51 protein-coding genes, 1 other RNA gene and 1 pseudogene (2 of these 53 cut by a window edge) are annotated in these 57,166 nt (G+C 59.1%); 10 read left to right on the forward strand and 43 right to left on the reverse strand.

All coding sequences use genetic code 11. From position 1 onward, the window contains the following. Both DDIC_RS06430 and lolA read left to right on the forward strand, forming a co-directional pair. A pseudogene (locus DDIC_RS06430) lies at positions 1-255 on the forward strand (DNA translocase FtsK) (its annotated part extends 2,217 nt beyond the left edge of the window); the annotation flags it as partial. A gap of 42 nt (positions 256-297) precedes the next feature. Then, positions 298-969 carry an outer membrane lipoprotein chaperone LolA gene (gene lolA, locus DDIC_RS06435; RefSeq protein WP_136399677.1) on the forward strand — a complete coding sequence of 224 codons (672 nt, stop codon included), beginning with the start codon at positions 298-300 and terminating at the stop codon, positions 967-969. A gap of 71 nt (positions 970-1,040) precedes the next feature. Here the strand turns inward: lolA and DDIC_RS06440 are convergent, their stop codons facing one another. The 6 genes from DDIC_RS06440 to DDIC_RS06465 all read right to left on the reverse strand — a co-directional run bounded on the left by DDIC_RS06440 (position 1,041) and on the right by DDIC_RS06465 (position 8,211). Continuing rightward, positions 1,041-1,493: an acyl-CoA thioesterase gene (locus tag DDIC_RS06440; protein WP_247647580.1), complete on the reverse strand. Its 453-nt coding sequence runs from the start codon at positions 1,491-1,493 to the stop codon at positions 1,041-1,043. Between the two features lie 201 nt (positions 1,494-1,694). Further along, a complete protein-coding gene (gene hybD, locus DDIC_RS06445; protein WP_136399678.1) occupies positions 1,695-2,228 on the reverse strand; it encodes a HyaD/HybD family hydrogenase maturation endopeptidase in 534 nt (177 codons plus the stop codon). A gap of 68 nt (positions 2,229-2,296) precedes the next feature. Next, positions 2,297-3,001, reverse strand: a complete 705-nt coding sequence (gene cybH, locus DDIC_RS06450; RefSeq protein ID WP_136399679.1) for a Ni/Fe-hydrogenase, b-type cytochrome subunit — start codon at positions 2,999-3,001, stop codon at positions 2,297-2,299. A 51-nt stretch (positions 3,002-3,052) separates the two neighbouring features. Then, complete coding sequence (locus tag DDIC_RS06455; protein ID WP_136399680.1) at positions 3,053-4,867, reverse strand: nickel-dependent hydrogenase large subunit; 1,815 nt, start codon at positions 4,865-4,867, stop codon at positions 3,053-3,055. An 11-nt stretch (positions 4,868-4,878) separates the two neighbouring features. Continuing rightward, positions 4,879-5,979: a hydrogenase small subunit gene (locus DDIC_RS06460; RefSeq protein WP_136399681.1), complete on the reverse strand. Its 1,101-nt coding sequence runs from the start codon at positions 5,977-5,979 to the stop codon at positions 4,879-4,881. 108 nt (positions 5,980-6,087) lie between these two features. After that, entirely contained in the window at positions 6,088-8,211 is a 2,124-nt protein-coding gene (locus DDIC_RS06465; protein ID WP_136399682.1) for a methyl-accepting chemotaxis protein, read from the reverse strand. 575 nt (positions 8,212-8,786) lie between these two features. Here DDIC_RS06465 and DDIC_RS06470 point away from each other — a divergent pair. Next, a complete protein-coding gene (locus tag DDIC_RS06470) occupies positions 8,787-9,596 on the forward strand; it encodes an energy transducer TonB (RefSeq protein ID WP_136399683.1) in 810 nt (269 codons plus the stop codon). A 23-nt stretch (positions 9,597-9,619) separates the two neighbouring features. On the opposite strand, the gene DDIC_RS06475 is transcribed toward DDIC_RS06470, so the two are convergent. The 7 genes from DDIC_RS06475 to DDIC_RS06505 all read right to left on the reverse strand — a co-directional run bounded on the left by DDIC_RS06475 (position 9,620) and on the right by DDIC_RS06505 (position 16,546). Further along, positions 9,620-10,429 carry a metal ABC transporter permease gene (locus DDIC_RS06475; RefSeq protein WP_136399684.1) on the reverse strand — a complete coding sequence of 270 codons (810 nt, stop codon included), beginning with the start codon at positions 10,427-10,429 and terminating at the stop codon, positions 9,620-9,622. Between the two features lie 38 nt (positions 10,430-10,467). Continuing rightward, complete coding sequence (locus DDIC_RS06480) at positions 10,468-11,244, reverse strand: metal ABC transporter ATP-binding protein (RefSeq protein WP_136399685.1); 777 nt, start codon at positions 11,242-11,244, stop codon at positions 10,468-10,470. Beyond that, the gene (locus DDIC_RS06485; RefSeq protein ID WP_168732486.1) at positions 11,241-12,059 is read right to left on the reverse strand and encodes a metal ABC transporter substrate-binding protein; all 819 of its coding nucleotides are present in this window, start codon (positions 12,057-12,059) and stop codon (positions 11,241-11,243) included. Before DDIC_RS06485 ends, DDIC_RS06480 begins: the two co-directional genes overlap by 4 nt. A gap of 8 nt (positions 12,060-12,067) precedes the next feature. Next, positions 12,068-12,679: a class I SAM-dependent methyltransferase gene (locus DDIC_RS06490; RefSeq protein ID WP_136399687.1), complete on the reverse strand. Its 612-nt coding sequence runs from the start codon at positions 12,677-12,679 to the stop codon at positions 12,068-12,070. 52 nt (positions 12,680-12,731) lie between these two features. Continuing rightward, positions 12,732-14,831: a TonB-dependent receptor gene (locus DDIC_RS06495; protein ID WP_136399688.1), complete on the reverse strand. Its 2,100-nt coding sequence runs from the start codon at positions 14,829-14,831 to the stop codon at positions 12,732-12,734. 491 nt (positions 14,832-15,322) lie between these two features. Then, on the reverse strand, positions 15,323-16,186 hold the full coding sequence (locus DDIC_RS06500) for a nitroreductase family protein (RefSeq protein ID WP_136399689.1): 864 nt from the start codon (positions 16,184-16,186) through the stop codon (positions 15,323-15,325). A gap of 21 nt (positions 16,187-16,207) precedes the next feature. Further along, a complete protein-coding gene (locus DDIC_RS06505; protein ID WP_136399690.1) occupies positions 16,208-16,546 on the reverse strand; it encodes a nuclear transport factor 2 family protein in 339 nt (112 codons plus the stop codon). Positions 16,547-16,638: 92 nt separating this feature from the next. Between DDIC_RS06505 and DDIC_RS06510 the strand changes: the two genes are divergently transcribed. The 3 genes from DDIC_RS06510 to DDIC_RS06520 all read left to right on the forward strand — a co-directional run bounded on the left by DDIC_RS06510 (position 16,639) and on the right by DDIC_RS06520 (position 19,737). Beyond that, positions 16,639-17,568 carry a helix-turn-helix transcriptional regulator gene (locus tag DDIC_RS06510; protein WP_136399691.1) on the forward strand — a complete coding sequence of 310 codons (930 nt, stop codon included), beginning with the start codon at positions 16,639-16,641 and terminating at the stop codon, positions 17,566-17,568. Positions 17,569-17,791: 223 nt separating this feature from the next. Beyond that, the gene (locus DDIC_RS06515; RefSeq protein ID WP_136399692.1) at positions 17,792-18,736 is read left to right on the forward strand and encodes a hypothetical protein; all 945 of its coding nucleotides are present in this window, start codon (positions 17,792-17,794) and stop codon (positions 18,734-18,736) included. Positions 18,737-18,798: 62 nt separating this feature from the next. Then, on the forward strand, positions 18,799-19,737 hold the full coding sequence (locus DDIC_RS06520) for a hypothetical protein (RefSeq protein WP_136399693.1): 939 nt from the start codon (positions 18,799-18,801) through the stop codon (positions 19,735-19,737). A gap of 126 nt (positions 19,738-19,863) precedes the next feature. Here the strand turns inward: DDIC_RS06520 and DDIC_RS06525 are convergent, their stop codons facing one another. Then, entirely contained in the window at positions 19,864-20,760 is an 897-nt protein-coding gene (locus DDIC_RS06525) for a sulfurtransferase (RefSeq protein ID WP_168732487.1), read from the reverse strand. Between the two features lie 150 nt (positions 20,761-20,910). Between DDIC_RS06525 and DDIC_RS06530 the strand changes: the two genes are divergently transcribed. Beyond that, on the forward strand, positions 20,911-21,834 hold the full coding sequence (locus DDIC_RS06530; protein WP_136399695.1) for a LysR family transcriptional regulator: 924 nt from the start codon (positions 20,911-20,913) through the stop codon (positions 21,832-21,834). Here DDIC_RS06530 and DDIC_RS06535 read toward each other — a convergent pair. The 18 genes from DDIC_RS06535 to DDIC_RS06620 all read right to left on the reverse strand — a co-directional run bounded on the left by DDIC_RS06535 (position 21,761) and on the right by DDIC_RS06620 (position 41,727). Next, positions 21,761-22,396: a GDSL-type esterase/lipase family protein gene (locus tag DDIC_RS06535; protein WP_136399696.1), complete on the reverse strand. Its 636-nt coding sequence runs from the start codon at positions 22,394-22,396 to the stop codon at positions 21,761-21,763. The two genes, DDIC_RS06530 and DDIC_RS06535, sit on opposite strands and share 74 nt — an antisense overlap. Positions 22,397-22,492: 96 nt before the next feature. After that, positions 22,493-23,581, reverse strand: coding sequence for a radical SAM protein (locus DDIC_RS06540; protein ID WP_136399697.1), 1,089 nt, complete (start codon positions 23,579-23,581; stop codon positions 22,493-22,495). A gap of 39 nt (positions 23,582-23,620) precedes the next feature. Then, positions 23,621-24,655, reverse strand: coding sequence for a radical SAM protein (locus DDIC_RS06545; protein WP_136399698.1), 1,035 nt, complete (start codon positions 24,653-24,655; stop codon positions 23,621-23,623). After that, positions 24,642-25,712, reverse strand: a complete 1,071-nt coding sequence (locus DDIC_RS06550) for a geranylgeranyl reductase family protein (RefSeq protein WP_136399699.1) — start codon at positions 25,710-25,712, stop codon at positions 24,642-24,644. Before DDIC_RS06550 ends, DDIC_RS06545 begins: the two co-directional genes overlap by 14 nt. Further along, positions 25,700-27,298 (reverse strand): lipoate--protein ligase family protein, encoded by a 1,599-nt coding sequence (locus tag DDIC_RS06555; protein ID WP_136399700.1) that lies wholly within the window; start codon positions 27,296-27,298, stop codon positions 25,700-25,702. The genes DDIC_RS06550 and DDIC_RS06555 overlap by 13 nt, the downstream gene beginning before the upstream one ends. A gap of 148 nt (positions 27,299-27,446) precedes the next feature. Next, positions 27,447-28,709 (reverse strand): (Fe-S)-binding protein, encoded by a 1,263-nt coding sequence (locus tag DDIC_RS06560; protein ID WP_136399701.1) that lies wholly within the window; start codon positions 28,707-28,709, stop codon positions 27,447-27,449. A 3-nt stretch (positions 28,710-28,712) separates the two neighbouring features. Continuing rightward, positions 28,713-29,138: a glycine cleavage system protein H gene (locus tag DDIC_RS06565; protein WP_136399702.1), complete on the reverse strand. Its 426-nt coding sequence runs from the start codon at positions 29,136-29,138 to the stop codon at positions 28,713-28,715. A gap of 23 nt (positions 29,139-29,161) precedes the next feature. Next, complete coding sequence (locus tag DDIC_RS06570) at positions 29,162-31,099, reverse strand: cytochrome c3 family protein (protein WP_136399703.1); 1,938 nt, start codon at positions 31,097-31,099, stop codon at positions 29,162-29,164. Between the two features lie 10 nt (positions 31,100-31,109). Next, positions 31,110-32,699 carry a lipoyl synthase gene (gene lipA, locus DDIC_RS06575; RefSeq protein WP_136399704.1) on the reverse strand — a complete coding sequence of 530 codons (1,590 nt, stop codon included), beginning with the start codon at positions 32,697-32,699 and terminating at the stop codon, positions 31,110-31,112. 106 nt (positions 32,700-32,805) lie between these two features. Further along, positions 32,806-34,170: a dihydrolipoyl dehydrogenase gene (gene lpdA / locus DDIC_RS06580; protein WP_136399705.1), complete on the reverse strand. Its 1,365-nt coding sequence runs from the start codon at positions 34,168-34,170 to the stop codon at positions 32,806-32,808. A gap of 69 nt (positions 34,171-34,239) precedes the next feature. Continuing rightward, a complete protein-coding gene (locus DDIC_RS06585; protein ID WP_136399706.1) occupies positions 34,240-35,607 on the reverse strand; it encodes a dihydrolipoamide acetyltransferase family protein in 1,368 nt (455 codons plus the stop codon). 72 nt (positions 35,608-35,679) lie between these two features. Further along, entirely contained in the window at positions 35,680-36,465 is a 786-nt protein-coding gene (locus tag DDIC_RS06590) for an acetoin reductase (RefSeq protein ID WP_211088899.1), read from the reverse strand. A 76-nt stretch (positions 36,466-36,541) separates the two neighbouring features. Beyond that, complete coding sequence (locus tag DDIC_RS06595) at positions 36,542-36,856, reverse strand: DUF6506 family protein (RefSeq protein ID WP_136399707.1); 315 nt, start codon at positions 36,854-36,856, stop codon at positions 36,542-36,544. Positions 36,857-36,905: 49 nt separating this feature from the next. Then, positions 36,906-37,919 (reverse strand): ATP-NAD kinase family protein, encoded by a 1,014-nt coding sequence (locus tag DDIC_RS06600; RefSeq protein WP_136399708.1) that lies wholly within the window; start codon positions 37,917-37,919, stop codon positions 36,906-36,908. A gap of 135 nt (positions 37,920-38,054) precedes the next feature. Next, positions 38,055-39,026, reverse strand: a complete 972-nt coding sequence (locus DDIC_RS06605) for an alpha-ketoacid dehydrogenase subunit beta (protein WP_136399709.1) — start codon at positions 39,024-39,026, stop codon at positions 38,055-38,057. A 56-nt stretch (positions 39,027-39,082) separates the two neighbouring features. Further along, positions 39,083-40,045, reverse strand: a complete 963-nt coding sequence (locus DDIC_RS06610; RefSeq protein ID WP_136399710.1) for a thiamine pyrophosphate-dependent dehydrogenase E1 component subunit alpha — start codon at positions 40,043-40,045, stop codon at positions 39,083-39,085. 36 nt (positions 40,046-40,081) lie between these two features. After that, a complete protein-coding gene (locus DDIC_RS06615) occupies positions 40,082-40,444 on the reverse strand; it encodes a Lin0512 family protein (protein WP_136399711.1) in 363 nt (120 codons plus the stop codon). A 47-nt stretch (positions 40,445-40,491) separates the two neighbouring features. Further along, a complete protein-coding gene (locus DDIC_RS06620) occupies positions 40,492-41,727 on the reverse strand; it encodes a dihydrolipoamide acetyltransferase family protein (protein ID WP_136399712.1) in 1,236 nt (411 codons plus the stop codon). 393 nt (positions 41,728-42,120) lie between these two features. Here DDIC_RS06620 and DDIC_RS06625 point away from each other — a divergent pair, with 393 nt between their 5' ends. Together DDIC_RS06625 and DDIC_RS06630 are read left to right on the forward strand one after the other, a co-directional pair. Then, the gene (locus DDIC_RS06625) at positions 42,121-44,202 is read left to right on the forward strand and encodes a sigma-54-dependent Fis family transcriptional regulator (RefSeq protein WP_136399713.1); all 2,082 of its coding nucleotides are present in this window, start codon (positions 42,121-42,123) and stop codon (positions 44,200-44,202) included. A gap of 504 nt (positions 44,203-44,706) precedes the next feature. Beyond that, complete coding sequence (locus DDIC_RS06630) at positions 44,707-45,765, forward strand: 2,3-butanediol dehydrogenase (protein WP_247647581.1); 1,059 nt, start codon at positions 44,707-44,709, stop codon at positions 45,763-45,765. 132 nt (positions 45,766-45,897) lie between these two features. Here DDIC_RS06630 and DDIC_RS06635 read toward each other — a convergent pair whose 3' ends face one another. The 8 genes from DDIC_RS06635 to rdgC all read right to left on the reverse strand — a co-directional run bounded on the left by DDIC_RS06635 (position 45,898) and on the right by rdgC (position 52,296). After that, the gene (locus DDIC_RS06635; protein WP_136399715.1) at positions 45,898-46,212 is read right to left on the reverse strand and encodes a hypothetical protein; all 315 of its coding nucleotides are present in this window, start codon (positions 46,210-46,212) and stop codon (positions 45,898-45,900) included. 162 nt (positions 46,213-46,374) lie between these two features. Beyond that, positions 46,375-46,754, reverse strand: a transfer-messenger RNA (tmRNA) gene (gene ssrA / locus DDIC_RS06640). A gap of 47 nt (positions 46,755-46,801) precedes the next feature. Next, positions 46,802-47,338: a hypothetical protein gene (locus DDIC_RS06645; protein WP_136399716.1), complete on the reverse strand. Its 537-nt coding sequence runs from the start codon at positions 47,336-47,338 to the stop codon at positions 46,802-46,804. 227 nt (positions 47,339-47,565) lie between these two features. Continuing rightward, positions 47,566-49,170: a DNA repair protein RecN gene (locus DDIC_RS06650; protein WP_136399717.1), complete on the reverse strand. Its 1,605-nt coding sequence runs from the start codon at positions 49,168-49,170 to the stop codon at positions 47,566-47,568. 78 nt (positions 49,171-49,248) lie between these two features. Next, a complete protein-coding gene (locus tag DDIC_RS06655; RefSeq protein WP_136399718.1) occupies positions 49,249-50,085 on the reverse strand; it encodes an ABC transporter permease in 837 nt (278 codons plus the stop codon). Beyond that, the gene (locus tag DDIC_RS06660) at positions 50,085-51,116 is read right to left on the reverse strand and encodes an ABC transporter permease (protein ID WP_136399719.1); all 1,032 of its coding nucleotides are present in this window, start codon (positions 51,114-51,116) and stop codon (positions 50,085-50,087) included. Before DDIC_RS06660 ends, DDIC_RS06655 begins: the two co-directional genes overlap by 1 nt. A 9-nt stretch (positions 51,117-51,125) precedes the next feature. Then, positions 51,126-51,653, reverse strand: a complete 528-nt coding sequence (locus tag DDIC_RS06665; RefSeq protein ID WP_136399720.1) for a hypothetical protein — start codon at positions 51,651-51,653, stop codon at positions 51,126-51,128. 19 nt (positions 51,654-51,672) lie between these two features. Beyond that, positions 51,673-52,296 carry a recombination-associated protein RdgC gene (gene rdgC / locus DDIC_RS06670; protein WP_136399721.1) on the reverse strand — a complete coding sequence of 208 codons (624 nt, stop codon included), beginning with the start codon at positions 52,294-52,296 and terminating at the stop codon, positions 51,673-51,675. A gap of 927 nt (positions 52,297-53,223) precedes the next feature. Between rdgC and DDIC_RS13780 the strand changes: the two genes are divergently transcribed. Then, positions 53,224-54,003, forward strand: a complete 780-nt coding sequence (locus tag DDIC_RS13780; RefSeq protein WP_247647582.1) for a pseudouridine synthase — start codon at positions 53,224-53,226, stop codon at positions 54,001-54,003. 184 nt (positions 54,004-54,187) lie between these two features. On the opposite strand, the gene pgm is transcribed toward DDIC_RS13780, so the two are convergent. From pgm to DDIC_RS06690, 3 genes are all read right to left on the reverse strand, one after another. Further along, entirely contained in the window at positions 54,188-55,837 is a 1,650-nt protein-coding gene (pgm, locus tag DDIC_RS06680) for a phosphoglucomutase (alpha-D-glucose-1,6-bisphosphate-dependent) (RefSeq protein ID WP_136399722.1), read from the reverse strand. A gap of 112 nt (positions 55,838-55,949) precedes the next feature. After that, the gene (locus tag DDIC_RS06685) at positions 55,950-56,966 is read right to left on the reverse strand and encodes a glycosyltransferase (RefSeq protein WP_136399723.1); all 1,017 of its coding nucleotides are present in this window, start codon (positions 56,964-56,966) and stop codon (positions 55,950-55,952) included. Between the two features lie 56 nt (positions 56,967-57,022). Next, positions 57,023-57,166, reverse strand: partial view of a DegQ family serine endoprotease gene (locus DDIC_RS06690; RefSeq protein WP_136399724.1) — the 3' end only. The gene runs 1,284 nt beyond the window's last position; 144 of the gene's 1,428 nt are visible here — the last part of the coding sequence; its start codon lies beyond the right edge, outside the window — the gene reads right to left on this strand; it ends in the stop codon at positions 57,023-57,025.

The raw sequence follows: 57,166 nt of genomic DNA on the forward strand, positions 1-57,166 counted from the left end.
AAGATCGACTTCGCCCAGTGGGGCCTCGACTCTGTGAACGGCGGGGGCAGCGCGGGCGGAGGCGACGCGGCGCAGGATCCCCTGTACGGAGAAGTTCAGGCGTTTGTGAGCGATCAGGGCCGCGCTTCCATCTCGCTGGTGCAGCGCCGTTTTAAAATCGGTTTTAACCGGGCGGCCCGCCTGGTTGAACAACTCGAACACGATGGCATAATTGGCCCGGCAGACGGCAGCAAACCGCGCGCGGTGGTCAAATAATTGCAACTTCAGGCACAAGGCGGCTCAGGCCGTGGAGGTGTTATGCGCATAAATGGCATGTTGGCCCTGGCAGTCGGGCTTGTTCTTATTGCTGCAACTGCTGCCCAGGCTTCTGATATCGCTGCCACCATTCAGGCTCGGTACGAAAAACTGCGCACGTTTTCCGCCACATTTGAGCAGACGCTTACCCACAAGGAAAGCGGCTCGGTAGAAAAGCGACAGGGCAACCTGCTGTTTCAGAAGCCCTTGCTCATCCGCTGGCAGACAGACAAGCCCCACGAAGAAACCCTTGTGGTGACCGACAGGGAAATATGGGACTATCTGGCTGATGAAGAAATAGCCTACCGCTATCCTCTGGAGCTTGTGCGGGATTCGCGCAGCATTATTCAGGTGATAACAGGGCAGGCAGCGCTGACCAAAGACTTTGACGTCAAGGAAGACGGGCAGGAAAACGGCCTTGCCAAACTGCACCTCTATCCCAAGGAACCTGCCCCGCAGATGGTAGAAGCCCTGCTGTGGGTCGAACCCGGCACCGGCTACATCCGCAGGGCGAGCATTATTGATTTTTACGGCAATTCCAACGACGTGCGGTTTACGCAGTTTAAGCCCGATACCTCGTTGAAGACATCGGACTTTACCTTTACCCCGCCCAAGGGCATTGAGGTTGAAGACCGCATTGACCGCAAGGTGCAGGAACGGGAACTCTTCAAGTAACATCTGCCCCATAAAGCAAAAGGCCGTGGCGTTCGCAAACACCACGGCCTTTTGCTTTATGTTGCGCATGGTTACACGCAGAGCTGTCTAAACACAGCTGCGGCGTCAGCCTCCACAATGGGAAAGGCCGCCTGCAGCTCGTCCGGTACGCTGACGGGTTTGCCGTTGGTCATATCGATAAAAACCCACTGGGTTTCCGCCTCGGCAAGCAGGGTTTTTGCCGTTGCATTCCAAAAGACATAGCGGCGCAGGCTGCGACGCGATGCATACGAAGCTATCCAGGTCGCGGCGGTTATCACATCGCCCAGAAAGGCCGGGCGTTTGTAGGTAATGGTATGCTGGCGCACCACCCAGCCCTGACCAATGCTCTCGTACCGCTCCATGGGCCAGCCGCAAACGGCGGAGTGCGCCACGGCCACGTCCTGCATCCATGCCACATAGCGCAGGTTGCTGACGCGGTGCTGCATGTCTATATCGTCCGGTTCTATGGTAATCTGCTGCGTGTATATGTTGATCTGAGCCATGTTGTCTCCTCATCAGTGATGGCGCAGAGCATATGCCTTGTGCGTAAAAAATAAAAGACACGCGGGCTTGCGATAATTGCGCCGCGTGTCTTCTGGTTGATAGTGGGCCGCCAGCGGGCGGAGGATTTGCCGGGCAATGGGCCGGCATCTGGCGCGGACAGTTTCTGTACGCCGCCTTGTATCCCGGTTTGGCGTGTTACATCACACCCCGCCCTGCACAAGCGTATCGAGCACGGCTGCAGAAAGGTGCCTCGGCTGCGCCCGCAGGCTGGGGGCGACGCCCCATTGCCGCAGTATGTCCAGGGCCATGCTCTGGGCGGCCTCAAAGCTTTCGCTAACCGGCTTGGATAGCGGGGCCGCGAGGGTCATGGCCGCCGGTTGCACGCCGATGAGAGCGCAGCTGCTTGGCGCCGTGCCGCGCAGGGCTGCCAGCCCCATGACCTCTGAAAAGCTGTTTTGATGCGGGCCAATCTTCTGCGCCGTCAGGTAGGCGGGCACGTTGTCCCGTAGCAGCAGCTGGCCCGGTTGCAGGCCAAAATCAACAGCATCAAGCACCAGCAGCCTGTCGGCACGCTCCACAAAGGTCAGCAGGGTCTGTCCTTGCGTGCCGCCGTCTACAACTTCCACGTTTTCAGGAAAATCCCAGTGGGCGTAGAGCCGCTGCGCCAACAGCACGCCAAAGCCCTCGTCGCCGTACAGAATATTGCCAAGACCAAGAATGATGATCTGTTCCATTAAAGTTCCCAGGTTCAGGAAGGGGCGGCCCCGCCGGGCCGCCCCTCAATGCTGTTAGGTTACATCAATTACTTCTTGCGGCGTTGACGATAGCCGCTGAACATGGACGAAACCAGCGTGGTCTTGCCCATGATTTCTTCGCGTATGACCATGTAGAGGTGCACCGTCACAAAGGTAATGAGCAGCAGCATGCCCAGACGGTGCAGGCTGCGGGTCATCTGGCCGTTGCCGCCAAACCAGTTGTTTATCCAGTCCTGCACAAAGGCAAAAAAGCGGATAAACGGTACGTGGCTGTCCTGGGCGTACATGCCAAGGCCTGTAAGCATGATGACAAGCATAAAGATCATGCCCGTGCCCATGCCTATTTGCGCCAGCGGGTTGTGGCCCACATGCGCGCCGCACTCCTTGTTGAGAAACAGGTACCAGCGCACGTCCTGCCACAGATCGCTCCACCAGGCTTTGCTCCATACCGGCACTATGATGAGCTCGCGCGAATAGCGATTGCCCCAGACAAGGCCGTATATGTAACGCAGTACAGTTGAAATAATCAGCACAAAGCCCGCAATAAAGTGGGCCATGCGCGTGTACCCCATATAAAATGTGTTATAAGGCTCGCCAGTTACGGAAAGCCATGGTTTGCCGATGATGTAGCCTGTGACGATAAGTACAGCGACGCAGGCTACCATAACCCAGTGCCATATGCGTATGGGCAGCTCGTACACATAGATGCTTTTGCCCATGGGCATTTGCGGAAGCAGATGTTGTTCGCTCATGACGTTCTCCCGGCGGAAGGCTTGTACTCCGCGGCTCGGATTGCCCGAACGCTAGAAGCAGTTGTCTGTTCTAACCGAGATCAGCTCGGATCCGTCCGGCCCGATAATATGCGTAGAGCAGGCCAGACAGGGGTCAAAGCTGTGCAGGGTACGCAGTATTTCAAGGGGCTGGTTGGGAACAGCCATCTTTGTGCCCATCAGGGATGCTTCATAGGCGCTGAGCTGTCCGTCGGGGCTGCGGGGCGCACCATTCCAGGTGGTGGGGACAACGCACTGATAGTTTTCGATCTTTCTGTCCTTGATGGTGATCCAGTGCCCCAGCGCGCCGCGCGGTGCTTCGGTAAAGCCCACGCCGCGCAAGGTGCCGTTGGGCCAGCTTTCCGGCTTCCACAGCTTGGTATTGGCGGTTGCACGGTTGCCGTTTTTGAGGTTGGCCACAAGTTTGTCGTAAAAATAGCGCATCTTGTCGGCCGACCAGACAAGCTCGAGCGAACGCGCGGCAATGCGGCCAAGGGTCGACTGCAGGACAGCAACCGGAGCCTTGGCCTGACCAAGAAAGTCATCAATGAGGCCCTTGATTTCGCTGTCTTTTTTGGCATAGCCCACCAGCAGGCGGGCCAGCGGGCCTACTTCCATCTGGTGGCCGCGCCACAGCGGTGTTTTGATCCACGAATACCGGTCGCGTTCGTCCACCTGCTTGAGGTCGGTGGGCGTGCCCTTGATGTTGGGGCCGGGGGCGTAGTTGGGTTCTGTTACGCCGTCAAAGGGGTGCAGGCCGGTTTTGCCGCCAGGGTAGGGCTTGTACCACGAGTGGGCCACTGTTTCCTGAATTTCTTCGGGGTTGTGCAGGTCAACGGGCAACACTTCGTTAAAGTTGCCGTTGATGATGGCCCCGGGCGGCAGCAGCAGGCTTTTTTCAGAATAATCGTTGGCTGTGTCCGGTATGGCGCCGTAGGCCAGAACCGAAAGCTTGGAAAGCCCGCCGCCTATGTTCAGCCAGTCGCCGTAAAAGGCTGCCAGCGCAAGGGTGTCGGGCATGACCACCTGCTGGGCAAAGGTGCGGCAGCGTTCAATAAGCTGCAGTACAAGCTCCAGGCGTTCCTGATTGATAACGTCTGAGGCTCCGTGCGCGTCCAGATTCAGCGAGCAGGGCACGCCGCCAACCAGCCAGTTGGGGTGGGGGTTTTTGCCGCCAAAAATGGTGTGTATCTGCACCATGTCTTTTTGAAAATCGAGCGCTTCCAGATAGTGGGCAACCACCAGCAGGTTGGCTTCGGGCGGCAGCTTGTAGGCCGGGTGACCCCAGTAGCCGTTGGTGAAAATGCCAAGCTGACCCGATTCTATTATGCGGGTAAGGCGGTCCTTGATGGATTTGAAGTACCCCGGCGATGAATTGGGCCAGGGAGTGAGCTTGTGCGAGAGCTCCGAGGTGGCCTTGGGATCCGCCTTGGCGGCAGAAATCACGTCTACCCAGTCGAGCCCTGCCAGATGGTACAGGTGCACCAGATGGTCATGATACATGAGGCACAGGTGCATGATGTTGCGGATGATGTTGGCGTTGTCGGGTATTTCAATGCCAAGGGCGTTTTCCACCGCATGCACAGAGGCCAACGCGTGCGTACCCGTGCACACGCCGCAGATGCGTTCCACAAAAGCCCAGGCGTCGCGCGGGTCACGTCCTTTGAGGATTATTTCGATTCCTCTGAATATGGTGCCGCACGATACCGCATTGGTGATAACGTTGTTGTCGTCAAGGTTCACCTCGCAACGCAGATGCCCCTCGATGCGGGTAACCGGGTCAACAACCACACGGCGGCCGGAGTCCTTAACTGCATAACCCTGTGAAGTAGTATATTCGTAGGCCATGGGGTATTTCCTCAGCTGTTGGAGTCGGTGTCAGAGGGGCCCTTGCCGCTTTTGCTGCCTGCATGGCGCACCATGCTGGCAACGCCGTGTACGGCCACGCCAGCGGCTACGCCCGCCACAGCGGCAACGCCCACGGTCTCTGCCGTGGCATTGGTACCAAGATGCGGGATGGTGGTTATGCGGTCATAAAACGATCCCTGATCCCAGAAGTTCTGTTCCGAGCAGCCAATGCAGCCGTGGCCAGACTGAATGGGGAAGGAAACGCCGTTGTTCCAGCGTGTTGAGGGGCAGGCATTGTAGGTGGTGGGGCCTTTGCAGCCCATCTTGTAAAGGCACAGGCCAGAGCGTGCGCCTTCATCGTCCCACGATTCCACGTATTCGCCCGCGTCAAAGTGCGCCCTGCGGTAGCAGTGGTCGTGCACGCGCTTGCCATAAAACATCACGGGCCTGCCCTGAGAATCAAGCGTCGGCAGCCTGTCGTAAGTAATGATGTAGGTCAGAATTGAGCTCATGACCTCAGGTATGGCCGGGCAACCGGGCACCTTGAGCTGGGGTTTGTTGGGAAACAGCTTGTGCAAAGGCGTGGCGCCGGTTGGGTTGGGGTGGGCGGCCTGCACGCAGCCCCATGATGCGCAGGTTCCCCAGGCCACCAGAGCCTTTGCGTTTTCCACGCCCTCCTTGAGCTTTTCATAAAACGGTTTGCCAGCATCAATGCAGTACATGCCCTGGCCGTTGAGGGGCACGTTGCCTTCTACAGCCAGAATATACTGGCCCTTGTATTTATGGATGGCCTCCTCGTAGGCTGCATTGGCTTGATCCCCAGCAGCCGCCATGACAGTGTCCTGATAATCCATTGTAATCATTGAGAGTACGATGTCTGTCGCCAGCGGGTGGGCTGTGCGCAAAAATGATTCTGTACAACAAGAGCAGGAAAGCCCGTTGATCCACAGCACGGGCAGGCGGGGTTTAGTTGACAGAGCCTGTGCGATGGCCATATCCGCGCCTGGACCAAGGCCGAGCGCGACAGCGGTAAGCGCACAGAATTTCATGAAATCTCGACGGCTGACACCACGATTGCGCAAAACTTGTTCGGTGGTTTCGAGATGAGCCATAAGTACCTCGAGAAGAACATGGTTACAGGTTGGTGATTGCTGCTGACAGGTGAGGTGCAAGTACTCCTTTTACATAGGTATATAGTTAAAATTTGCCGTATTGAGACATTATTGAGGCAGGGAGCACGTTTTTTGGCTGTTGGTGTTTTTGAGGTCGGTCATGACGCCAACAAGAATGTCAGTCTGGTTGCGCAGTTCATCAAGGGCGAGGGATGCCTGTTCCATGGCTGAAGCCGTTGAAAGAGCAAGGCTGTTGATGTCCTCAAGACTTTTGTGGATTGTTTCGCTCGCGGCGGATTGTTCTTCTGAGGCCGTGGCGATGGACTGCACCTGCACAGTTGAAGCGCTCGCCAGATTGACCAGCTCCTGCAGGGCATCGCCAGCCTGCCGTGCAAGGCCGGTCACCGCCTCGATGGTGCCCGCCGTCTGCTCCACATGCGTGATGTGCTTGCGGGTGCCGCTCTGTATGGCGTGTATGGCCTCGCCCACTTCCTTGGTGGCCAGCATGGTTTTTTCGGCCAGTTTACGTACTTCGTCCGCAACCACGGCAAAACCGCGGCCGGCGTCGCCAGCGCGCGCGGCTTCAATGGCGGCGTTAAGGGCCAACAGGTTGGTCTGGTCGGCAATATCGCTGATAACATTCAGTATCTGCCCGATGCCTTCGGCCTGTTGTCCCAGCAACCCCATGTCGACTTTCATATCATTGGACTGCTGTTGCACCTGTCCTATGGCAGCGACGACGTTTTCAACTACCGCCGCCCCAGCCGTTGCCTGCTGGTGCGAATTATCCGCTGTTTGCGCTGCATCGGCGGCGTTTTTGGCAACTTCAACAACTGTCATGCTCATTTCCTGCATGGCAGCAGTGGTGATGTCGAGTCTCTTTGACTGGCTTGTTGCACCCCCATTGGAAATCTGCACCTGTTCCAGCAGACTGTTTAAGGCGATGTTGAGCGATTCAACGACGCCATGAATTTTGTCCACGGCCAGCACGAGCGCGTTTGCCCGCTCCCTGGTGGCCTTTTCGGCTTGTTCGGCGGTTTCGCGGCACTGATCTGCCAGTTTGCCGCGTTCTTCAGCAAGCAGCTGCTGATTTTTTGCCGTTTCTATATGCTCTTTCAACCGGCACACCATATCGCGCAGCGCATCGGCAAGGCCGCCGACTTCGTCCTTTTGAGCAACGGCGAGTACGGCGTCAAAATCGCCCTGCGTGACGCTTTGCGCATAGCGCAAGGTGCTGCGCACGGGCCTGCCGATGGTGATGCATATCCTCCAGCCCAACACAACGGTAACAAATGCGATCAGCAGGGCGCTTGAGCAGGTAAGCGCAAATTCTCGCTGGGCGGATTTTATCGCTGCGTTTTCCAACTCAAGCAAGCTGGTTCCCCATTGCCTTTCTACTTCCATCAACCTGTCGATGCGTCTGGTGGCTGCTGCAAACCATTCTTGCGGTTCAACCTCAAGATTTGATTTTTCCAGGTTTGCATAGGCTGTTTCTCTAAAACGGCCAACTTCGTCATCTGCAGATTTAATTTTGCCTTGCAGCAAAGTTTCAGCATCTTTGCCGCCAAGCTCTGCAAAAGAGCGCAAGTAGGTGTTTTGCGCACTCACACGGTAGAGCCAGTCGCGGTACAGCTGCTTGCTGAACGTACCGGCAGAAAAAGCGGCGTTGAGCGTGGCGCGCTCCTGCCCCGCAATTTCTTTGCCATGCATGATCTGGAGAATTGATGTGAGCGTCATGTCGCAGCGTGAATTGAGCACCGCAACCGCCATGATCAGCTCATTGATGCTGCCGTTGTATGCAGCGATAGCCTGTAAGGCGTCTAGGTTAACTCCCCTCGCGGCGCTCCGGGTGTTGGACAGGTCAGCAAATTTTGTCACGGCAGCAGCAAACAATGGTTGGAAAAACCCTTTGTTATGGCTGTCTGTTTCAGCAAGCACAGACAAAAATCGCTTGTGCGCCGCGTCAGATTTGACAATTTGTTCAGCAAGTTCAGCAGCAAATTTTTTACCTTTGCTGCCCAGATAGCCAGCGGTATAGCCGCGTTCCTTTTGAACCTCATGGATCAGTTCGCCTGCGGAAAGACTGACCGCGAGCGAGCGCCCAATAAGCTTGAGCCGGTCAATGGCCTCCCAGCGGTTAATGCTCTCAACCGTTACAAGAAGCAAAAAAGTTGCCATTGGCAATATGAGCAACAGACTGAGTTTACGAGCAATTTTGAGATCTGCAAGCATCTGCGGGCCTCCTTGATCAATTGCTTTTCCACAAACTGATTGCTTAACGGCGGGGAAAATCCCCGTTTACTCGGTCAGCATTTAGATAGCCTGCAAATTAAAAGATTTAATCTAGTGGAATGAATTATCAATACGCATACCACAAATAAAACAAATAACAATAACTTAATTTATATAGTTATGTGCAACATGTTGTCGGTGTTGAGGATAAAGTTGTGATGAAAAAAAATATTGATATATTAAAATGTTATATTGCATAGTATGACAATATGATAATCATCGCAGTTTATGACAGTGTTTGAAATTTTGCGTAATACTCTGAATTAGCTAAAATAATATTTTTGCTAACAGATGGTTGCGGTTAAAAAAAAACCGTGAATAAGGTTACAGAAATATAGTAGCATTTATTTTTTTTTTGTATTACTCAGTCTGTGTTATGATTGTATAAATAGTAGCAAACAAGGGATAGCCTTGTATTTGGCGGCTTGAGTGCATGTGGTCTGGAGGTAGCCTTGCTGGAGCTAAAAAGTCCGCCCCCACGGAGCTGCAAACGTATTCTGGCAAGCGGGGTGGGGGTGTCCCTGATTCTGCACGGGCTGGTGCTTGCTTGCATGCTGGGCTTTGGCGCGCTGCTCGCCAGGCAGGGCGCTGTGCTGCCTGGCGGAGCCGTGGTGGTAAGCCTTGTTGACGTGGGCAGCACGGCTGTGGGGCAAACCGGCCTCTCCCAACAAGCGGCGTCGGCTGCGGCAGAGGGGGAGGACTCCCCCTCTGGACAAAATCCGGGGCAGCATGCCGCCCCGTCTGTGCGGTCAGAGCCTGACGCAGCCGTTGCTGTCAAAAGAACAGAGGTCAAGCCAGAACCAGCGGAAAAGGCGGAAAGGTACGCCGTCCGCAAAAGCGTCGTTATCCCCAGGCTCGAACACCAGCAGCAGGTGGGGCGGCAAGCGCCCATACAGCAAGACTTGCCAGCGCGGCAGGCAGATGCAGCAACTGCGGCGGGCGGAGACAGCGGCAAAAGTGCAGCAGGCAGCGGCGCGGGCGCTGCCGGGCAGGCCACGTCCAGCGCGCAGGGACAAGGAAATTCGCCGCCGCAGGTCATGCCCTGGAATGCGGCAGGCGGCCCGGCCTTTATGCGGCAGGGGCCCTTGCACTACCCAAGGGCTGCCCAGCGGCGCAACCTTGAGGGCAAGGCCGTGGTTGAGGCGTATCTTGATATGCAGGGAAAGCTGGTCCGCGCCCGAGTGCTGCAGGCCGATCATCAGGACTTTGCCGACGCGGCGCTGGCGTGCATTCAGGCTTCGTCGTTCAGGCCAGCCCAGCGCGAGGGCAGGGCCATCCCCTGCGTGGTGCGTATTCCCATGCTGTTTGTTCTTAAGGGAATGTAGCTGGCGAACTTGTGGGCTTACCTTCAGCGCGGCGTTTTTTTGGGCGAAACGGCCATAGCCGCCATAAGCATGGCGCACGAAACCAGCACAATGACCGCACCGGGCGGTACCGCCCAGTGGAACGAAAGCCACAGGCCGCTCACGCAGGCAATAATGCCAAACAGGGCCGAGAGTAAAAACATGCGGCTCAGCCGGTAGGTGAGCTGCAAGGCCGTGGCGGCAGGGGTGACAATAAGCGCGTAAATGAGCAACCCGCCGATGGCCTTTAAGGCAAAGGCCACCACCAACCCCATGAGTGCAAGGCAGGCATAGTGGATGCCGCGTACAGGTATGCCCGCCGCAGCAGCAGCCCGCCGTTGCCCCATGATTGCCTCAATTTCCTTGAAAAACAAAAAGATAAAACCAAACAGAAGCAGGGCAGTGCCCGACATGAGCTGCAGGTCAAAGCCAGTTACGGTGAGCAGGCTGCCCCAGATAAGGCTGAGCCCTTCGGTGCGTGCGCCTGGCATGAGGCCAAGGGCCAGCATTGCCAGGCTCATCACCACCGAAAAAACCACGCCCATGGCCGTATCAAGGCTGAGACCGGGTTTTTGGGCCAGCGGTCCCACAGCGGACGCTGCGCCAAGGCTGGCGGCCAGGCCACCCGCCAGAGGCGGCGCGCCCAGCCACAACGCTACCAGCGCCCCGGCAAAGGCGGCGTGAGATACGCACATGCCAACCAGGCTCATACGCCACAACACCACAAATACGCCCATTGCACCGCACACGGAGCCGCCCAGCACCGCCATTAACAGGGCGCGCTGCAAAAAGGCATAGTGGAAAAAATCATCCATACTTCACCTGATGGTTTACACTGTGCGGATATTGCCGCCTAAAACAGCGCGGCCTTGCGCTGGCCGCTGCGGGCAATCTGGATAGGCACGTCGTACAGCTGGCTCAGCAGCTCGGGGGTGGCGGCATCATCGGCGCTGCCTTGCCAGAGCAGACAACCGTCACGCAGCATGGCCACCTTGTGCGCCAGGGCAAAAACGGCGTTGAGATCATGGGTGACCATGATCACCGTAAGATTAAAAGCATTGCGCAGATCGGCAACGGCATTGCAGATATCTCTTTGCGCACGCCAGTCGAGCGCCGCTGTCGGCTCGTCGAGCAGCAGCAGCTCCGGCTCCTGCGCCAGGGCGCGTGCCAGCGCCACGCGCTGCCGCTCGCCGCCCGAGAGCTGCCCGATGGGGCGCTGGGCCAGATGAGCCAAGCCGACCACCTCAAGCGACCGTATGGCAAGCTGTTTTTCCTTTTTGCCCGGCCAGCGAAAAAGCCCCAGCCGTCCATAGGTTCCGCTGAGTACCGAGGCAAAGACAGAAAGCGGCATCTTGGGGTCAAGGTCTGTAGCCTGAAAAACGTGCGCCACCTGCCTGCGCACCGCAGCCATACCGCCCGGCTCAAGGGCTGCGCCCTTAAACAGCACCGCTCCCTGGCTGCAGCGGGTGAGGCCGTTAAACAGGCCCAGCAGCGTGGATTTGCCCGCACCGTTGGGCCCGATGAGCGTCCAGAAGTCTCCGGCTTCAATATTCAGGCAAATGTCGCGCAAGACAGGGCGCTTGCCGTAGCAAACGCCGACATGCCTGAGCTCCGCCAGCGGCGCGCTCACGGTTTTGCCAGCGCTTGCAGCTGCCGTACGTTGTGCATCAGCAGGCTGAAGTAGTCGGGCGCATCGTCGCTGGACCCTGGAAAGTTTGAAAGCACCACATGCGCGACCCCAAGTTCAAGCGCCAGCGGCAGCCCCGCGTCAGGCCCGCTTTGGTAGTTGTCCACCACGCCTGCCACCGGTATGTTTTTTACCGCGTTCAAAATTTCCGCCAGCTCACGGGCGTTGATGTCTTCGGCCCTGCCAAAGGTGCGCACAACCTCAAGGCCGGCCCAGCTCGCAAATTCGGCCTGCATTGTTGCCGCAATAACCCTTTTGCCGTGCAGGGGGGCAAGCAGCTCGCGGCACTGCGTCTCAGCCGCGTCGATGCGTTGCATCCGCTGGCGAGCCCTGAGCTGTATGTCCGGTGCAAGTTCGGGGGCAATGACCTCCAGCGCGGCGGCAATTTCGTTTACCGCCTGTTTTTGCACCTGGGGGATAAGCCAGCTGTTGCGGGGGCTGACCTCTGCAACTTTGAGCTTCGGGTTGTCCACAGCCGCCAGCATGGCGCTTACCTGCTGCAGATTGCGCTGAAAAGGATGGATAAGCAGCAGGTTTGCCCTGGCGGCAAAAACGTAATCACCCGTACTGGCATTTTCGTGTCCCGGGCAGCTGGAGCCCTGATTCAGGGTGAGAATTTCGCACCGGTTTTGGGCAAGATCGGCAACGATATCTGAGATAAGCGAAGTGCCCGCCACAACGCGCACAACATCGGCCGCCTGGCTGGCGGTGGAGCAGAACAGCAGGACAAGCCAGAGAAATACGGCAGCTTTTTTCATGGCGGCACTCATTTTTTGACAGCGCAAAAAAAGTAATGGTCTGGCCCTTCATGGGCCTCAATGGATGTAAACCCTGCTGTGGTAAAGATAATGCTCATGCCCGTAGGGCAGGGCAGGTGATCGCCTTCCACCGCGTGGTGGCTGTCGTGCAGCTGGTTGAGCTTTTCGCGGCCGTCGATGTGCAGCACGTAGGCCCGGCCTGCGGGACGAAGAATGCGGTAAAATTCTCTTGCTGCAGCCTGCTTGTCGCCAATATGCGGAAAGGCGGAAAAACAGATGACCATATCTGCGCTGGCATCGGTCAGGGGCATGGATTCCGCCCTGGCCTGATAGGTGCGCACGTGGGGAAACCGGGCCGAGAGGCGTTGCAGCATGTCAGGCGACGGGTCAAGCGCCAGCAGTGCGGCATCCGGGCGGGCGTATTTGCGCAAATACGGCTGCAGCACTCCCTCGCCGCAGCCCACATCAATAATAACCCCGGCTTGCGCCAGCGGCAGGCTGCTCATCAGCTGATCCACCTGACGCAGTTTTTCCGGCGGGTAGTTGCGGGCCTCCCAGCCCGCGGCGTGGGTGTTGAAAAATTCCTCTCGCTGAAACTCTTGGGCGCTGTCTGCATGCATGCTGCGTCTCCGCTCAATGCGCCGTCCAGCACTTCTGGACGGCGCATATTGGTTAAAACTTGAGGTCAAAACCGACCATGATGGTGGTTCCAGGCATATTGTAAAGCCCGCGATCGTTGCCAGCACGCTCCATACTGTAAGCGTATGGCGTGTTAAATATATTGTTTACGGCCACAAAGACCTTGCCTTCTTCAATATGCATATCGTCGTAGCTGAAGATGTAGTCGAGCCTGGCGTTAAATACATTGATGTCGGGCAGACGGTCTTTTTCCGTCAGGTTGGGGGCAGTGCTGGCCGGCGCTGCAGGAGATGTGGTACGCGCCCAGTTCTGGGCGTAATAGACATCCTTGAGGTACTGGTAATCGCCGCTGAGCTGGAAGTGCTCAATGAACTTCCACTTGAAGCCGGTTTGCAGGGCAAAGGCTGGCGTGTAGGGCATTTTGCCTGTGCTTACGCCATCGTCGCCCTTGGCCCATGCTTTGAGCCATGTTGCGCCAGCGAACAGCTCAAGATTGTCGGTTGGCGTGACGCTGGCGGAGAGTTCGAGGCCGTTGATCTTATATTCCGCCGTGGAAGACGTAAAAAAATCGCTGGTCGGCATGGCGTTGCCGTACATATAGGCGCGCAGCCTGTCGCGGCCATCGTCGTGAAACACCGTGGCGCTGGCCGTAAACAGGCCGGGCTGGGTGTGGCTGAGCGATACTTCGTAGTGGTCCACCACTTCAGGGCGAATGTCCTTGGTGTCCAACCCTGCGGGCAAGGAGGTCTTGTTGGCCAGCAAGCCCTGCAGCACCACGGGGCTTGGATAGTTGACGCCCCGTGCATAGTTGAAGCCAAGGTTGGTGTTGTTGTAGCCGAGCACCAGGCCTGCCTGCGGAGCGGCCTTGTCTTCAAAAAGGCTGCTCGTATAAAGACGCAGCCCGGTGGAGGGCGTTACATGAAAGCTCTCCTTGCTGCCGATCATCTGGCTGATTGCCGCATAGGGCGAAAACAGCCTGTGCTGCGGAAATTCCCACGAGGTTGTGGCATTGGTGGCGTATCTGCGCTGGTCGTTGCGCAGGTCGCTGATGTCAAGGTCAAAACCGTTGACGATCTCGCTGCCCTCCCAGATGGTGTACGTTTCGCGGCCTCGCAGGCCGTAAAGGTTGTTGGTCTGCACCGAAGTGGTGGTATTGCTGTTTTCGCCGCGCAGATAAAACAGCGTGTCGTTGTAGTATCCCTTGAGGTAGCCGCTGGCGTTGCTGTACTTGTTGATGAGGCTCAGCGTGGCCAGACTTGTCTGCGTGTCAAAACGGTCTGTCGCGCGGGTGTTGGTTATGGGGTTGTTGGGGGCCTGGGTCTGGGCGTCAACCCTGTTGGCCATCATGCGCAATGTCCAGTTGTCTGAAAGGCCAACGCCCATGTTGCCGTAATAGCTGGACTGATAGGCTGCTGTATGGTCCTTGTGTCCAAGGGTGCTGATGAGGCTCTGGGCGGCGTAGATATCCACATTTTCTTTTTTCGCGCCCATGCCCACATTTTCGGCCACAGTGCCGTAGCTGCCGCCCTCTGCGCCGATGCGCAGCTCGTAGACCTCTTCTGTCATGTATTTTGGGATAAAATTCAGCATGGCGTAGCCGCTGCCAAAGCGCGAAGGCTGGGGGTACTTGTAAATTTCCATACCGCCCAGCGCGTACACCGGTATGCCGTCGGCCAGCGACTGCCCGTACAAAACGCCGCTGCGGGGCACATCGTCAAAGTAGATGTTGACGTCGGGGCTTGGGTGGCTTGCGCCGCGACCGCGCACATACAGGCTCGCACCCGTCTGCCCGCCGATGATGTTCTTTTTTTGGTACATGACGCCCGGCACGTTGCGCAGGGCGTCATAAAAATCGAGCGAATTCTGCTGGCGTATCTGCTCTTCGGTAACCACGTTGTATTGCGTGCCAAAGCGCGTCTGCACGGGGACGGTGGGGGGCTGGTCGGCCACGCCAAATGCGGTAACCGCAGGCAGATCGTACGCCGACAGGCTGCCCTGCGTCAGATCGGTTTTGGGGGCCGGGGTAGCCTGCCCGTCTGCCGCTGGCGGCGCGTCGGCCGCCCAGCCAGGCTGGGCGTAAATGCAGTGGCCTGCAAGAATTGCAGCCGCCACAAGTGCTGAAACCTTTTTCATTACACGTCATCCTCCTTCATATACCGGTAGCGCGGGGTGCGCAGTGGTTACCGTTTTGTGCAGGCTTTGCTGTGTATTTTCGCGGGTTGTGCGCCCTCAAAAGCAGACTCGTGTGCTATTTATTTTAAATAGGTGTTACTGATAGGGCGCAACAATAACGCGGCTGCCCGGAAAAAGGGCAAACAGTACCACTAGTCAGCTGCGGTAGACGATCAAAAGTATTACGTTTTTAAAAAAGATAACATTTGTTACAAGCTGGGCAGCAAGTCGTCAAGCAGAGATTTGCCATGGGTAAAAAAATGTACGAAAGATCAGGAACAAGTCTGACCCGAACACGCAAACTACATGCGCAGCTGCTGTCAATATGCAGAACTCAATATACATATGTTTTTGATATTGTCAGATGCAAAGCAATACAGCCCTGCGCCTATGTAAGAGGTGCAGGGCTGCATTTTGCAGGCGCTGTTGCCAGCGCATTACGCGTCAGGCTGCTAATTATCAGCAGTGATTGTGGGGTTGAGCGTAAAATATTCAATTTTTGCCGCATTGTCGCGCTGTACTGTGCGGGCATAACGCACATTGGGGTGGCCAAACAACATGGCATAAAACGGCGTTTGCTGACCAAAACCAAGGCATTGGCGCAATTGCGGGGCTGCATCCACCGCAAACTTCAAATAACCGCACCAGGTTGTGCCTAATCCTGCACTTTGCGCCAGTAGCTCAAAATAGGCCAGGGCAAGGTCAACATCTTCCTTGGGGCAGCTTGCGCTTTCTGCCCCGGAAACAACCAGCAAATGCGGAGCGCCGCGAAACAGCTCGTCAACACCCTGCTGTCTGTATGCAGTTACAGCCGCAGACAAAAAATCCGGCATGGCGGCATGGCGCCGCATCTGCTCTTCCAGGGATTCAATGACCATAAGACGCAGCCGTTGCATCATGTCGCGGTCGCTTACCACAAGAAAGCGCAGCAGGCGGTCGTTGCAACCTGTGGGAGAGTTTGCGAGCGTGGCAAGCAGCGTATCAATGAGATTCGACGGGACATTTTCATTTTTGTATTGGCGCACGCTTCGCCTTGCACGCAGCAAGGTGTGCATCTGCTCTGCAGTAGGAAGTTTTGCGGGTGTCAGTTCAATGCTGTTTTGCGGGTGTCGGCCAAGTATGCTCACTGCGCCGGCAGGGCATACCGCAAGGCAGTGCTGGCATTCAAGGCAGTTTTGTTCCTGCAGCGGCGGTATGGCTGGCAGCCCGTCATTTTCGGTTTCCGTGCGGTAGATTATGTGCCGTGGGCAGTCGGCAACACAGGCGTCGCAACGGATGCACTTGCTCGAATCTACAGTAAAATTTAGTTTTTTCATGGAGATGTCCTCACAGAATGTTCATGCAAGATCGACGGTCAGGTGCTGAATCATCACGCCATTCATGGTAAAGTCATAAGTGAATGCCAACGGGCTGCCCGGAAAGTTTCCACTTGCCATGGTTGAAAGTATTACATGGTTGTCGGCGCATTTTACGTCGCTGACTGAGACGACCAGCGCGAATTTATCCCTTGATTCCTTTAAAGAGCTCTTGATGGCTCTGGCTCCGCGAATCTCGCTGTTTTCCGGCGCATCGAGCAGAATTGCGTCCGCAGCCAGAAAAGCGTCGAGCCCAACGACATTGCCTGTATTTGTGGCATCCATAAAGATTTTTACCGCTTCGGGCATAGTTGCGTTCATAGTGTCCTCCAGATTTGACTTGATAATTGCTTGTATCAGGATAAATATGACACCATAATGTCATGGTTTAAAAAAATCTGGCGGGATCCAAGGTGAAAATCGACCGACTGCTTTCTATTGTGATGATCTTGCTTGAAAGAAAAAAAGTCAGTGCTTCTGAGCTGGCGCGAACGTTTGAAGTCTCAGCGCGCACCATTTACCGGGATGTTGAAACCATAAATCAGGCGGGGCTTCCTGTGGTGGCTTACCCTGGGGTGCGGGGCGGCATAGGGATTCTTGAAAGCTATAAACCGGAAAAGCGGTTCTTTTCAGCGCAGGATGTGACCATGATCTTGATGGGGCTGGGCAGCGTGCGCAGCTCTTTTTCCAATGCCGAGGTGACCAGCGCCATAGCAAAAATTAAAGGCATGGTGCCGGAGGTCGACCGTAAGGCCATCGAGATCAAGGCCGGGCAGATATCTGTTGATCTGACTCCCTGGGGCCGCAACGGGCAAAACCTTGCATCGCTGACTGCAGTTCAGCAGGCATTGGAGAACAACAGACTGTTGCGCTTTGGTTACCGAGACCGCAAGGGGCAGACGAGCGCACGCTGTGTTGAACCGTACAGACTTATATTAAAGAAATCGAGCTGGTATCTTGGCTGCTATTGTTTGATGCGACAGGAGGTTCGGCTTTTTAAAGTTGTAAGGATGTCTAATGTTTCTGTTGAAGCTGAGACGTTTACTCCACGCGACATTGATGGTGAAAATTTTATCGTCGACAATTTTGATGATGCGGAATGCTTTGAAGGCCTGCTGCGCGTGCAGGCCGGAGCACGCGAAACAATTTTAGAATTGTTTGGCGACAGTGCTCTGAAACGCGAGGATGAATCAAACTGGCTTGCACGTATTCCACTTACCGACAACGAGCAGTCGTATAGCTTTGTTGCTGGTCTTGGGAGTGAAGCAGAAGTCCTTGAGCCAATTTTTTTTAGAGAGAGGATGCTGCATTTTTTTCAAAATGCCATAGACAAGTACAGGTGATTTGTGATTTACATGTCAGTGCGTGAACGCCTTAAACATGTTCAGACGCATGGTGTTACGTCATTATTTATGATTTATAGTTTGTCAGCCTCAAGGGAAAACTCTCAGAGACTTTTATTATCATAGGCGTTATATCAATACCAGCTAGCAACATGAGTTGCACGTCAACGTACCTGTGACTTGAACGCGGCAGCGCCACCACACACCACACTCAGGGGGACACATGGGCAGGTTGAGCATACTGAACGCCAGCACACGTAAAACGCTACTGGTTCCGGGGCTGCTGTGCCTGATGCTGTGCCCCGGCATTTTGGCATTTGCCGCGCCAAGGGCGGTTGGCGACTGGCGCGTGGAGCTGCCAGCAGGCTGGAAAACGCAGGAAGAAGGCAATCAGGCCTTGTTCAGCACGCCCAAGGAAGACTGCTTTGTAACCGTGCTGGAAAAAGACTGCTTTAACGGCGACCTCGACATTCTGGCCAAAGCCTCGGCCAACATCACTGGCGGCCACGATTTACGCACGCTGGGCGAGGGCAAGGGGGTTGTTTTTGCCGACAGGGGAGCCCGCTTTTGGGTGGGCCTTGTGGACGACAAGTATATGGAAGTATCCGTCGGGCATAGCTGTCGCGGGGTAGGGCCCATAGTAAAAAGTTTGAAAGTTTCCTCCGGGGCCGAGGGTGCAACAACGCTGGATAAGCTGCTGGCCGTGCTGCACAGCCCGGAAAACAGCAAGTGGCTTGTGACTGGCGACCGACCCGACAATGCCAGGCCTGTCGAGCCAGACGACCCCACCGGCGATATGCCCGACTTTGCCGCTCTGGGCGACGCTTCTGTCGCCTCCGCGCCCCAGGAAAGAACTATTCCCGAAGGCTGGCGCACGACGCAAACTGGCCCGTGGACCATATACGACAAGCCCGGCGAAAAAGTATGGCTTGCCGTAGGCCTGTACCCCCTCAAAAAGGACTCCGGGGGCCGCTGGGGCGCTTCGCTTATCGAGCTTGCCCGCAGGCTTGGCGGCATCAATATAGGCACCGGCGAAGGCACGGTCGACTTTGTGACCCGCGCGGGCGGCATCGGCTCGGTGCAAAACAGCGACGCCAATACTGTTGTTGAGCTTTATTACCCCGATGACGACGCCAGTCTGGCGCAGCTGCGCGAGGCGCTGCACTGATCGGCGCTGTCAGCCGCGCTCGTCGCCTCGACATATTGCGACTGCAACATAAGGAGCCGCCAATGCAACTGCTCAAGCCATGTGTGGTATTGTGGGCGTCACTGTTGATATTGATGCCGTCTGGCGCGCACGCGGCGGTTATGCTTAAAAACAGCATGAGCACCGACATCAAATCCGTATTCTGCATCGGCAAAAACGGCGATAAGCTGCCCGTTGCCGATGGGGTGCCCAAACGCTCGTCCCGTTCCGTGCCTGCAGGCAGGTTTTCCGAACATTCATGCGCACGCATTGGCGTGACCGTGCAGACCGGCGCTGGTTGGCAGTACTATGTCGAGCCTGAACCGGGCAGGTTCAGGGAACTTGAGTTTTCGCTCGATGCCGCCGGGCAGTACGAAACCCGCAAATATCCCTCGCTGCTGATCACTCTGCAGGGCGGCGACGCCTCTGTCGCTCCCGCAGGGGTGCCCATGGCCACTGTGGCCGAGCTTATGCGCAAAGGGCTGGATCAAACCAGCTGGAAGGCATGTGCCCTGCCTGGGTACGAAAGCCTCAAGGATCCCGGCATATTTGCGGTATCTTTTGCCGATCAGTCGTGGAGCCTTGGCAGGCAGGGCATGCGTTTTGACGGCAAAAACAGCACGCTTGAAACGCTCAGCATGTTTGCACCCTTTGCCAATACCACGCTTGGCGCAGGGTTTGACGAGTTGAAAAAGAACGGCTGGTTGCCGCTGGTGCTGGAAGCCAACGGGCAGACCAGCGTGTTTAACGCGCAGGGCGCGGCCCTCGCCCCGCAAGGCAAACTGGTGGAAGGCCCCCAGACCGCCGAAGAGACGTGGCAGGCCTTTGAAGCCCTTTTTGTAAATAATGACGACCGCACCGGCAAAACCATGCGGGTGGTTTTTGGCAGCGAAGGGTTGACGCTTGTCATGAGCCTGAACCTTGACGACGCCCTGGCCGAGATAACGTTGGCGCGCGCGTCCGCTGCCGCAGCACGGCCCTGAAGGTAGCGGTGTTCGCCCTGTCTGCAGATGCTGGGCCGCACCGGGCTGTGCCTGAATCGTGCGCATCCCGGCATACGGATACGGGCGGACCCAGACAGGCGTAAACGAACAGCTGCCGTTGCTGCGTTATCCAGACTGGTTACCCGTTTCAAGGGGCAGAGCCGGATCAGCGGCCCACTCGAACAGCGACGCGTCGTACACGGTTATGTCGTCAGCGCCAAGCAGAAACAGGGCAAAGGCGACGCTGCAGGCGGCCAGCCCGCCGCCGCAGTAAGAAATGGTTGGGCCCAGTACCTTGAGCCCCGCCTGCAGAAACAGTGCGTTAAGGGCCTTCGCCGGTAAAAAGGTCATTGTTTTTGGGTCCACAAGGGCTTTAGCGGGTACATTGATGCTGCCAGGTATATGCCCTGGCCGCCCATACCGCTGCAGGGATCCGTCAAACGCCTCCGGGGACAGCGCATCGATGAGCTGCGCACGTTTGGTCCGCATGTTTTTAAGCACGGTCTCTTTGTCCACAAAAACTTTGGGCGCCGCCAGCAGGGGAAATTGCGTCTTGCGCCGGACGGGCAGGGCGCGCGTGATTTTGCGCTGCTCCATTAGCCATTTTGGCAATCCTCCGTTAAGAATAACGGCATCGTTAAAGCCGTAGGCGCGGAGCATCCACCACAGCCGCGCTGCGCACATGCCGTTGGCGTTATCATATACAACGGCTGTCGTGCCTCTTCCAACGCCCAGCTCACCCATCACATCGGCAAACTGCCTGGGTTTGGGCAGCATCAGGGGCAGGTCGCTGTCGGGATCCGACAAGGCCTCCAGCAAATCCGCGTATGCGCTCCCAGGGATATGCCCGTCGAGCCATCTGGTTTTTCCCGTTCCCGGTTCCGCGTAAAAATCCGCACTGCAATCGATAATTCTCAGGGCCGGATTATCAAGGTTGGCATCAAGCCAGTCTGTCTCAACAAGGTTGCCCTGTCTGGGATAGCCGCTCTCATATGCGCCGCCAACCGCCGGTTGCCAACTCATTTTGTGCATCACTTGCCTCACATGGACTGATTGTTTTTTGCTTCGGCCACCCTCTGGCCGGATGGATCAATAAGATGTATTTCACTTCTATCAAATCGTTTCCAATGATTATTATCTATCAAGACAATCAATCGGCATGAACGGTGCAACATGGAACTGCGCGACCTGCGAACGTTTGTCACCTTGGCGTCCCTGCTCAATTTCAACCAGACCGGCAAGGTGCTGCACGCTGCGCAATCCACAATATCCATGCGCATAAAAATGCTTGAGGACGAGCTTGACGCACGTCTGTTTGAAAGGCTGGGGCGTAAGGTGGTTTTGACGGAATCGGGGCTCAAGCTTCTGGAATACGCCAGAAAGATGCTTGAAGTGGAGGACGAGGCCAGAGCCTCGGTCAGCGGCAATGCCGCGTCCGGCACGGTGACCATAAAGGTGCCGGAATCGCTGGAATGTCACCGTCTGCCTGATGTGCTGCGTGCATTTTTGCGCAGGGCCCCGGCAACCAAGGTCCGTATTCTTCCCTGTATTGCGGGCAATGTGGCCGAGGATTTGCGACGGGGGGTGACGGATCTGGCCTTTGTGTTTGCCTACGAGCCGTCGACGCGTGATATCAACGCGGTATTTCTGGGGACGGAAGACCTGGTGGCCGTGGCCGCGCCCAGCCACCCCCTGGCGGGCCTGGAAACCGTGGGGCCGCAAGACATCCTGAAGCACAACCTTTTGCTGGCGGCCTCGGACTGCAGCTATCGGCGGACATTTGAACTATTTTTGTCCGAGACGGCCCAACTGCCTCACCCCTCGGTGGAATGCCACAGCGTCGCCGCAGCCATCAGCATGGTTTGCGCCGGTCTTGGGGTGACGATACTTCCGCAAATGGCCGTACGCGAGCATCTGGCAGCCGGAATGTTGCGGCGGCTGCCGCTGAGCGGCGGCCCTTTTGAAACAGCTGTATTTATGCTGTGGCACAAGGATAAGTGGATATCCCCATGCCTGCAGGAATTTATGACCGTGTGCCGTGAGCGTTTGATGCCGCAGCAGGTCTCGCCAGTACGAGGGACGCCTGCCGAGCCATAAGCTCGTGCCCGGCTTCGCTTGGGTGCAGACCGTCGGTATACAGCCGGGCCAGCGGGTCAGGGGCTGCCCCTGCCGCAGCGGAGGATTGCGCGGCCACGACCGCAAATGCCTGCGAAAAATCAACGCATTGCAGCGAAAAATCCTGTGCGAGCACCCGCAGCCACTGGTGCAGGGCGGCATAATCCGCGCAGGCGTGCTGCAGGTCAACGCTGCCCAGCAGCGGAAAGGTCACAGGCTCGTGTACAGGAATGGGCACCCCCAGCACCGGCCGCACCCTGTCGTTAAAACAGTGCTGCACCAGTGCGAAAATATTGGCCTTTACCGCCCCCAGCCCCGCGTCCAGCGCCAGATCGTTAAATCCGCCCATAAGCAGCGCGGCGTCGGCCCCCGCCTGCACCACATGCTGTTGAAAACGGGCCAGCATGCCGCCCGTGGTATCGCCGTTGATGCCGCAATTGCGCACATCCAGCCCCGTGTGCTTTGCCAGCAGGGTTGTCCAGACCTTGGGCCGTGGAATGCCGTAGCCGTATGTGAGGCTGTCGCCCAGACAAGCAATAATCATGGTTGCAGCGTAATCCTCCGAGGCTGGTTGGGCAATGTTTGCGACAGGCAGCCCGCGCCGGCAGGGGCATACTGGCGCGGGCTGCCTGCGCCCGCTCTAGGCGGGCAATCCCAGCTGAAGACGGATGTGGCGCACATCGGCGTCTTCAGGTTTGAACGGGTAATTGCGTATGCCGGGTCCCGGGCGCGAATTGGCGTAGGGGCGGTTGCAGGCCACCTCGCCGTCGCGTCCCGTGCAGCCGCAGGTGCGAAACGGTTCGCCGGAATCGATGGCCGTATCCAGATCGGCCCTGGAAATACCGTATCCCGTCAGTGCGCGGCGTTCGTTGTAGGTAAAATGGCGCTCGTGGGCGAGGTCGCTGTCGATAAGCCAGCGCGCCAGCTGTATGCGGCGGTACTGGTCTATGGGCGGCGGCAGGCGGTCAGCCAGCGGCGACCCCCCTTCGGGAAAAAATGAAAACAGGTGGGTATTGCCGCCCATGTCGTGCACTCGCTGCATGGCGCGGCACATGTCCTGCTCGGTCTCGCCCATGCCCACCATAAAGTGCGCCCCGGCCATGCCCTTGCCAAAAATATCCAGGCTTTCGCCCAGGCACTGCCAGTAGCGGTTCCACGAGTGCGGGCCGCCGACCCCGCTCCCCCGGTAGTGGTCAAACAGCTCGGGCGTGGCCAGGTCTACGGCCACGCCGATTTTATCCGCCCCGGCGTCGCGCAGTTCCTCAAGGTTCCTGCGCGTGATGATGGTGGGCGAGATAAGCATGGATACCGGTATATCTACCGCCTGCCGCAGGCGGCGGCATATCCGGGCCGCATCCCGCGGGGCGCGGCTGTTGGTGAGCATGGATATGCAGATGCGCTTGACGCGCTCCTGACGGCGCACAATGCCCGCAACGATTTCGTCCACGGTAAAGGCGGGCCAGGTCACGCGAATAAAACTTTTGCTCGAACTTTCCTTTTTTTCTTTGGCGCCTGAAAGGCCGCAATAGGCGCAACGGGCTGCGCAGCCCGACCGGTAGGTCAGCAGCAGGTTGATGCACGAAAGGCAGGCGTTGCGGTAAAAAGCGCCGGGTGCAAAATCAAGCGTCATGGCGGCGGCAAGGCTCATGCGCGCCACTTCCGGGCTTTGAGGTTGGGTCTGTTGCCAGCAGGTGGGGCACTGGCTGTCGAGTTGCGTAGCTTGGCTCATGGTATTCTCCGGCAAGTATTTTGGCTGGTGCGGGGCTGGCTACCAGCCCTGTGTCCCCTCACCCAGCAGCACAGAACAGCAGGTTTTGCGAAATTCCGCCTTCAGGCCCATGCGGGCGGCAAGGGCTGCGGCCTCATGCGAGGGCAGCGCCATGCGGTTGATGCCCGCACGCAGCGAGAGCACCTCCAGGGCGCTGGCGTCTTTGCGCGGACGGGCGCAGCCAAGGCTTATCTGGCTGTTTGGCATAAGCTCCCGCGCACGTATCACCAGGCCGCACACGCCGCGCGGGTCAGGCTGGCGCGCGTTTTCCATGGCTGTGCCCGGCAGGTTCATATAGGCCACTATCACCAGCAGCTCCGGCGGGTGGCGGGCCAGAATTTCCAGCGCGTGGTTTTCGCCCATCAGGCGGCCAAAATGTAGCCCGGCCACGATATGCGGCACCACCGGCAACCCCGCGTAGGCCAGGGCCTCAAGGCTTTGCCGCAGCAGCCGCAGGCCGTCGGGCAGATTGTAAACGCTGGCATAGGTCTGGTCGCTGCCGATAACGTCAATGAGCGCCTGATCCACTCCCGCGCTCTGCAGGGCCTCGGCCTCTCGCTTGTCCACCATGCCGCAGTGCACTGAAACGTACAGCCCTGTTTCCTGCTTTATGGCGGCGATGGTGTCGGTAAAATCCTGCCAAGGCACTTGACCGCGTCCGTTGCACCCGCCGGAAAGCAGCACCCCCTGCGTGCCCTGGGCGACCAGCTCGCGGCATTTTTGCAGTAACCGTTGGGGAGAGCTTACGTCGGGCATGCCGAGCAGCAGTTTGCCGCCGCAGTGGGCGCACTGCTGCCGACAGACGCCCCCGGTGATGGAAAGCGCCGGATACTGCCCCTGCACGCCGTCGCGCACGTACATGCCCGGCAGGTAGAACAGAATCTTTTTTCCGTGGATTTTCCACGACAGCTCGCGCGCAGCGGTGAGCCGCGCGGTGTCCCAGCGCAGCTCCGGCGGGATATCTGCGGGCCATGACGAGCAGTAGCCGCCGTATGTTCCAGGTGCGGACACGCTAAGTTGTTCAGCTAGCTGCATAATATTCCCTGAATCCTATCCAGAATTTCTTGATTGCGGCGTCAAGCGAACCCGTGTGCGCCTCCCACAACTGGCGGCGCTGATGCGCGTGGGAAAGAGCGTCGCCGTAAAAATCGGCCCATTCTTCCTCGTATTTGCGCAGCAGGGTCAGATCGTCCTCAAGCACGGCCCTTGCCGCCCAGCGGCCTGCCATAGCGCCGCCCACCACTGCCTGAAAAATGCCCGCGCCCGTAATGGGGTGGGTGTGCCCGGCGGCGTCGCCAGCAAGGATGGTGTCGCCGTACACGTAGGAGCGGGGAGGGCCGGCGGGTATCCAGCCGCCAGTAAGGCCAAGCGGTCTGTCGCCCACAAGGCCGAGCCCGACCATGCCGCGCACAAACCGCCGCAGCGCCCAGCGCAGGCCCGGCGTGCCCGGTGTGGGCAGCATGCCAAGACCCACATTGGCCACGTTGCCCTTGGGAAAAACCCATGCGTAGCCAGCGCGGATGCTCTCGTCAAAATAGATGTGGGTGTGCTCCAGCTTTTCCTGCAGGGGCAGGCGCACCTGTATGGAGGGCAGGCAGTGCGGCCTGGGCAGGCCTACCCAGCGGGCCACGCGCGAGACAGGGCCGTCGGCCCCAATGATAACCCGTGCGGCCACGCCGATTGTGGCGTTGTTGGGCGCGGACAACAACACCCTGCTGCCCGCGCCGCCTTCGCGGCCCACAGCGGCATGGCCCGGAAGAATCCTCGCGCCGCTGCACACGGCGGCGCGGGCAAGAGCCTGATCAAACATTTCCCTGTCTATGACGCAGCCGGGGGCGACCATGTCCTGTATGCAGCGGCCATGCAGAAAGCTGCGCATGCCGGTTGTGCGCTGCACAATATATTCGTCGCCCACATCGGCCTGTCCAACCAGCATGGCGGGTATGTACTCGGCGCAGCGCACGGGCCTGCCTACAATATGCCGCCTCTCCGCCACAACAACAGAGGCCCCGGCCTGAGCCGCGGCGCGCGCGGCGCTTGATCCGGCTGGGCCGCTGCCCACCACAAGGACATCACAGTTTATGACGCGCATGACGTCGCCTCCCCGCCAGGAGCGTGCGTCTGCTGCGCCACACGTAAAATGGAATGCAGCAGGGGCATGTTCAGACTTGTCTGGCTGCGAAACTGCCCCTTGTGGGCCGCTTCGCTCTGATCCAGCTCGTAGCAGGTGGTATTTTCTATATCTATGAGAATGCCCGGAAGACCCAGGCGGTCAAAGTCTTCGGCATGCTTGATGTAAAAAGGCTGGCAGCAGCAGCCGATAAAGGCGGGCACGCCCTGTTTTTTGAGCTTGTCCAGTTCTTCCATCAGGTCTTCAAAATTGGTTATGCATACGGTGCGCAGCTTGCGCTCGTGCCCCAGCGTCCAGGCCTCGCCCACGGAGCACTCGCCGCATGCGCGGCAAGCCTTGGTAAAGCGCAGGTCGCAGTCTTTGAGCTTGGCGCAATAGGGCAGCAGCAGTGCCTCTGGCCCGGCTGCCAGCACCTGGTCAAAGCTGCCGTTGGTGGTAAAGATGCGGTTGCAGTGCTCAAGCGGTATGCCGTGACGGGCAATGGCGGCCTTTTCCATGGCCATGCGCAGGGGAATGCAGATGTCCTCGGCATCCATGTCGGGTATGGCTATGCGGCCGTCGTTGAAAAAGTCGTGGATTCTGCCGCACAGCTGCTCCATATTCAGAGGCTGGCCGCGCAACGCCGCCTCAAGGTCAAACAGGGCGCGCGCGGGGAACGACAAAAAATCTCCGGTAATAAAGATGTTTTTGAGCACGCGGCGCGGCATGTTCAGCTGCATGGTCACGCGCACAAGGCCGTAGGGCGACTTGCGCGCGCCCTGTACAACCTCTGTTTTTTCATAGGTGGGGCGCACCATGTCTATCCATTGCTCAGACTGAAAGTAGGGCAGCCGCTCGGCCAGCATGTCTTCCTCTTCTGCCGTAAGCCCGCCGGGCACAAGGTTTATGCCCATATGGCGCTCAAAGGCGTCGGCAAGGGCAGCTTTTACGTCCGCGCTGGCCGGTACGCGTCCAAGTTCCCACGCCAGGCAGGTGACGCGTTTTTTGACGGAATCGATCTCCTTGGCCTTGAGCTTTTCGACGGGCACGCGCAGGCACTTGAGCATGGTTTCCACGTCGAAATCCACCAGCAGCGTACCCTGAAACAGAAATGCCGCGTCGCAGTCCGTGCCGCCGGTGCCGGAAATTTTGCGCCCGGCCACCTCTATATCGTTGCGGGGACGAAAGGCCGCGTCTATGCCCATGCCGCGCAGGGCGGTGACGGTAGGTTCGCACAGACGGCGAAACAGGTTGGCGTTGGGTATGCCCACGCCAAAAAACGCCTTGTCGCAGATAAGCTCCCAGCCTATCTGGCTTTCGTCAAACAACAGGCCGCCTCCGCCGGTGATGCGGCGGTTGATGTCGATACCCTGCTCGCGGCAGTAGGACAGGCGTATTTCTTCCTGTATTGACTGGTGAAAGCCCACCAGAACCGTGGCCGGTTTGAATTGCAAAAAGCGCAGGGTGTCCTGCGAGCGGCCGCTGCCGCGTATTTCAAGCAGCACCTCGTCAAGCGCCATGTTTTCCGCCGCCGTAAGCGGCGGCAAATCAAGCAATCGCCACTGCATATGCGTCTCCTGATCGGGCGTTTGACGCCTCTACAGCTTGCCGGGGCATCGCCCCGCAAAGCCGGTTCGTGATCCCTGTTGTGCCGCGTAACTGCTGTTTACACACCTTGCCCCTGCACCGTTTTTTTCAGAGGCTTGCCCGCTCCGGTCAGGCCTGCGCGAGGGCTGCCCCGGTTTGAGCCTCTGCCGCCTTGCGTTTGGCCTCCTTGGCGTGGGCCTCAAGCGAGCGGGCCACAAGCTGGCTCATGTCCAGCACTTCTATGTTCACCTTGTTGCGCTTGGCGTGGGTGGTCATGGTGCGCACGCACTGCTGGCAGTTGGTGACAATGGCCTGCGCACCGGTGCGCAGGGCTTCCTCCACCTTGCGTTTGGACATGGCCGCCGCAAGGTCTGGGTCGATCATCTCGAGGTTGCCCCCGCCGCCGCAGCACAAGCAGTGCCGCCGGTTGTGCTCCATCTCCACCAGCTTGAGGCCGGGGATGCGGGCCATGACCTCGCGCGGCTCGTCAAATACGCGTCCGCCGCGCCCCAGATCGCAAGGGTCGTGGTAGGTCACGGTCATGGGCAGCTCGCCCAGAGGCAGCCTGTCTTCAAGCACAAGCTGCATGACCATTTCGGAGGCGTGGGCCAGCTCAAATTCCGGCGGGTACGATTCGCGCCAGATCTGGTAGCAGGAGGGGCAGGTAAACACGACCTTGCGCGCGCCCCGCGCCTTCACGGCTTCTACATTGTGTTGGACAATGGCGGGCAGGTCGGCGCTCTGCCCCGAGCCCACAAGGGGAAAGCCGCAGCACCACTCGTCGCCGGCCATGATGGTAAAGTCCACGCCTGCGGCTTCCAGAATTTCCACAAAGGCCATGGGAATTTTTTGCGCCAGTGGAAAGTAGGCCCCCACGCAGCCTGTAAAATAGACTACCTCCGCCTTGTCCTTTTGGCCGCCGCCCTTTGGGGGCTTGCGCATGTCGTCCACCCAGTCGCCGCGCTCGTCGTTGTCTTCGTCAAAGACATTGTGGCTTGCTTCAAGGTTGGTGCGGATCATGCGGATTTTTTCCGGGGCGTCCCCCGTGCGCGACAGTTCTTCGCGCAGGGAGAGCCACAGGTCCTTGAGGGGCAACCCGGCAGGGCAGATCTCTTCACAATCGCCGCAGAGCGAACAGCGAAACACCGAAGTGCCGTATTCCTTGAGGCGCTCAGGCGTGGCTGCCGGCTCGCGGCCAATCACGTCGCACAGCGCCCGCCAGAAGAAGTTGCGGTCGCGCAGCAGTTTTTTGAGATTGCCCATACGCACCTGCGCCGAAAGATCCGCATCGCCAGAAGCCGCCACTGCCGGGCACACGGCGAGGCACTGCCCGCATTCAGTGCAGGCATCGAGCGCCATGCGCTGTCGTATGCTGAATGCTGATTGACGCATGGCTTAGTCCTTTTTGAACTTCTTGATGTCCTCTTGCAGCCAGGCTTCGATAACGTCCTTGCCGCCGTGGATGAGCGAATTGATCTGGCTCATGTCGCTGGGCTTGATTCTGTACATCCAGCCCTTGCCGTAGCAGTCGGCGTTGATGACGGTGGGGTTGGCCTCCAGCTCTTCGTTGACGGCGGTTATCTCGCCGTCGGCGGGGCTGTAGACCGTGCCCAGCCACTTGCCCGATTCGACCTTGGCAAATTTTTTGCCCGCAGTGACGGCCTTGCCCACAAAGGGCAGCTGCACAAACACGATCTGGCCTGCCAGTTTTTCGGCAAAGTCGTCCATGCCGATGACCAGCTCATCGCCGTCGACGCGGGTCCAGAAGTGGTATTGGTCGTAGTACAGGTCCTCGGGCATATTGTATCCGGCAATTTCCATGACGATCTCCTTAATGTGATGGTTTAAGCCTGGTGGCGGCCACGCAGGGTTTGAACAAGCAGAAACAGGGGGGCCGTAACCATGTGCCGCAACTGGCTAAAGGGTATGTAGGCCACCGTAAGCGCGGTAAGCGCAGCGTGCGCGTACCAGCCCCAGCCGTAGATGCGCGCAAGGCCTGCCTGCCCCAGAGGGGCAAAAGCCTGGGCCAGCGCATAGCCCGCAAAGGCGTAGCCGCTGCCCTCGGGCATGCCCGCAAGAGCAATGCGCATGCCTTCAAGCACAAAGCCGGTAAGGGTAATGCCCAGCAGCAGGTACAGGGCGGCCCAGTCGTGGCGGGGGGGATTGGCCGCCACGCTCTTTTCGCGCCGCCACAGGGCTGCGGCCAGCAGCAGGCCCAGCAGAAGGGCAAGACCGCTTATGTCAAAGAGCATGGCTCCAAAACCCCAGTTTTTGTCCAGCAACAGCCAGGGCCACTGGCTGGCCGGGGACAGCAGCGAGCCGGAAAGACCCAGCAGGCCCCAGACAAAGCGGAACAGGAAGGGGAAGAATATGAGAGCATGCACGGCCCAGCGCATGGGCGATTCGCGGTACAGCCGCCGCTGCAAAAACACGTCGCAGCACAGGGCGGCCCAGCGGCACTCGCTTGCGGCATGGTGCCGGGGCGCAGGGCAGCCATGGCTTTGACCCGCAGCGGCCGCGTGCCCCTTTTGCGGCGAGCCGTCGCCCAGATTGGCGCACGAGAGCCAGAACAGCCCAATGCCCGCAAAGGCCAGTACAAATATGCCAAGGCCGATCTGAGAGGGCGTGTCCTGCACACTTAAGGTTGCCGCGTGGCAGCCCATGCACAGCACGCTCTTGGGCGGCAATATTGCATTGGCCGCGCCAACCTTGCCGTTGCCCGCAAAATCGCTTGCGGAACCGCCCTCACCTGTGCCGCCCGCCATGCCGCCAGCAGGGGCGACGCTGTGGCAGCGCACGCAGGAGGCCGTACCGCTTGCAAGCGTCATGCTGTGCACGTTGAGCGGTCCGGCATTGACGGTAAAATCAACCTTGCCGTTGTTAAGCACCGGGGTAACGCCTGAGAGGTGGCACGCGCCGCAGCTCACGTTGCTGTGGGCGTCGTGGATGGTTTTTTCGTCATGCCGGGTGTGGCAGGTAAGGCAGTTGACGCGCTCCTGTCTGTTGTGAGGGTAGCGGGCCGCATCCGTGTGGCAGGTGAGGCAGTTCATGTCGCCGTGGGTCATGGATTTCAGACCTTCGGCGGAAATTCGCGGCGCGGCTGTGCCCGGCGCTGCGGCGGAGGCATCCGGCCCGTGGCACGTAAGGCACATCACAGGCCCCTGCGGCTGCTTGCCCTTGCTGAACGTTGCGGGCGCGGCGGCCATGGCCCTGCCGGTCTTGAGGCCGTGGCACGTAAGGCAGGCGGCCACATCGGCAGCAGGCTTGGGCAGCCCGGTCTGGGCCTTGTGACACACGCTGCATGAGCTGCTCATGTCGCCAGCGGGGCGCAGACCCCTGGCCCGGGCCTCCGGCCCAAGAACATAGTGCGGGTTATGGCAGGTCACGCAATTGGCGTAGTCCTGCGTTTTCATAACGGGTTTGCCGCCGTGCGTGCCTTTGGCCAGATCGTCTTCGACCGAGCCGTGGCACTGCAGACAGGTATCCCGGTTAAAAGCCGTGCTTGCAGGCTTGTTGAGCCTGTCGGCCCCAGGGTGCGCGTGGTCGGCCTGCTCAGCGTGGCAGTCGGCGCACGACATGCCGGCGTGGGCAGAGGCGTGGAAGCCTGTTTCGTCAATAAACCACGATCTGCCCTGCCTGTCGGCGGGCATGCCGTCAGCTGGCTTGCCCTGCTGCGCCGCGCGGGCGTCGGCGTGCATAACCGTCATGGCCGTCAGCACGCAGGCTGCCAGAAACATCAGTGCGGCAGTGGTAGAGCCGCGCTTGCACATCCTCAGCTTCATATCATTCTCCTCAGCACGCTTCACAGGTATGTGCGGCCAGTGGGGCCGTTTCCGTCATGTCCGCCAGCATGGCTTCGGCGCGGTACGAACTGCGCACCAAAGGGGCCGAGGCCACGCCCGTAAAGCCCATGGAGAGGGCTGTTGTCTTCCAGTGGTCAAATTCGTCCGGGGCCAGATACCGCGCCACAGGCACATGCGCATGCGAGGGCGCAAGGTACTGCCCAAGAGTGAGAAAGCGGCAGTCGTGGGCCAGCAGGTCGGCCAGGGCCATGCGTATTTCGTCCCATGATTCGCCAAGGCCCAGCATGATGCCCGACTTTACGCGCAAACCTTGCCGGGACGCGTAGCGCAGAACCTCAAGGGAGGTCTGATAGCTGGCCCCGGGGCGCACCTGCGCAAAAAGCCGCCGCACGGTTTCGAGATTGTGGTTGAACATGTCGGGCCGGGCTGCGCACACAGCCGCAAGTGACTGGTGGTTGCCCTGAAAATCCGGCACCAGCACTTCAATGCTCGTCTGCGGGCTTGCGCCGCGTATGGCCGTAATGGTGCGCACAAAATGCTCCGCGCCGCCGTCGGGCAGATCGTCTCGCGTGACCGAGGTTATGACCGCATGCTGCAGCCCCAGTCTGCTCACGGCCTGCGCCACGTTGCCGGGCTCCGCCCTGTCGAGCGGCTCGGGCGCGCCCTTGGCCACGGCGCAATAGCGGCAGCCGCGCGTGCATCTGTCGCCCATGATGATAAAGGTCGATGTGCCGCGCGAATAACATTCCCCCTTGTTGGGGCACTGGGCCTCCTGACACACGGTGTGCAGGTGCAGGTCGGCAAGCGTGTTTTCCACCGGGCGCAAACCGGCCTCAGGCCTGAGAGAAACCGTCAGCCAGCCTGGGCGGTGCAAGGGCCGTCCGCTGCGCGGCGTAAAGAAAAACTCGCGGGCAAAGGCCCGCACAAAGCGCTGGGAGGCATCGGCAAAATCAACCTCTGATCCAAGCTCGGCGGCTATGGAGGTGATGCGTTCAGTAGGGTTGCCGCAGGGGGTGATGAGGCGGAACCAGTCCACATCGGTGTTGACGTTGAGGGCCATGCCGTGAAAGGTCACCCATTTGCGCACGGCAACGCCCACGCTGGCGACTTTGCCGCCGTTTACCCATACGCCGGGGCCGTGCAGGCCAAGCTGCGGTTCAAGCCCATAAGAGCGCACTACGTCGGCAATGGCGGCAAGCAGCTTGTCCATGTACAGATGCAGGTCTTTTTGGCGCAGACGTATGACAGGATAGGCCACCAGCTGGCCCGGGCCGTGAAAGGTCGCCATGCCGCCGCGCTCCACCCAGTAAAGCCCTACGCCCAGCCGCCGCAGCGATTCCTCGGCAACGCGCAGGTGGTCGGCTGTGCCGCCGCGCCCCATGGTGATGACGGGGTCGTGCTCAAGCAGCAGCAGGGTGTCGTCCACCACGCCGCCGATGCGTGAATCGGCGCGGCGTTTTTGAAAATCGAGGGCTTCGCCGTATTCGATGCGTCCCAGCTCCAGTATTTCGAGAGGCAGGTTTTCGACCGGGGCAAAACCGGCATCGGCATCAGGCGGGCATGTGAGTAGGGCGGACATGGCTGATTCCTTGTAATGGCGACTGGTTCAACGGTTTTACGGCGGGGGGCCGGGGAGGCCTTTACCCCGGGCCCAACGGCTCCCCCGCCGGTTCCTTCAATGTGCGTCAGCCACGCTTGGGCAGGTACAAAGCCCAGCCTGCGGCGTCGCGGGCGGCGTCGACCACGGTTTCGCAAAATGCCGGATGCACGCGGAAGCCCTTGGCAAATTCGCGCACCGTGCACTCAAGCTGCATGGCCAGCACCGCCTCGCCGATAAGCTCGGAGGCATTGCTGCCCACAATGTGCACGCCCAGAATCTCGCCCGTGTCGGCGTCGGCAACCATCTTTACGGCGCCGTCCACCTCGCCGCGCAACATGGCGTAGCCATTGATGGAATATGGAAATCCACCTACTTCCACCTCGTGGCCCTTGCGCTCGGCCTGCTCCTCGGACAGACCCACGGAGCCCATCTCCGGGCTGCCCCAGATGGCGCGAGAAACAAGGTGAGCGGGGAACCTGGAGCTGAGGCCCATGCAGTTTTCCGCCGCGCAGATGCCCATGGCCGAAGCCGCATGGCTGAGCATCCAGCCGCCGGTGCAGTCGCCGATGGCAAATACGGACGGGCAGGCGGTACGGCATTGCTGGTCAACAGCTATGCCGCCGTCTTCATTAAATTTTACGCCTTGAGCCTCCAGCCCCAGTTTGGCTGTCACAGGCTTGCGCCCGGAGACGAGCACCCTGTCGGCTTCGACGGTCTGCTCCTTGTCGCCGCTCTTAAGCGTGCAGGTTTTGCCGGAAACCTTGACGAGGGTGTGGCGCGCCATGATCTGCACGCCGCGCTCGCGCAACGACTGGGACATGCGCTGGCCGGAATCCTGATCTTCATCGGGCAGAATCCGCGGGCCGGGCACGGCGTAGATCACCTTGCTGCCAAGGATGCTCAGCAGGGTGGCTACCTCCACGCCGATATAGCTCGGGTCGGTGATCAGCACCGAGGCCGGAGCCTCTGTCATGTCCAGCAGCTGGTCTGTGGTAAAGGCCGCCTGGTCCAGACCGGGAACATCGGGCTGGGCAATGGTGCTGCCTGTGGCAACGATGATGTTTTTGGTCTCAAGCTTTTTGCCGCCAACCTCAACCGTGGAGGGCGAGGTGATGACGCCCATGCCCGAAACCACGTCCACGCCGTTGTTGGCGAGCAGCGCTTCCATGCCCATGCGTATGTCGTTGGAGACGCCCTGCTTGCGTGCCAGAACAGCGGCAAAATCAAGCTTGCCCACGGTGAGCTCCAGGCCAAATTCGTCAGCCTTGCGCGCCTGCTCAAGCAACGTGGCGGCGCGCAGCCATATCTTGCTGGGAATGCAGCCGCGCATAACGCAGGTGCCGCCCATGTTGGCCCCCTCCACCAGGGCCACCTTGCCCTTGAGTTGCGAAGCGCGGATGGCGGCGGCATACCCGCCGGGGCCACCACCAATGACAACTACATCGTACATTGTGTTCTCCTGATCTGTGCTGGTTGTGCAGTATGGGCGCGGCATTGCCGCAGCCTTGCCGGGAGCGTGCTAAAAAAGCAGCAGGGCCGGTTCCGCCAGATATTCCACAAGCGTTTTCAAAAATTCGGCGGCGGCTGCGCCGTCTTCGACCTGATGGTCAAAGGTGAGGCTGAGGCCCATCATCGAACGGGCCACAATGGCTCCGCTGCGAATGACGGGTTTTTCCACCACGCGGCCCACGCCAAGGATGCCGGTTTCGCCGGGTTTGAGGATGGGGGTGAAAAAGTCGACCACAGAGTGCGCCATGTTGGTGATGGTAAACGTGCCGCCGCCCATGTCGTCGGGCGTCAGCTCGCCCGTGCGGGCGCGCCCGGCCAGCAGGCGGGCCTCTTTGGCGATGTCGAGCAGGCCCAGCCTGTCGGCATTGTGCAGCACAGGCACCATCAGCCCCTCGGGCAGGGCCACGGCCACGCCCATGTGCACCTCGGCGTGGCGGGTGATGGTCGCGCCGTCAAAGGTGGCGTTCATGCGCGGGTGCTTTTTCAACGCTTTGGAAACAGCCAGAATCAGCACGTCGTTCATGGAAAGACGGAAGTCTTTGTTTCTCTTGTTGCGCGACTTGAAGTCGTTGATGACGTCCACGCAGGCCGTAACGTCCGCCTCGCTCACGAGCGTAAGCTGGGCCGAGTTCTGCAGGCTGCCCATCATGTTGTCGGCAATGATCTTGCGCATGCCCTCCATGGGCACGGAGCAGGGCACGTCCGCGCTGGCGGGCTGGCCGGAACTCAGGCCGGAGCTTTGGGCCGCCGCGGCAAATTTTTCGGGGTGCAGGACGCGGTCAACGTCTTCGCGCACGATCTTGCCGCCCTCGCCGGTGCCGGTGAGGGTCGAAATATCCAACCCGGCCTTGGCTGCCACTGCGGCGGCCAGCGGCGTGATCCTGATTTTGCCCACCAGTTCGTGGCGCGCCCGCACGTCGCCCTCCACAATGCGGCCGTCGGGCCCGGTGCCGGTAACGCAGCCAAGGTCGATACCAAGTTCACGCGCCAGCCGACGCGCTGCGGGAGACGCTATCCCGCTAGTGCCAGAGGGTTGCCCGGCGGCTGGCGCGTTGGTTTTTTCGGGTTTTGGCGCGCCCGCTTCCGAACCAGAGGAAGCGGGGGAGTCAGACGCGCCATCCACCCGAGCAATGTTTTCACCAGGTTGGGCCAGAATGCCCAGCACTGCCCCCACAGAAACCTCCTGCTTGGGCTGGACGACAATTTGAAAGAGCACGCCGTCGGCGGGGCTTTCCACCTTGTTGGTGATTTTGTCGGTTTCCACTTCAAACAGATCATCGCCCTGCTTGACTGCGGCGCCTTCGGCCACAAACCATTTGGAAACCTTGCCGGTCTTCATGGTCAGACCAAGTTTCGGCATGGCAAGTTCTATGCTCACTGCTGTTCTCCTGCGATGTTAAGTGTTGCGGCGGAAGGCTGCCTGTTTGCCGTCTGCCCGAGCCGTTGCGCGTCAGCGGTAAACCATGCCGCCGTCGATGAGCACGGCCTGACCGGTCATGTAGTCCGAATCCGGGCCAGCCAGATAGGAGACAAAGGCGGCGACGTCGTCGGGGGTTTCCGGTCGGCCAAGAGCAATGCCCTCGCAGTACTTCTTGTAGGTTTCGCCCTTGGGCGCGCCGGTGATTTTGGAAAATCCCTCATCGATGGCCACCCACATGTCTGTGCCCACAACGCCGGGGCAGTATGCGTTTACGGTAATGCCGCGCGAGGCCAGCTCGCGCGCCGCCGCCTGGGTCAGGCCGCGTACGGCAAACTTGGTGGCGCTGTAAGCGCCGATAAGGGCAAAACCGTCGTGCCCGGCAATGGAAGATGCGCTGATGATCTTGCCCCTCTGCTTGCGGGCGATAAACTTTGTGGCGGCGGCCTGTATGCCCCACAGCACGCCGTTGACGTTGATCTTGAAGATGCGCTCGATCTCGTCGGGCGTGACGTCCAGCAGCGCCTTGACCTGGGCGATGCCCGCGTTGTTGACCATGACGTCAAACCCGCCAAGTTCCCTTTCCGCATGGTCCACGGCGGCAAAAACCTGCTCGCGGTCGCTTACGTTGGCCGTATAGGTGGCAGCCTTGCGGCCAAGGGCGCGCACTTCGTCCGCAGTGGCCGTCAACTTGTCACTGTTCATGTCTACAAGGCAGATATCCGCGCCGTCCCTGGCAAGCCGCAGGGCTATGCCGCGGCCTATTCCCTGAGCGGATCCGGTAACCAGAACAACCTTGCCGTTGAGAGTCATAGTCATATCCTCCAGTTGAGCACGGCCTTGCAAAGCCGTGCAGCGGGGGGTGAACGAAACAGGACGAAAAACCGTGCCAGCGTCAGGCAAAAATGCCGTCGCCGCTGGCGTTGCCGAGGCCTGGATGGATGTCGAAGCGCACCACGCCCACAGGCACCTTGACGGCCCTGGCGACCATGGCCGCACCCTCGTACCCGAAGCCGCCGCACAGCTCGATGGCGGCGCAGCCGTCGTCGGATACGGCCTTTTGGGCCGCCTCAACGGCTTCCTTGTAAGAGGTCACGCCAATGGTCAGCAGCTCTACGCCGGGGGTGCGCGTCCAGCTGCGGTGCTCGGCCTTCACGCCGTTGCCTTCTCCACGGGGACTCAGAAAAATGAATGCGGCCTTGAGTTTCATAAACAAGCTCCTTGTGTTCGGGTGATCAGGCTTGTTGAGCGGCCTGCGCCTAATTGGCGTAGCAGACCTGCGCGCCCCGCAAAAACAGCCCGCGCTGCCGGGCGTACTCCATGACGCGGGCCACATCCACCACGCGCATGGTGTCTTCGGACAACCGCACGCAGGCGTTTTGCCCGCGCCGCACCTCAACCTCTCGCTCGCCGTCCAGCGCCAGCACGCAGGGAGTAAGGGCCACGGGCACATCGTCGCCCGGCAAAAGCTGGCGCACGCGCGAGACGCCCACGTCGGCAAACAGGCCGGGGCCAATGGCGGCGCGCACGCGGCAGGCAAAATCCGGGTCGAGGTCAAGGGCAAGGCCGCGCGGCTCTTCGGGTGATATGCTCATGAGCTGGCCAGCCACCGTTGAAAGGCCGATGCTGTCGGGTCTGCAGCGCGAAACAATGATCTGGCTGACTCTGGTGATGTCCCAGATGGCGCGCGAACCAAGAAAAATGTCGTCGTACACGGCTACGTCCACCAGGGCGATATCCCTGAACTGACCCTCCACATGCACCTCAAGCAGGCTGGATTCGTAGCAGCCCTCGTCAAGGGTCACGCCGCCGCAGGCCAGCACGCCCGCGGCAAGCCCGGCCACCGTGGCCTCGGCCATAACGGGAAAAACATTGTTGGTGCCGGTGGAGAGCGGCAGAATGGGCGTTTTGCGCGCGCCCTTGCAGGCTGCGCGGCTTGTGCCGTCGCCGCCCATGACGATGATGACCGCAACGCCTTCTTTTTGCATAAGAGCGGCGGCGTTGACGGTGTCCTCCTGCGTGTTGTGCTGGTAGATATCCACCGGAGCCACGTTGACAGGCGTTTCAAGAGCTTCCAGATCGCCGAGCGCGCGCGGCACGATGTCGTAGCCCTCTGGCATGTACAGAACATCGCGAACCCCGGCGGCGGCCAGACCAACCAGAATGCGGCGCACCATGCGCACCTTTTCCTGATTGTCAAAAACACTGCCGTGCGCGACGATGCGGCGTATGTCCTTGCCTGATGCCGGGTTGGCGATAATGGCTGCTTTCACGTTGGCTCCGGTGGATGTATGGCGCAGGCTTGGCCCGCAGCTGTGCTTGCAGGGATACCGCAACGCCTGACCACTGCGGCTGGCCGTTGCGGCGACGGGGCAGGCATTGTGCCTGTGCCTGCCCCGCACATTATGTCATCGCAGCGACTTGACCGCGGCGATGATCTGATCCGCGCCGGGAATGTAGGCCTTTTCCAGCGGCGGGCTGAAGGGTACAGGGCAGTAGGGCGCGCCCACGCGCACGATGGGGGCGTCCAGGTAGTCCAGGGCTTCCTCGGCCACCATGGCGGCTATCTCCGCGCCCGCGCCTGCGGTTTTTACGGCTTCGTGCGCGATCACAAGGGCGTGCGTTTTTTTGACGGAATTGAGGATGATGTCCTTGTCGAGCGGCACAAGACAACGGGGGTCAACCACTTCGGCGCTGATTCCCTGAGCTGCCAGGGCCTCGGCGGCCTGAAGGGCGGTGTGAACCATGAGCGAGGTGGCGACGATGGTCACGTCCGTGCCTTCACGCTTTACATCACCCTTGCCCAGCTCGATGGGGGTTGCCTCGTCGCCTACTTCGCCCTCGACGCCGTACAGAATCTTGTGTTCGAGAAAGACCACGGGGTTGTCGTCGCGAATGGCGCTGATAAGCAGGCCCTTGGCGTCAGCCGGGGTGGAGGGAATGCATACCTTGATGCCGGGAATGTGCATGAACCAGGCCTCAAGGCTTTGCGAATGCTGGGCGGCTGCGCCGACGCCAGCGCCCTGGGGCATGCGCAGCACCATGGGCACCTTGGCCTTGCCGCCAAACATGTAGTGCATCTTGGCGGCCTGGTTAAAGAGCTGGTCGAGCGCCACGCCGATAAAGTCCACAAACATGAGTTCGGCTATGGGGCGCAGACCTGCGGCAGCCGCACCGGCGGCCGCGCCGACGATGGCGCTTTCGGTAATGGGGGTGTCGCGCACGCGGCGCTCGCCAAACTTGTCAAAAAGGCCCTGGGTCACGCCAAAGCAGCCGCCAAACTTGCCAACGTCTTCACCAATGATGAACACGTTTTCGTCCCGCTCCATCTCCTGGCGCATGGCATCGTTGAGCGCCTGCAGGTAGGTTTTGATCGCCATATTTTTCTCCATTCTGAAAAATCTGAAGGTGGTTTCCGCAGTTTCAGTCAAACAGATCAGGCGTACACGTCTTGCAGCAGGTCTTCCGGATTGGGATAGGGGCTACCCTCGGCAAACTGGACAGCGGCTTCAATGTCGGCTGCGACTGAGGCCGTGATGCCGTCCAGCTCCGCCTGCGTGGCTGTTCCTGTATCGAGCAGTTTTTTGGCAAAACGCGGGAGGGGGTCCTTGGCCTTCCATTCTTCCAGTTCCTTTTCGCTGCGGTACACGCAGGCATCGCCCTCGAAGTGGCCGCGCCAGCGGTAGGTCTTGCATTCGATAAGCGATGGGCCCTGACCCTTGCGCGCGCGTTCCACAGCCATGGTCACGGCTTCGTACACGGCGAGCACGTCGTTGCCGTCCACCACCACGCCGGGCATGTCGTAAGCGGCGGCGCGGTCGGCGATGTCGGTGATGGCCATGGATTTGCTCTGCGGGCAGGAAATGCCGTAGCCGTTGTTTTCATTGATAAACACGACAGGGAGCTTCCAGGCGCTGGCCATGTTGAGCGATTCCTGCGTGGTGCCCTGGTTGGACGCGCCGTCGCCAAAGAAGCAGGCGCAAACGCCCTTGGTGTCCTTGTACTGGCAGCTGAAGGCCGCGCCCACGGCCAGAGGACCGCCGGCGCCAACGATGCCGTTGGCGCCGAGAATGCCGATATTGAAGTCGGCAATGTGCATGGAGCCGCCCTTGCCCTTGCAGTAACCGGTTGAGCGGCCATAGATTTCGGCCATCATGAGCTTGAGGTCGCCGCCCTTGGCCAGACAGTGGCCGTGACCACGGTGGGTGCTGGTGATCATGTCCGTCTGCTTGAGCGCGGCGCACGCGCCGGTGGCGACGGCTTCCTCGCCGAGGTAAAGATGAACAAATCCGGGTATCTTGCCAGCTGCGAAAAACTTTTGCAGTTCGGTTTCAAAAAGGCGGATCTTGGTCATCGTGCTGAACATTTCCAGCAAAACCTTTTTGTCGGGATGTTTCATGGTACTCTCCTCAGTTTGCTGATTTGTGGTGCCGACTCAGTCAATATCTACCGACACGGTCAGGGCCGCGCAGGCCATCACTATGTCGCTGCAACCGGGGCTGAAACAGGCAACCTCCAGACCGGGGGTGCGCAAGCCGCCAGCAACGACCTCAATGCTTTTTTCGCCAATGGGTATGACCGCGAGCACGGCTTCCCTGTCCACCAGGTCCGGCTCGGGCACGGCAATACGCGCATGTACGTGCACCCCCTGAAAGGAGTTGCGAGCCAGTATCTCCACCAGACCGCACAGGCAGCTGCGCGAAACGGCGTCCTTGACCGCGCGGCATGCCGCCTTGGTCATGTTTGCGCCGTGCAGGTCGGCTCCTGTGCCCAGTTCAACCACGTAACGTTGCAGCATCGCATACCTCGCTTGGAGTTGTTGTGCCGGGCCATGGCCTGTTTGCGTTACCCAAGCATGCGCACAGGCTGTTCGAGCATGTCCGCAAGGGTGCGCAAAAAGTTCATGGCCGGGCCGCCATCGGTGACCATGTGGTTGAAGGTAAGGGAAAGGGTCATCATCTTGCGCACGCAGACCTGCCCGTCAAAAACGCCCGGCTTTTCGACCACGCGGCCGACGCCCAGAATGCCGGTCTCCGGCGGATTGAGGATGGGGGTAAAACCGTCCACGCCAAGCATGCTCACGTTGGAGATGGTAAACGTGCCGCCGGAAATCTCGTCCATGGAAAGGCCGCCCTTGCGGGCGCGGTAGGCGGCATCGCGCACTTTGGCCTTGAGTTCTTCAAGGCTGAACGTGTCCGCATTTTTGACGTTGGGAACGATGAGACCCGTATCAAGGGAAACGGCAACGCCAAGATTTACATGCTTGTGCATGTGGATGCCGTCCTGCTGCAGGGTGGAGTTCATGACCGGGTGCTGCCTGAGCGCGCGGCATACGGCAAAGGCGATGATGTCGTTGAATGAAAGGCGGTACTCGGCGTCTTTTTTGTTGCGGGCCAGCATGGCGTCGCGCAGGGCCACCATTTCGGTAACGTCCGCCTCCACAAAAACAGTCAGTTGCGCCGCGTTTTGCAGGCTGGCATGCATGTTGTCGGCGATGAGCTTGCGCAGGCCGTCCATGGGGATGACCTCGTCCGCGCTATCAGCAGACGCAGCGCACGCCTGGGCGCATGGGGCCGCCGGGGCTGGGGGAGGGGTCTTGGCCGCGGCCTCGTGCGCGGTGCGCACGTCTTTTTCTGTAACAATGCCGTCGCGGCCTGTGCCCGTTACCGTGGCTAGGTCAACACCAAGCTCCTTGGCTACCCTGCGGGCGGCGGGCATTGCACGCACCTCGCCCTGGTTTGCGTTGCCCGCAGCGGGCCTGCTCTGGCCCTGGGGCGCGGCCGCTGCCGAACCGGCGGGCGTCGCCCCTGCGGGGCTTGCGGCCGGAGTGGCTACTGCTTCACCAGACTCGCCAATTATGCCGATAACCTGCATGACCGGCACAACCTCTCCCTGAGGGCTGACGATCTGCAACAGCACGCCGCCTGCCGGAGATTCGACCACGTTGGTGATCTTGTCGGTCTCCACTTCCAGCAGGGGTTGTCCCACAGCCACCGCGCCGCCTTCGGCCACAAGCCAGCGCGCTATCTTGCCAGTTTTCATGGTGAGGCCCCATTTGGGCATCTGCACTTCGTAGGCCATCCGCTACCTCCTTGCGCCAGGTGGCGCACGCGTTTATGCCTACGATGATTGCAACTCTGATACCACTTTATAACTGGCATTAATCAATGGCTATTTTGACTGCTAGATTGAGTGTGTGCTGAATGTTGTTCGAAAATCGAACACATTGCTGTTCTGGTAGACCTGTTATGATACACTGCAATATATAAAAAATTCATGTAGTTGTTTTTTTGCTCCATATATAGATTCAACTTGTCTGAAGGACCTATTCCATTTTTTTGGAGACGATGTTATTGCGTAAAGTAAAGCTGCAGGGTCGCTTTATTCAGAAGTGGGCACAGGCCTTATCGCACTGCGGAGGGTCGGCGAACCGGCATGCTTGTTGAGAGGGCGTGCACGTCCGGGAGATAAGTCATGTATGTTCTGCAAAGAAATGGCGATGTCTTTGAAATGCGGCAGGAACCCCTGATGGCTGAAGGCGTCAACCGCTCCGGCTTTTTGTTTAACAGCTATTGCGGCACGAGGCGCGCCAACCGGCGCCAAACCTGGGAGTCCTTTATACGGACGGGAAAAATCGTCGACGACACCCTGCCGCAGCCCATTGCGGCCTCATGGATGCGCTGTCGAGATCTGGGGGTTGACCCCCTGTTGCCCAAATGCGCCGAATTTACGCCCATGAGCCAGATACGCACGCAGGCCGAGGTGTATGCCGAGCTTGCGGCAGGGGTGGAACGGCAGGTGTATGAGCAGATCAAGGACAAAGGCCTGCTCATGACTGTTTCTGAAGCCAATGGCCGTCTGCTGCGCACCTGCGGCAACAAGGATGTGCTGCTGCAGGCTGACCAGCTTTATTTTGGCCCCGGAGCCGTATGGTCCGAGCGGAGCGTGGGCACCAACGCCATAAGCCTGGCCCTTTCAGACGGCATACCTGCGCAGGTCATGGGCGAGGAGCATTTTTGCAACAGTCATCAGGCCTGGGGGTGTTCAGCCGCGCCAATATTTACGCCCTTTGGCCAGCTGTGGGGCTGTTTTGACATTTCTGGGCCCACGCAGGCGGATCACAGTCAGGCGCTATGGTTGGCCATTGGCGCTGCCCGCGAAATAGAGCGCCTGTTGCTCAACGCATCGCTGAGCAACATGGAGAACAAGTCGCGCGCGCTGCTCAATACGCTTTTCAGCTCTATGCCCATTGGCGTGCTTATGGTTGATGAAAGCGGCGTCATTACCTACATCAACACGCAGGCCGAGCATTTGCTGGGCTTTAACGGCGACGTGCGCGGGCGTCGGGCCGAGGCGTTTTTTGACTACGGGCTGTTTGCCCGCCAGCAGGCGGAAAACAGCTGTCAGGCCGAGGGCGTGCCCCTGCGCTGCCTGACCAACCCTTCCCTTACGGCCTGCGTGATGCCCTTCATGACGGGCCGGTCTGATGCCCGCTACGCGCTTGTGACCCTGCAGGCCGCAGCCGAGGCGCGGCCCCTGCCTGCAGCTCCTGCGCCGCACGTTGCCCGCCGCGAAGGCCTACGCCCCTTTGGAGATATTGTTTACCGCAGCGAAAAAATGCAGCGCACGGTAGATCAGGCACGGCACATGGCCCAGAGCCCAGCGGCCGTTTTGCTGCTTGGCGAAACCGGCACGGGCAAGGAACTGTTTGCCCGGGCCATACACAATGCGAGCCGCCGCGCCGACGGGCCTTTTGTGGCCGTTAATTGCGGCGCTCTGCCGCGCGAGCTTATTCAGAGCGAACTTTTTGGCTACGAGCGCGGGGCCTTTACCGGCGCGGTGGAAAAAGGCCGCCCTGGCAAGTTTGAGCTGGCCGACAAGGGCACGCTGTTTCTTGACGAAATTTCTGAAATGCCGCTTGAGATGCAGGTTAACCTGTTGCGGCCTCTTGAAGATCACTGCGTTACCCGCGTGGGCGGCAAGCAGACAAAGGAGGTTGACTTCAGGCTTATTACGGCCACCAACCGCAACCTTGACGAACTGCTTGCCACGGGTGCGTTTCGTGAAGATCTTTTTTATCGCATCCACGTGCTTGCGCTGGAGATTCCGCCTTTGCGCGAACGCAGGGAAGATATTGCCATTATTGCGGAATACCACTGCAAGCGCCTGTGCCGCACCTACGGGCATCCTTTTGGCGGCTTTTCCGCCGAAGCGTTGCGCGTGCTCGAAAACTACGACTGGCCCGGCAATGTGCGCCAGCTCGTGCACAGCGTCGAGTTTGCCGTCAACATGGCGCAGGGCGGATGTATTTTGCCCGCGCACCTGCCGGTGCACCTGCAACCCGCGCTGGCTGGCGGCGACGACGCCTGCGCTCAAAAAAGCGCGGAGGCTATGGCCGCGCTGCCGGGTATGACCGACTTTAACCTGGACAGTCAGGAGGCGCGGGTCATCCGCTCTGCGCTTGAGCATTACAAGGGCAACATGCTTCAGGCGGCCAAGGCGCTGGGCATCGGACGCAACACCCTGTACGCCAAGTTGCGCAAGATTATGCCCTAGGGCCATCTGTTTGCGACAGTAAACAAAAGATAAAAACCGGCCTGTTTTGGATCTGAGGTCCGCACTAGCGGCGCTGAAGGTCTGAAACAGGCCTTTTTTTGCGCATACAGTTTGGCGGTAGTGATGGATGGCGGCCCAGCCAGAGGCTTGCAGCCGTGCGCGTCTGCTGGTTGCGGGTTGCTGCCGTGGTAAACGCATCAGGTCTGGCGCGGGCTGCAGGGTTAACCTGATAGCGCCGTCGGCGGCGCAGAGGGGGCCGGGCTGGCGCCTGAAACGGGCTGTTCAACTTTGGCGCAGAGCGGGGAGCTGCTGTACCACTTCAGGACACTGCCATCAGCGGCGGTATGCCTGTCAGCATGTGCAATTTTTCTCGACCAAGCAGGGGCAGGGCCTGCCGGTCATGTCGTCCCAGCCGCGTCAGACGCGGATTTTACGGCATGACCTGTGCAAAGAGGGGGTATTGGCATTCAACTTTTAACAAGCGAGGCAGTTATGGCGGAAACCATGCAGGCGGTTGTTTGGCACGGCAAAAAAGATATCCGCGTTGAAACTGTGCCCGTTCCCCCCGCCCCGGCCCCTGGCTGGGTTCAGATCAAGGTTGACTGGTGCGGCATCTGCGGCTCGGATCTGCACGAATACCTGGCTGGCCCCATTTTTATCCCCACCCAGGCCCCGCACCCGCTCACGGGCAAGCAGGGCAGCGTTATTCTTGGGCATGAGTTTAGCGGCAAGGTTGTGGCCGTGGGCAGCGGCGTTACCAACGTCAAGGTTGGCGACATGGTCGCTCCCGATGCCTGCCAGCATTGCGGCGAGTGTCAGCCCTGCCGCGAAGGGCGCTACAACGTGTGCGAAAAGCTGGCCTTTACCGGGCTGCACAACGACGGCGCTTTTGCCCCCTATGTGAATGTACCGGCAGAATTGTGCTTTATCATGCCCGAAGGCGTTTCGCCCGAGGCCGGAGCCGTGATGGAGCCTCTTGCCACCGGCTTTAAGGCGGTGCGCATGGCGGGCAGCATTTTGGGCCTCAATGTGGTTGTGCTTGGGGCCGGCACCATAGGCCTTGGCACTATCATGGCCGCCAGAGCCGCAGGCGCGGGCAAGATTATTGTGCTTGAAATGTCCAAGGCGCGCATTGCCAAGGCCATTGAATGCGGTGCCGACATTGTGGTCAACCCCAAGGAATGCGAGCCAGTAGCTCGGGTTAAGGAACTGACCGGCGGGTCGGGCGCTGATGTCTCTTTTGAGTGCATCGGCAACAAGTTTACCGGGCCTCTGGCCATCGACGTGCTGCGCAACACGGGCACGGCCATTATTGTGGGCATTTTTGAAGAACCCAGCTCCTTCAACTTTTTCAGTCTCAGCGGCACGGACAAAAAGGTTATGGGCACGCTTGCCTATACCATTGAAGATTTTAAAGGCCTTGCCGCGCTTATGGCCAAAGGCGTCATCAAGGCGGAAAACCTCATTACCGGCAAGATTGAACTCAAAGACATCATCGAAAAGGGTTTTCTTGAGCTTATCAACAACAAGGATGAAAACATCAAGATTCTTGTGCGCCCCTGACGTAGCGCAGGGATGATCTTTACACGCTGTTTCTGACTTGCCAGCAGGGGCAACCCTGCACGCGGCGGTTGGAAAATGAAAGAGGGGTTACGGAACAATCCGCAACCCCTCGGTTGTTTGGTGCATGGTGGATCAAATTATCCTGCGGCTTGTCAGGATGCGCTTGCTGCCTGCCGCAGCAGGGTCAGCGGTTGTCCGACGATTTGAGTTGTGCAGGACATTTTTGTGCTCTGTAATTAAAGTAATATATTTAATTAAAGCATAAGCTTGACGCATGGCAAAGATAATGCTCACGCGGCGCTCAAGGATTTGCAGGAGCATGCCTGGTTGCAAGCATGGAGCATAAGCAGGAGCCTTAGCAATCGAGTACGCACTGACGGAAAGCTGCCGCAAATTACTGCCGCGCTCGAAACAATCTGCCAGTGGGGCAAGGAGTGATGCTTGCAAATGAATTTCATGACAGCGAACAAACAGCGGATCGAATGGCCCTGGAAACGTAGAAGCATTACTGCGAAGCGGCCGCCAGACTGGCCTGAACTGTAGCAATGGCTAAAAAAAGTGGCTCATACGTCTTATGCAGACCGTATAAGCCACTTTAATTTTTGGGGGTGGTGGAGGCGGGGGGAGTTGAACCCCCGTCCGCGAACTGTCCACACGAAGCATCTACAGGTTTATGTCAGGAATTAATTTCACCGTGGTGGTAGCCCCTGACCGGGCGCATCACAGCAATCTCGCCGGTAAACTCCTCGCGGAAAACCCCGGTAAGAACCGATTTCCGCCAGCCTGATAAGTGTCGCCACTCAAGGTTATCAGACATGGCCCTGAATGACGTGACCGCCTAGGCGGTCTTTGCCTCGCTGTTTTTAGGCAGCGTAAGCGTAGTCGTAATCGTTGTTGGCAATTACTTTTGTTGCCGCTTTTTACGAGGCCTGCGGCGCCTCGACCTGCCGCTAAGGCTTTCACGTCCCCGTCGAAACCAGTGCGCCCCCATTTGGTCAATCAATACAATAAGGCGCTTATGCCAGTTTGGCAAGCACTAACGGATATAGAAATGCGAGAGCGGGCCCTTGAGGCACATATGGTAGTGCCCAAGCAAGGGGTTTCCGTCTTCGATTTGGTCCATAATGTCGTTGTGCATCTGGGCGGCCAGCTCCACGCCGTGCGACAACATGGCCACCTGCGCCATTTGTTTGAAGCTTTTTTGCAGATCAGGCTTGCGGGCGATGATATCGCACAGCAGGTTGGCGTCGTTGTCGTTGCCCTCGACCAGCAGCGTGCCCTCTGGCGAGAGGTACAGATGCAGGCGGTCTTCCGGACGCAGATGGCGCTCTTGCAGCTGCGTGTTGAGCATGTCCATAAAGGCCTCTTGCAGCGAATCAAGCCTCGCCTCAAGTGCCGAAACAAGCCCCTCGCCGTCTTTGGCCAGACAATTCAGCGTCCTGACCGAAGTTTCGTCAAGCTCGGCAAGTGGCCTCTCCGTTGTCGGGGTGTGCCGCACCGTGGTTGATGCTTCGGAAGCGCCAGATTGCATGTGGAGCATGGCGCTTATACAGTTGTTATTTTCGGTAGTCACATGCTCCCCCTGTGGCTATGGTCAATTTTGCCTTACAGCCATCTGGCTCTGATATAAGCAAAATAAGTGCCATAACGCTCAAAAACCAAAATCAAGGGAAAAAGTTTAGAAAAAGTCAAAAAAATGTCGGCTGATCCCCTGAATCGGGCCGGGATTATAACGCCCATGGCCCTTGGCAGACAATCACGCCGACAAAAAAAGGATGGCCCGGCAAATTTTGCAGAGTCTCAGACCTCGAGGCTGCGGGCCATGGCCTCGCCCTGAGCGCCGCCACCGGCCATGCGGGCAAGCTCGGTATGTCGGTCTGCCTTGTTGAGGGGAGAGCAGAGAGTAAATGTTTCGCCGTCGCGCACGACCTTATTAATCTGAAAATGCCTGCGGGCACGGGCTGCCAGCTGCGGCCAGTGGGTTATGAGCAGCATTTGGCGTTTTTCGGCCAGGGCGTAAAGTTTTTCCGCCAGTTTGTTCAGGGTCATGCCGCCCACGCCAGCATCCACCTCGTCAAAAATAAAGGTAGCGCCTTCATCGTCCTGTTGCACACTGGCAAGCGCCAGCAAAAAGCGCGAAAGTTCACCGCCGGAGGCAATTTTGTCGAGGGGCTGCGGCGGTTGGCCGGGGTTGGGGGCCCAGAGAATACGCCCGCGCTCGTCTGCAACCCCAGGCCATATCTCGTGGTTTGCAAAATCGGGGATAACCCGCACCTGGTCTGAAAAACCCAGCTGTCGCAGCTCGTTTTCGAGGTTGGCGGCAATGGCTGCCGCAGCAGTGCGGCGGGCGGGAATGATGCGGGCTGTTACCGTTGCGAGCTCAGCGGCCAGCGTGGCCGCTTCCTTATCCAGCCGGGTGATGTCGAGGGCGCAAACATCAAGAAAGGAGAGGTTCTCCGCGATTTCTTCTCGCAGGGCCAAAATTTCCGGCAGGGTACGGTGCAGCTTGCGTTTGAGCTGTGCAAGGGCAAAAAGGCGCTCTTCCACATGGTCCATGTCGGGCATTTCGTCGAGGCCTGGCAGCGGGGGGGGGCGGCGCAATCTGCCGCCCAGATGGGCCAGCTGCTGGCGCAACGCGCCGACGGCGTCGGCATCGGCCTGCAGTGATTCGTCCTCTCGGCTCATGCGCTGCAGCAGTTTTTCCAGTTGGCCAAGCTGGTCGATGACGCCTTCCTGCTCATCTCCCTGCAGCAAAACAAGCGCCTGTTCATAATTTTCGCGCTGGTGCTCCACAGAGCGGGCCAGTGTGCGCAGGTCTTCAAGGCGTTCTTCCTCGCCATTTTCAGGCGAGACCTTGTCGATTTCCTGCTGCTGCATTTCAAGCAGCTCGCGCCGCTCCGCAAGCCCGGCCTGCCTCTCCAGCAGGGCCGCGCGTTGCGTGGCGTTTGCCTGCAGGCGGGCGAGCAGGTCGTCGCGCTGACCAAGTTGCTCGGGGCAGCTTATGCCGCTCTCAAGCAGCCGCGCCTGAAAGGAGACCTGCAGCAGTTTTTGCTGGGCATGCTGGCTGGTGTGGGCCACAAGGCGATTGCGCAGGTCGCGCAGGCTGTCTTGCGAGCGCAGCTCGTCATTGATGTACAGGCGGCTGCGGCCTGACTCCGCCACAATTTCGCGGCGCAAAACCATGTCGGCCTCGCTGGCGCTGAAAAGCGCCTCGACCTGCGCCCGCTCCGCGCCAGCGCGCACCATATCCGCCGAAAGTTTGTCGCCCAGCAAAAAACCCAGCGCTTTAAGAATAAAGCTCTTGCCCGCCCCGGTCTCGCCCGTGAGCACATTCATGCCGGGCGAAAACTCCAGTTCCATGTCTTCAATGAGGGCCAGATTGCGGATGCGCAGGTATTCAAGCATAGCTTCAACGTGTTGTTATAGCGGTTTGTTGATGTTAAAGCTTAACTTTAACTTATATAAATACGCTGTATTTTCAAGCTATTGTCGCAGCCGTGGATCAAAAATATCCCGCAGGCTTTCACCCAGAAGGTTATACCCCAAAACCGTAATCAGGATGGCCAGACCGGGGTACACCGACAGCCAGGGCGCTGTTTCGATAACGGCCTTGCCGTCCATAAGCATGTTGCCCCAGCTGGCTGCGGGCGGTTGTACGCCCAGCCCCAGAAAGCTGAGGCTTGACTCTACCAGAATAGCTCCGGCAACGCCAAGGGTGGCTGTTATAAGCACCGGGGCCAGGGCATTGGGCAATATGTGCCGAAACAGTATGCCCGCCGTGGAGGTGCCCGCAAGCCGCGCCGCGTCCACAAATTCGCGCTCGCGCAGAGTCAGGGCCTCGGCCCGTACAAGGCGGGTGACGCCCATCCACGATGTGAGCCCGATGACGACCATGATATTGGTAAGGTTGGGTTCAAGAAAGGCAATAACCGCCAGAATAAGAAAAAATGACGGAAAGCACAGCATGATATCAACCACGCGCATGATGCATTCGTCCACCCAGCGCCTGAAATAGCCGCTCACAAGCCCGAGCACCGTGCCAATGCTCACCGATATGCCCACAGCCACAAAGCCCACCCACAGCGAAACCCTGCCGCCGTACAGCAGACGCGAAAAAACGTCGCGGCCAAGCCTGTCTGTGCCCAGCAAAAAGCGGGAGGAGGGCGGCTCGAGGATATTTTCCAGATGCAGGGCGTTGGGGTCAAAAGGCGCAATCCACGGCGCCAGAATGGCAGCCAGCGACATGCCAAACACAATGCCAAGCCCCAGTACGAGCATAAGGTTGCGACCAAGCAGCCTTGCGACGGCACGGGGAAGCATCAGGCGTTGTCCTTTGCGTTGCGGATGCGCGGGTCAGCCAGGCCATAGCAAAAGTCGGCCAGCAGGTTGCCTGCGAGCGTAAGCACAGCCCCAAGCACCAGATTGCCCATAATCATGGTATAGTCGCGCGCCATGACCGCGCCGTAAAAAAGCTGCCCAAGGCCGGGCAGGGCAAAGATGGATTCAATAATGACGCTGCCGCCGATAAGCCCCGGCACAGAAAGGCCCAGCAGGGTAATGACCGGCAGCAGGGCATTGCGCAGCGCGTGCCGCCAGATCACGGCCCCCGCGCTCAAGCCCTTGGCCCGGGCCGTGAGAATATAATCCTGCCGCAATACTTCAAGCATGCAGGCCCGCATGTAGCGCGATATGCCAGCCAGCCCGCCAACGGTGTACACCAGTGTGGGCAGGGCCAGGTGCCGCGCCAGGTCGCACAGTTTGCCCCATGCGCTCAACTGCTCGTAATTCATGGATGTAAGGCCAGAAATGGGCAACAATTGCAGATCAATGCCAAAAAACATCATCAGCAGCAGGGCCAGCCAGAACGACGGCATGGCAAAACCCAAAAAAACCAGCACGGTAACTGATTTGTCCAGCAGCGAATTTTGCCGGCAGGCCGAAAGTATACCCACAGGTATGGCGATCAGCAGGGTGAGCGCCAGCGAAACAACATTCATGCCCACAGTGAGGGGCAGGCGCTCAAGAATCTTGGTCAGTACCGGCCGCGAATCGGCGGACATCGAGTTGCCGAAATCGAGCTGTACTATGCGCGTAAGCCAGTCCCAGTATTGAACGTAGAGCGGGCGATCAAGCCCGTACAGCACCTCAAGCCTCTGCCGCGCTGCAGCGCCGGCCAGCGGGTTGAGCGTTGTCTCCATGTCAGTGGGCGAGCCCGGCGCCAGGTGGATGACCCAAAAGCTGATAAGGGTAATGCCCCACAGTACGAGCAGCATCCACAGCGTTTTGCGTAAAACGTGCAGAAGCGGGCCGGAAAGATGGCCTTTTGCGGCAGGCGAGGGCAGGGTGCTCATGAAAAAAACTTACTCCGTGCGCGTCATCCACTGGCGCATGTCGTCCACTTCCTTTTGCCAGCCGGAAGAAAGGCGCAGCTTGAGAAAGCGGGCGTACAGGGCATCCAGCAGGCCCGTGCACACTTCCATAAGATAGAACTTTTCGAGCAGCAGGGCGTCGGGGTCGTCGTCGCTGTCGCCCTTGTCGAGCTTGGGCGTTTTAAGGCTGTTGAGGCAAAAATCCTCAGCTTTGAGGCTCACCTGAAAGGCCAGCTCTTCTTTTTCAAGCCGCAGCAGGGCGCGGCTGACCTGCTTGCCGTTACCAAGGCCAAAGCGGGCCTCGCGCAGAGGGGAGAGCGAGCCGGAGACAGAGGCCGTTTCACGGGCGTCGCCTTCGCCGCCTTCAACCACAATGCGCTGTTCCATGGAGACGGCAAAGGGCGCGCCTTCCTTGTCTGTAAACGCGCCGGGGGCGGTGTCGCTCTGGTACCAGAGCCAGGTCAGAAATTCCTTGCCGAGAATGCTGTCTGTGGATTCACCAAGATAAGGCATGTTCATGGGTGCTCCGTGCCGTCAATCAGGAAAGGGGCGCGAACTGCGTGGGTTCCAGCTTGTCCAGATGGATCAGGCTTTCTTCGTCCAGCATGGAGACCGCCAGATTGTAAGGCGTCAGTTGCTCCAGGTGCAGCTCAAAGGTCTTGAGAAATTCTTCCAGAAAGAGGTCGATCATCTTGTTTTGGGTAGATGCAAACCAGACCTCATGTTTGTCCGTGGCCCACAGCACGTTGAATTCACCGGGAACCGGCAAAAAACGTGCGCGCAGACGCAGCAAAACCTGCTCCTTGAGCTCTTTTTTGCGCTCGCGGGCAATGTAATTTTTGCCCTGTTCGGCCATGCGCTTTTTTTCTTCCTTAAGCGCAAGGGCTACATGTTTTTTGACTACGCCCGCAGGTATGCGCCGCATATCGAGCCGCAGTGAAAAAACAATGTACGCGCCTTTTTGCGGCGGAGCCGTCACCCAATCCGTATCCAGCATGTCCTCAAAGCAGGTCCAGCCCTGGGCCTGCATTTCGGGGATATCATCAATGTCGCGCATGGCGAACTGCTTCAGCTTGTCCGGTATCTGCGGCCAGAGCGTGGCCGGGACAGGGTCAAGAATACGAAACCGTGTAAAGCTGCAAGAGCTGTTGGCAAAGCCCATGTAAACTCCTTGCTTTGAAACCAGTGTTGGCAGTGTTGTACGTCAGAGCCGCCCTGGGAGCAAGTGCGAGACTGACCTCGAGGGTGGGCGAGCCAGGTTATGGTGAAATGCCTTTGCAAGCCCGCACGGCGGTAATTAGGCTCTCTGGCAAGGGTTGGGACGGGCCTGCATGGCCGGGAATCTATGCACAGAGACCAGCGCTTCCTTATATAAGGAAAGGAAACGCGAAAGGCAAAAAAGTAAATACGTGGGCTGATCCGTTTTTGAATATGCAGCCAACAAGGAACTGGCGGGCAAAAGTTCTCAAGTCAGAATAAATTTGCAAGCAGCCTTGTTTGGGATGCACGCCAGAGGACAGCGCCGCCAGTGGTCATCCCAGGCCTGATTTTGTGCAGGACTATAACGTTGCTCATCTTCCGCAGCATATTTACAAATGTCCCATAATGATAATTATGTAAACTTTTGAAGATGGGGAACCCTGGAATGGCGGCTCTATGTGGGCAACTCCCAACTGCCCTTGACGCCATGCCCCACTTCACGCACCATGTGCGCATCTTGCCAAGGAGAATTACCGTGCCGCCCAAGTATTCCGGCAATGCCGGATTAGCCACACCAAAACGACCCCAGGACGATTCGTCCAGCCGGTCTTCAAAAAAGGAACCGTCCAGAGGATCCACCGCGGAGCCTCCTGTGGGCCATACCCCCAGACAATCTGCTGGCGTAAGCAAAAAACGTGACTCGCGTGATGATGGACGGTCTGCCCATCGACCCGGTGGACGGCCCGAATCGCGGTCCGATTCAAGGCAAGAGTCCCGCTCAGGCACGCGAAACAGTTCCCAGCCGTCACGGCCTGACCAGCGTGATTACCACGCAGACGGTTCACAGCGCAGGCCCTCGCAGCGCCCCGCTGAAGGCAATGCACCCGTTTTGCCCAATCAGCCTGCGCCAGAACCTGAAAATCAGGACGGCGTGCGCCTCAACAAGGCCATTGCCGCCACGGGCCATTGCTCGCGGCGCAAGGCCGACGAGCTGATTCTTGCTGGCCGGGTGACCGTTGCCGGTCAGCCTGAGGTCAACCCCGCCCGCCATGTGCTGCCGTTTGAGGGCATTGCTGTGGACGGGCGCGTTCTCTCGGCCCCGCAGGCATTTACCTACCTTATGCTCAACAAGCCCGTGCATGTGGTCTGCACCGTGAGCGATCCGGAAGGCCGGCCCACCGTGCTCGGCTGCCTGACTGCGGAATACAAGGCTCTGCGGCTTTATCCTGTCGGCAGACTTGACTATTTTTCTGAAGGGCTGCTGCTGCTGACCAATGACGGCCAGCTGGCGCAACGTCTCACGCATCCCCGGCATCACCAGCCCAAAACCTATGAAGTGCTGGTACGCGGCACAGTGCCCGATGAGGCCCTTAAAATCATGCGGCGCGGCATGCGCCTTGCCGAAGGTGACGAACTGCTGCCCGTGGATGTGACCGCCCAGCCTGTTTCCGGCAATACTTTGCTGCAGATGGTGCTGCGCCAGGGGTTGAACCGCCAGATACGGCGCATGTGCCGTGACCTTGGCCTGACCATTCTGCGCCTGTGCCGCGTCGCCCAGGGGACCCTGCGCCTCGGCGACCTGGCAAGCGGCAAAGCCCGCCCCCTCACCGAGGGCGAAATTGCACGGCTGCGCGAGAGCGCCGGGCTGCCCGCTGGCCTTCAGACGTAGCCTGCCTGTTTACTGCTTTTGCGTGGACAAAAAACGCGCAGCTGCATAAGCCGGATGCCCGGCAGTGCAGCTGCGCGTTTGCTGTTTGCCGGGCCTCCGGCAACTACAGCGTATCAGTACCTTATAATATGTCTGCTTTTACAAAATCCGACGTCCGCCAGCGTGCGGAACGACGGAGTTGCCCTCAGTTGCCGCTTTTGAGCAACTGCTCCAAAAAGTCAATGGCGTCCTTTTGCACGGCCTGCAGATGGTCCTCGCCCTTAAAGCTCTCTGTATAGACCTTGCATATGGCTTCAGTACCGGAAGGCCGTACGGCAAACCAGCCGTCCTCGCTGACCACCTTGACCCCGCCGATGGGGGCATCATTGCCGGGCGCGCGGGTAAGCACGCTGGTGACAGGCGAGCCCGCAAGAGTTTTGAGGGGGACGCTTTCGGGCGTGAGCGCGGCAAGCTTTGCCCGCACATTGTCGTCAGCCGGGGCGTCCAGGCGCTGATAGGCTGGCGCTCCAAGCCTTTCGGTCAGTCTGGTGTACAGCTCGTCGGGGGCCGACTGCTCCACAGCCATCATCTCTGCCGCCAGCAGGCACATGAGCGGGCCGTCCTTGTCCGTGCTCCAGGGCGTACCGTCAAAACACAAAAACGACGCGCCTGCGCTTTCTTCGCAGCCAAAGCCGCAACGTCCGTTAAGCAGATAGGGCACAAACCACTTGAAGCCCACGGGCACTTCCACCACCGGGCGGCCAATATCCTTCCCTACCCTGTCGAGCATGGCGCTGGTGACAACCGTTTTGCCGATGCCGCGCTGCGCTGGCCACTGTCTGCGGGTGCGGAACAAATACCAGGCGGCGACGCTCAGGTAATGGTTGGGGTTCATCAGCTCGCGCCGCGTCACAATGCCGTGGCGGTCAGAGTCGGGGTCGCAGGCAAAACTCAGGTCAAAATGGTCGTGCATGTCCAGCAGACGGCTCATGGCGTAGGGCGACGAGCAATCCATGCGGATTTTGCCGTCCTTGTCGCAGGGCACAAAGCGAAAAGTGGGATCAACCGCACGGTTTACCACTTCAAGGTCAATGCCGTAGGCATCGGCAATGGGTTCCCACATGGGCAGGCTTGCGCCGCCAAGCGGGTCCACGCCAATGCGCAGACCTGACGAGGCAATGGCCTTCATGTCCAGCACGCCAGCCAGGTCCTTCACATAGCTGCCGATGAAATCGTATTCCTCAACCAGCGGCGACGTGCGGGCGGCGCGCAGATGCGTGATTTTAACGCCCTTGTTGCCGCTTTCAAGGTAGGTGTTGGCGCATTTTTCGATCTGGCTGGTAACTTCGCCTTCCGCCGGGCCGCCGTGCGGCGGATTGTACTTGAAGCCTCCGTCTCTGGGCGGGTTGTGCGAAGGGGTAATGACAATGCCGTCGGCCAGACCGTTTACGCGGCCAGCGTTCCACTTGAGCACTGCATGCGAAATGGCCGGCGTAGCTGTATAGGCTCCGCCAGCGGCAATGCGCACAGACACGTTGTTGGCCACCAGCACTTCAAGGGCGGAGCGAAAGGCCGCTTCGGACAGGGCATGCGTATCGCCGCCGAGAAACAGCGGGCCGTCAATGCCCCTGGCGGCGCGGTAATCGCACACGGCCTGGGTTATGGCGTAGATGTGCTCCTCGTTAAAGCTGCACAGCACGGAGGTGCCGCGATGCCCAGACGTGCCAAATGACACGCGCTGCGCCGCGAGCGCCGGATTGGGAAACTCCGTATAGTAGGCGCTCATGAGCGCCGGGATATTTTCCAGCTTTTCCAGTGCGGACAAGTGCCCGGCATCGCTATGCACAACTGGCATTGATTCTCCTCCAAAAGATGTGGCTGGTCAGACTATAGGCCCTATCGGGAGCGGCCGCAACGCTGCACGGCAAGATGCGCGCAAAATGTGAGCCAAGCAATCGCTATTGTTGCTAAAGACATAATTTTTTAAAGAATTCGCGGTGTTCTTGCAATCCTGGGGCAGTAAGCTCGCTGGCAAGTATGCCATAGGCGGCTTTGACCAGGGTTGTGCGTCTTTCAAGTGATTGTTCAAGTCTTTCTCTGTGGGCCTGCCTGGCGCACAGCGCGGACAAAATCTGGGTAAGGCGTACCGCGCGCACGGTGTCGGTATGCCGCTGGTGCACTGCCCTGCTCCCGGCCCTGGCGATTTGCGCGAGCTTTTGCGGCTGGCTGAGCGCGCTGGCCGCAATGGCTGCCGCAGCCTGCGCATTGTTGCGCTCATATGTGGGCAAAATTTCTTCGCCAACTGCAAGCAGTTCATCAAGGCCGTTGCCGCAGTTTTCCATCAGCAGGGCCGCGCCGCAGGATATGGCTTCAAAACAGCGAAAATTCACTTCCGAAGCCGCGGTCTGGTTCAGGGCGATGCGGCTGCGTTCAAATATGGGTCTGTAATCACCCGAAAGCATGACAAGGGGATGCTGGGCACGAAAAGCCCTGAGAAATGGCTCGCGGTCAGGGTTGTTTTTGTGGCCGAGCGTTCCCACAAAACTTACGGGGATATCGCGGGGAGCGGCATCCTCATCCAGCGGCGAAAACTGCGGGCAAAACAGGGGAAACCACTGCGCGTCCATACCCTCGTTGCCAAAAAGACTCACGTAGTCTTTTTGCGCCACCAGAGTGACGTCAAAACCCCAGGAATATGGAACATGCCAGGGATTGCAGTAGGTATCGATGGAATAACGCACTGACGGCCAGGGGGCATCTTGCGGGTCAAGCAGCTGCGGCATGTTGCCGTCGTCGCAGTAAAAAAGGGCGTCGGGTATGAAGCCGCGCGCTTCAAGACGGGCAGAAAGCTGCCGCACCGTATACGGATGCGGCGTGGGCAAATCGGCGTTCGTGCCCGGATGGACAGTAAACGTGCTGTGACCCAGCCGATTGAGTGCGGAAACCAGCAGAGGCCCGCCTATGCAAAGGATACGTAAGCTCATAGATAAAAAAAGGGCTGCCCCCCGCTTGGGAGGCAGCCCAGAAGGTTTGATGCCAGTTATTTGCTCAGGCTCACTGTGCGGAAGTAAACATCGCCACGCCGCGAAATTTGCAGCATCACAGCGCCACGTGCGACGCCCTCATCATTGACGATTTTTGTAAGTTCCGCAGGGCTGCGCACTGACTTGAGGTTGGCCTTGAG

It is taken from the genome of Desulfovibrio desulfuricans (assembly GCF_004801255.1).
GTDB classification, from domain to species: domain Bacteria; phylum Desulfobacterota; class Desulfovibrionia; order Desulfovibrionales; family Desulfovibrionaceae; genus Desulfovibrio; species Desulfovibrio desulfuricans_C.

Excerpts from the sequence above, each read along its gene's own strand:
- DDIC_RS06500 (WP_136399689.1), bottom strand. The coding sequence starts at position 16,186 with ATGAAAAAACTAAATTTTACTGTAGATTCGAGCAAGTGCATCCGTTGC.
- DDIC_RS06570 (WP_136399703.1), bottom strand. The coding sequence starts at position 31,099 with ATGAAGCTGAGGATGTGCAAGCGCGGCTCTACCACTGCCGCACTGATG.
- rdgC (WP_136399721.1), bottom strand. The coding sequence starts at position 52,296 with ATGGGCTTTGCCAACAGCTCTTGCAGCTTTACACGGTTTCGTATTCTT.
- DDIC_RS06460 (WP_136399681.1), bottom strand. The coding sequence starts at position 5,979 with ATGGCTCATCTCGAAACCACCGAACAAGTTTTGCGCAATCGTGGTGTC.
- DDIC_RS06560 (WP_136399701.1), bottom strand. The coding sequence starts at position 28,709 with ATGCGTCAATCAGCATTCAGCATACGACAGCGCATGGCGCTCGATGCC.
- DDIC_RS06595 (WP_136399707.1), bottom strand. The coding sequence starts at position 36,856 with ATGAAACTCAAGGCCGCATTCATTTTTCTGAGTCCCCGTGGAGAAGGC.
- lolA (WP_136399677.1), top strand. The coding sequence starts at position 298 with ATGCGCATAAATGGCATGTTGGCCCTGGCAGTCGGGCTTGTTCTTATT.
- DDIC_RS06630 (WP_247647581.1), top strand. The coding sequence starts at position 44,707 with ATGCAGGCGGTTGTTTGGCACGGCAAAAAAGATATCCGCGTTGAAACT.
- hybD (WP_136399678.1), bottom strand. The coding sequence starts at position 2,228 with ATGGAACAGATCATCATTCTTGGTCTTGGCAATATTCTGTACGGCGAC.
- DDIC_RS06505 (WP_136399690.1), bottom strand. The coding sequence starts at position 16,546 with ATGAACGCAACTATGCCCGAAGCGGTAAAAATCTTTATGGATGCCACA.
- lpdA (WP_136399705.1), bottom strand. The coding sequence starts at position 34,170 with ATGTACGATGTAGTTGTCATTGGTGGTGGCCCCGGCGGGTATGCCGCC.
- DDIC_RS06475 (WP_136399684.1), bottom strand. The coding sequence starts at position 10,429 with ATGGATGATTTTTTCCACTATGCCTTTTTGCAGCGCGCCCTGTTAATG.
- DDIC_RS06535 (WP_136399696.1), bottom strand. The coding sequence starts at position 22,396 with ATGATTATTGCTTGTCTGGGCGACAGCCTCACATACGGCTACGGCATT.
- DDIC_RS06615 (WP_136399711.1), bottom strand. The coding sequence starts at position 40,444 with ATGCTGCAACGTTACGTGGTTGAACTGGGCACAGGAGCCGACCTGCAC.
- DDIC_RS06495 (WP_136399688.1), bottom strand. The coding sequence starts at position 14,831 with ATGAAAAAGGTTTCAGCACTTGTGGCGGCTGCAATTCTTGCAGGCCAC.
- DDIC_RS06660 (WP_136399719.1), bottom strand. The coding sequence starts at position 51,116 with ATGAGCACCCTGCCCTCGCCTGCCGCAAAAGGCCATCTTTCCGGCCCG.
- DDIC_RS06440 (WP_247647580.1), bottom strand. The coding sequence starts at position 1,493 with ATGGCTCAGATCAACATATACACGCAGCAGATTACCATAGAACCGGAC.
- DDIC_RS06515 (WP_136399692.1), top strand. The coding sequence starts at position 17,792 with ATGGGCAGGTTGAGCATACTGAACGCCAGCACACGTAAAACGCTACTG.
- DDIC_RS06590 (WP_211088899.1), bottom strand. The coding sequence starts at position 36,465 with ATGACTATGACTCTCAACGGCAAGGTTGTTCTGGTTACCGGATCCGCT.
- DDIC_RS06620 (WP_136399712.1), bottom strand. The coding sequence starts at position 41,727 with ATGGCCTACGAAGTGCAGATGCCCAAATGGGGCCTCACCATGAAAACT.
- DDIC_RS06550 (WP_136399699.1), bottom strand. The coding sequence starts at position 25,712 with ATGCGCGTCATAAACTGTGATGTCCTTGTGGTGGGCAGCGGCCCAGCC.
- DDIC_RS06485 (WP_168732486.1), bottom strand. The coding sequence starts at position 12,059 with ATGAAAAAAGCTGCCGTATTTCTCTGGCTTGTCCTGCTGTTCTGCTCC.
- pgm (WP_136399722.1), bottom strand. The coding sequence starts at position 55,837 with ATGCCAGTTGTGCATAGCGATGCCGGGCACTTGTCCGCACTGGAAAAG.
- cybH (WP_136399679.1), bottom strand. The coding sequence starts at position 3,001 with ATGAGCGAACAACATCTGCTTCCGCAAATGCCCATGGGCAAAAGCATC.
- DDIC_RS06565 (WP_136399702.1), bottom strand. The coding sequence starts at position 29,138 with ATGGAAATTGCCGGATACAATATGCCCGAGGACCTGTACTACGACCAA.
- DDIC_RS06525 (WP_168732487.1), bottom strand. The coding sequence starts at position 20,760 with ATGAGTTGGCAACCGGCGGTTGGCGGCGCATATGAGAGCGGCTATCCC.
- DDIC_RS06540 (WP_136399697.1), bottom strand. The coding sequence starts at position 23,581 with ATGAGCCAAGCTACGCAACTCGACAGCCAGTGCCCCACCTGCTGGCAA.
- DDIC_RS06625 (WP_136399713.1), top strand. The coding sequence starts at position 42,121 with ATGTATGTTCTGCAAAGAAATGGCGATGTCTTTGAAATGCGGCAGGAA.
- DDIC_RS06610 (WP_136399710.1), bottom strand. The coding sequence starts at position 40,045 with ATGAAACATCCCGACAAAAAGGTTTTGCTGGAAATGTTCAGCACGATG.
- lipA (WP_136399704.1), bottom strand. The coding sequence starts at position 32,699 with ATGTCCGCCCTACTCACATGCCCGCCTGATGCCGATGCCGGTTTTGCC.
- DDIC_RS06655 (WP_136399718.1), bottom strand. The coding sequence starts at position 50,085 with ATGCTTCCCCGTGCCGTCGCAAGGCTGCTTGGTCGCAACCTTATGCTC.
- DDIC_RS06650 (WP_136399717.1), bottom strand. The coding sequence starts at position 49,170 with ATGCTTGAATACCTGCGCATCCGCAATCTGGCCCTCATTGAAGACATG.
- DDIC_RS06465 (WP_136399682.1), bottom strand. The coding sequence starts at position 8,211 with ATGCTTGCAGATCTCAAAATTGCTCGTAAACTCAGTCTGTTGCTCATA.
- DDIC_RS06685 (WP_136399723.1), bottom strand. The coding sequence starts at position 56,966 with ATGAGCTTACGTATCCTTTGCATAGGCGGGCCTCTGCTGGTTTCCGCA.
- DDIC_RS06605 (WP_136399709.1), bottom strand. The coding sequence starts at position 39,026 with ATGGCGATCAAAACCTACCTGCAGGCGCTCAACGATGCCATGCGCCAG.
- DDIC_RS06665 (WP_136399720.1), bottom strand. The coding sequence starts at position 51,653 with ATGAACATGCCTTATCTTGGTGAATCCACAGACAGCATTCTCGGCAAG.
- DDIC_RS06555 (WP_136399700.1), bottom strand. The coding sequence starts at position 27,298 with ATGCAGTGGCGATTGCTTGATTTGCCGCCGCTTACGGCGGCGGAAAAC.
- DDIC_RS06490 (WP_136399687.1), bottom strand. The coding sequence starts at position 12,679 with ATGCATGCAGACAGCGCCCAAGAGTTTCAGCGAGAGGAATTTTTCAAC.
- DDIC_RS06530 (WP_136399695.1), top strand. The coding sequence starts at position 20,911 with ATGGAACTGCGCGACCTGCGAACGTTTGTCACCTTGGCGTCCCTGCTC.
- DDIC_RS06545 (WP_136399698.1), bottom strand. The coding sequence starts at position 24,655 with ATGCAGCTAGCTGAACAACTTAGCGTGTCCGCACCTGGAACATACGGC.
- DDIC_RS06520 (WP_136399693.1), top strand. The coding sequence starts at position 18,799 with ATGCAACTGCTCAAGCCATGTGTGGTATTGTGGGCGTCACTGTTGATA.
- DDIC_RS06455 (WP_136399680.1), bottom strand. The coding sequence starts at position 4,867 with ATGGCCTACGAATATACTACTTCACAGGGTTATGCAGTTAAGGACTCC.